The sequence below is a fragment of the Thioalkalivibrio sp. ALE9 genome (assembly GCF_000377445.1).
Taxonomy (GTDB): Bacteria; Pseudomonadota; Gammaproteobacteria; order Ectothiorhodospirales; family Ectothiorhodospiraceae; genus Thioalkalivibrio.
The window spans coordinates 1-54,984 of the sequence record NZ_KB898138.1 but is presented as its reverse complement, the minus strand read 5'-3'; the positions used below and the strand labels follow the sequence as shown (position 1 = coordinate 54,984).

General features: G+C 67.4%; 58 protein-coding genes, 2 tRNA genes and 2 pseudogenes (1 of these 62 only partly in view). 30 read left to right on the top strand and 32 right to left on the bottom strand.

Going from position 1 to position 54,984, the window contains the following annotated elements; all coding sequences use genetic code 11:
• The 8 genes and pseudogenes from D106_RS14365 to uvrC form a co-directional block, all read right to left on the bottom strand.
• Window positions 1–131, bottom strand: a pseudogene (locus D106_RS14365) (transposase) (its annotated part extends 240 nt beyond the left edge of the window); the annotation flags it as partial.
• Window positions 132–914: 783 nt separating this feature from the next.
• Window positions 915–3,404, bottom strand: a complete 2,490-nt coding sequence (locus D106_RS0113710; protein WP_018880382.1) for an EAL domain-containing protein — start codon at window positions 3,402–3,404, stop codon at window positions 915–917.
• Between the two features lie 200 nt (window positions 3,405–3,604).
• Complete coding sequence (locus tag D106_RS0113705; RefSeq protein ID WP_018880381.1) at window positions 3,605–4,699, bottom strand: diguanylate cyclase; 1,095 nt, start codon at window positions 4,697–4,699, stop codon at window positions 3,605–3,607.
• A gap of 166 nt (window positions 4,700–4,865) precedes the next feature.
• Window positions 4,866–4,939: transfer RNA gene (locus D106_RS0113700), tRNA-Cys, on the bottom strand.
• 91 nt (window positions 4,940–5,030) lie between these two features.
• A tRNA-Gly gene (locus D106_RS0113695) sits at window positions 5,031–5,106 on the bottom strand.
• Window positions 5,107–5,148: 42 nt separating this feature from the next.
• Window positions 5,149–6,498 (bottom strand): sensor domain-containing diguanylate cyclase, encoded by a 1,350-nt coding sequence (locus D106_RS0113690; protein ID WP_018880380.1) that lies wholly within the window; start codon window positions 6,496–6,498, stop codon window positions 5,149–5,151.
• 141 nt (window positions 6,499–6,639) lie between these two features.
• Window positions 6,640–7,191 (bottom strand): CDP-diacylglycerol--glycerol-3-phosphate 3-phosphatidyltransferase, encoded by a 552-nt coding sequence (gene pgsA / locus D106_RS0113685; protein ID WP_018880379.1) that lies wholly within the window; start codon window positions 7,189–7,191, stop codon window positions 6,640–6,642.
• 260 nt (window positions 7,192–7,451) lie between these two features.
• Window positions 7,452–9,278 carry an excinuclease ABC subunit UvrC gene (uvrC, locus tag D106_RS0113680; protein WP_018880378.1) on the bottom strand — a complete coding sequence of 609 codons (1,827 nt, stop codon included), beginning with the start codon at window positions 9,276–9,278 and terminating at the stop codon, window positions 7,452–7,454.
• 134 nt (window positions 9,279–9,412) lie between these two features.
• Between uvrC and D106_RS0113675 the strand changes: the two genes are divergently transcribed.
• The gene (locus tag D106_RS0113675; RefSeq protein WP_018876411.1) at window positions 9,413–9,613 is read left to right on the top strand and encodes a DUF2281 domain-containing protein; all 201 of its coding nucleotides are present in this window, start codon (window positions 9,413–9,415) and stop codon (window positions 9,611–9,613) included.
• Complete coding sequence (locus D106_RS0113670; protein ID WP_018880377.1) at window positions 9,603–9,935, top strand: type II toxin-antitoxin system PemK/MazF family toxin; 333 nt, start codon at window positions 9,603–9,605, stop codon at window positions 9,933–9,935. The genes D106_RS0113675 and D106_RS0113670 overlap by 11 nt, the downstream gene beginning before the upstream one ends.
• Before the next feature lie 172 nt (window positions 9,936–10,107).
• On the opposite strand, the gene D106_RS0113665 is transcribed toward D106_RS0113670, so the two are convergent.
• The 6 genes from D106_RS0113665 to D106_RS0113640 all read right to left on the bottom strand — a co-directional run bounded on the left by D106_RS0113665 (window position 10,108) and on the right by D106_RS0113640 (window position 14,225).
• Window positions 10,108–10,749, bottom strand: coding sequence for a uracil-DNA glycosylase (locus tag D106_RS0113665; RefSeq protein WP_018880376.1), 642 nt, complete (start codon window positions 10,747–10,749; stop codon window positions 10,108–10,110).
• Complete coding sequence (locus D106_RS0113660) at window positions 10,739–11,215, bottom strand: CYTH domain-containing protein (protein WP_018880375.1); 477 nt, start codon at window positions 11,213–11,215, stop codon at window positions 10,739–10,741. Before D106_RS0113660 ends, D106_RS0113665 begins: the two co-directional genes overlap by 11 nt.
• A 91-nt stretch (window positions 11,216–11,306) precedes the next feature.
• Complete coding sequence (locus D106_RS0113655) at window positions 11,307–12,269, bottom strand: beta-ketoacyl-ACP synthase III (RefSeq protein WP_018866174.1); 963 nt, start codon at window positions 12,267–12,269, stop codon at window positions 11,307–11,309.
• Window positions 12,266–13,294: a phosphate acyltransferase PlsX gene (gene plsX, locus D106_RS0113650; protein WP_018866173.1), complete on the bottom strand. Its 1,029-nt coding sequence runs from the start codon at window positions 13,292–13,294 to the stop codon at window positions 12,266–12,268. The genes D106_RS0113655 and plsX overlap by 4 nt, the downstream gene beginning before the upstream one ends.
• A 99-nt stretch (window positions 13,295–13,393) precedes the next feature.
• Window positions 13,394–13,591, bottom strand: coding sequence for a 50S ribosomal protein L32 (gene rpmF, locus D106_RS0113645; protein WP_017942094.1), 198 nt, complete (start codon window positions 13,589–13,591; stop codon window positions 13,394–13,396).
• A 109-nt stretch (window positions 13,592–13,700) separates the two neighbouring features.
• The gene (locus D106_RS0113640; protein WP_018876407.1) at window positions 13,701–14,225 is read right to left on the bottom strand and encodes a DUF177 domain-containing protein; all 525 of its coding nucleotides are present in this window, start codon (window positions 14,223–14,225) and stop codon (window positions 13,701–13,703) included.
• Between the two features lie 154 nt (window positions 14,226–14,379).
• On the opposite strand from D106_RS0113640, the gene D106_RS0113635 reads away from it, so the two are divergent.
• The 3 genes from D106_RS0113635 to D106_RS0113625 are packed head-to-tail and all read left to right on the top strand — an operon-like array spanning window position 14,380 to window position 18,256.
• Window positions 14,380–15,798 carry an acetyl-CoA carboxylase biotin carboxylase subunit gene (locus tag D106_RS0113635; RefSeq protein ID WP_018880374.1) on the top strand — a complete coding sequence of 473 codons (1,419 nt, stop codon included), beginning with the start codon at window positions 14,380–14,382 and terminating at the stop codon, window positions 15,796–15,798.
• A 33-nt stretch (window positions 15,799–15,831) separates the two neighbouring features.
• The gene (oadA, locus tag D106_RS0113630; RefSeq protein WP_018880373.1) at window positions 15,832–17,661 is read left to right on the top strand and encodes a sodium-extruding oxaloacetate decarboxylase subunit alpha; all 1,830 of its coding nucleotides are present in this window, start codon (window positions 15,832–15,834) and stop codon (window positions 17,659–17,661) included.
• Window positions 17,654–18,256, top strand: coding sequence for a nucleoside triphosphate pyrophosphatase (locus D106_RS0113625; RefSeq protein WP_018880372.1), 603 nt, complete (start codon window positions 17,654–17,656; stop codon window positions 18,254–18,256). The genes oadA and D106_RS0113625 overlap by 8 nt, the downstream gene beginning before the upstream one ends.
• Before the next feature lie 21 nt (window positions 18,257–18,277).
• Here D106_RS0113625 and D106_RS0113620 read toward each other — a convergent pair whose 3' ends face one another.
• Entirely contained in the window at window positions 18,278–18,880 is a 603-nt protein-coding gene (locus tag D106_RS0113620; RefSeq protein WP_018880371.1) for a bifunctional 2-polyprenyl-6-hydroxyphenol methylase/3-demethylubiquinol 3-O-methyltransferase UbiG, read from the bottom strand.
• A 462-nt stretch (window positions 18,881–19,342) separates the two neighbouring features.
• Here D106_RS0113620 and D106_RS0113615 point away from each other — a divergent pair, with 462 nt between their 5' ends.
• From D106_RS0113615 to D106_RS0113605, 3 genes are all read left to right on the top strand, one after another.
• The gene (locus tag D106_RS0113615) at window positions 19,343–20,185 is read left to right on the top strand and encodes an ion transporter (RefSeq protein WP_018877572.1); all 843 of its coding nucleotides are present in this window, start codon (window positions 19,343–19,345) and stop codon (window positions 20,183–20,185) included.
• A gap of 91 nt (window positions 20,186–20,276) precedes the next feature.
• A complete protein-coding gene (locus D106_RS0113610) occupies window positions 20,277–20,504 on the top strand; it encodes a type II toxin-antitoxin system Phd/YefM family antitoxin (RefSeq protein ID WP_017942101.1) in 228 nt (75 codons plus the stop codon).
• Window positions 20,491–20,931, top strand: coding sequence for a type II toxin-antitoxin system VapC family toxin (locus tag D106_RS0113605; RefSeq protein WP_018880370.1), 441 nt, complete (start codon window positions 20,491–20,493; stop codon window positions 20,929–20,931). The genes D106_RS0113610 and D106_RS0113605 overlap by 14 nt, the downstream gene beginning before the upstream one ends.
• A 248-nt stretch (window positions 20,932–21,179) precedes the next feature.
• Here D106_RS0113605 and D106_RS0113600 read toward each other — a convergent pair whose 3' ends face one another.
• Window positions 21,180–22,865, bottom strand: a complete 1,686-nt coding sequence (locus D106_RS0113600; RefSeq protein ID WP_026280686.1) for a 2-isopropylmalate synthase — start codon at window positions 22,863–22,865, stop codon at window positions 21,180–21,182.
• A 180-nt stretch (window positions 22,866–23,045) separates the two neighbouring features.
• On the opposite strand from D106_RS0113600, the gene D106_RS0113595 reads away from it, so the two are divergent.
• The 4 genes from D106_RS0113595 to D106_RS0113580 all read left to right on the top strand — a co-directional run bounded on the left by D106_RS0113595 (window position 23,046) and on the right by D106_RS0113580 (window position 26,740).
• Window positions 23,046–23,537: an Lrp/AsnC family transcriptional regulator gene (locus D106_RS0113595; protein WP_018866164.1), complete on the top strand. Its 492-nt coding sequence runs from the start codon at window positions 23,046–23,048 to the stop codon at window positions 23,535–23,537.
• 358 nt (window positions 23,538–23,895) lie between these two features.
• Complete coding sequence (lexA, locus tag D106_RS0113590) at window positions 23,896–24,513, top strand: transcriptional repressor LexA (protein WP_018877574.1); 618 nt, start codon at window positions 23,896–23,898, stop codon at window positions 24,511–24,513.
• A gap of 3 nt (window positions 24,514–24,516) precedes the next feature.
• On the top strand, window positions 24,517–25,149 hold the full coding sequence (imuA, locus tag D106_RS0113585) for a translesion DNA synthesis-associated protein ImuA (protein ID WP_018877575.1): 633 nt from the start codon (window positions 24,517–24,519) through the stop codon (window positions 25,147–25,149).
• A gap of 157 nt (window positions 25,150–25,306) precedes the next feature.
• Window positions 25,307–26,740, top strand: coding sequence for a DNA polymerase Y family protein (locus tag D106_RS0113580; RefSeq protein WP_018880368.1), 1,434 nt, complete (start codon window positions 25,307–25,309; stop codon window positions 26,738–26,740).
• Window positions 26,741–26,775: 35 nt separating this feature from the next.
• Here D106_RS0113580 and rnk read toward each other — a convergent pair whose 3' ends face one another.
• The 5 genes from rnk to D106_RS0113555 form a co-directional block, all read right to left on the bottom strand.
• Window positions 26,776–27,186, bottom strand: a complete 411-nt coding sequence (gene rnk, locus D106_RS0113575) for a nucleoside diphosphate kinase regulator (RefSeq protein ID WP_018866160.1) — start codon at window positions 27,184–27,186, stop codon at window positions 26,776–26,778.
• Window positions 27,187–27,350: 164 nt separating this feature from the next.
• Window positions 27,351–27,698: a rhodanese-like domain-containing protein gene (locus D106_RS0113570; protein ID WP_018874975.1), complete on the bottom strand. Its 348-nt coding sequence runs from the start codon at window positions 27,696–27,698 to the stop codon at window positions 27,351–27,353.
• A gap of 46 nt (window positions 27,699–27,744) precedes the next feature.
• Window positions 27,745–28,413: a thioredoxin family protein gene (locus tag D106_RS0113565; RefSeq protein ID WP_018876395.1), complete on the bottom strand. Its 669-nt coding sequence runs from the start codon at window positions 28,411–28,413 to the stop codon at window positions 27,745–27,747.
• An 18-nt stretch (window positions 28,414–28,431) separates the two neighbouring features.
• The gene (locus D106_RS0113560) at window positions 28,432–28,884 is read right to left on the bottom strand and encodes a glycine cleavage system protein H (RefSeq protein ID WP_018880367.1); all 453 of its coding nucleotides are present in this window, start codon (window positions 28,882–28,884) and stop codon (window positions 28,432–28,434) included.
• Window positions 28,885–28,886: 2 nt separating this feature from the next.
• Window positions 28,887–29,285: a hypothetical protein gene (locus tag D106_RS0113555; RefSeq protein ID WP_026279693.1), complete on the bottom strand. Its 399-nt coding sequence runs from the start codon at window positions 29,283–29,285 to the stop codon at window positions 28,887–28,889.
• Between the two features lie 133 nt (window positions 29,286–29,418).
• On the opposite strand from D106_RS0113555, the gene D106_RS0113550 reads away from it, so the two are divergent.
• The gene (locus tag D106_RS0113550; RefSeq protein WP_018880366.1) at window positions 29,419–29,961 is read left to right on the top strand and encodes a hemerythrin domain-containing protein; all 543 of its coding nucleotides are present in this window, start codon (window positions 29,419–29,421) and stop codon (window positions 29,959–29,961) included.
• The gene (locus D106_RS0113545) at window positions 29,954–30,652 is read left to right on the top strand and encodes a hemerythrin domain-containing protein (protein ID WP_018880365.1); all 699 of its coding nucleotides are present in this window, start codon (window positions 29,954–29,956) and stop codon (window positions 30,650–30,652) included. Before D106_RS0113550 ends, D106_RS0113545 begins: the two co-directional genes overlap by 8 nt.
• Before the next feature lie 33 nt (window positions 30,653–30,685).
• Here D106_RS0113545 and D106_RS0113540 read toward each other — a convergent pair whose 3' ends face one another.
• The 4 genes from D106_RS0113540 to rluB all read right to left on the bottom strand — a co-directional run bounded on the left by D106_RS0113540 (window position 30,686) and on the right by rluB (window position 33,855).
• Entirely contained in the window at window positions 30,686–31,846 is a 1,161-nt protein-coding gene (locus tag D106_RS0113540) for a nitrate/nitrite transporter (RefSeq protein ID WP_018880364.1), read from the bottom strand.
• A gap of 72 nt (window positions 31,847–31,918) precedes the next feature.
• Complete coding sequence (locus D106_RS0113535; protein WP_017941597.1) at window positions 31,919–32,134, bottom strand: lipopolysaccharide assembly protein LapA domain-containing protein; 216 nt, start codon at window positions 32,132–32,134, stop codon at window positions 31,919–31,921.
• An 80-nt stretch (window positions 32,135–32,214) separates the two neighbouring features.
• The gene (locus tag D106_RS0113530; RefSeq protein WP_018880363.1) at window positions 32,215–32,868 is read right to left on the bottom strand and encodes an endonuclease III domain-containing protein; all 654 of its coding nucleotides are present in this window, start codon (window positions 32,866–32,868) and stop codon (window positions 32,215–32,217) included.
• A gap of 6 nt (window positions 32,869–32,874) precedes the next feature.
• The gene (gene rluB, locus D106_RS0113525) at window positions 32,875–33,855 is read right to left on the bottom strand and encodes a 23S rRNA pseudouridine(2605) synthase RluB (RefSeq protein ID WP_018880362.1); all 981 of its coding nucleotides are present in this window, start codon (window positions 33,853–33,855) and stop codon (window positions 32,875–32,877) included.
• 59 nt (window positions 33,856–33,914) lie between these two features.
• Between rluB and moaB the strand changes: the two genes are divergently transcribed.
• Both moaB and D106_RS0113515 read left to right on the top strand, forming a co-directional pair.
• On the top strand, window positions 33,915–34,451 hold the full coding sequence (gene moaB, locus D106_RS0113520) for a molybdenum cofactor biosynthesis protein B (RefSeq protein WP_018880361.1): 537 nt from the start codon (window positions 33,915–33,917) through the stop codon (window positions 34,449–34,451).
• 439 nt (window positions 34,452–34,890) lie between these two features.
• Window positions 34,891–36,828 (top strand): methyl-accepting chemotaxis protein, encoded by a 1,938-nt coding sequence (locus tag D106_RS0113515; protein ID WP_018877584.1) that lies wholly within the window; start codon window positions 34,891–34,893, stop codon window positions 36,826–36,828.
• 39 nt (window positions 36,829–36,867) lie between these two features.
• Here the strand turns inward: D106_RS0113515 and D106_RS15315 are convergent.
• The 4 genes and pseudogenes from D106_RS15315 to D106_RS0113490 form a co-directional block, all read right to left on the bottom strand.
• Window positions 36,868–37,311: pseudogene (locus D106_RS15315) on the bottom strand (DUF488 domain-containing protein).
• A 7-nt stretch (window positions 37,312–37,318) separates the two neighbouring features.
• The gene (locus D106_RS0113500; protein ID WP_018880359.1) at window positions 37,319–39,103 is read right to left on the bottom strand and encodes an N-acetylglutaminylglutamine amidotransferase; all 1,785 of its coding nucleotides are present in this window, start codon (window positions 39,101–39,103) and stop codon (window positions 37,319–37,321) included.
• Window positions 39,104–39,205: 102 nt separating this feature from the next.
• The gene (locus D106_RS0113495; protein WP_255349379.1) at window positions 39,206–40,093 is read right to left on the bottom strand and encodes a LysR family transcriptional regulator; all 888 of its coding nucleotides are present in this window, start codon (window positions 40,091–40,093) and stop codon (window positions 39,206–39,208) included.
• Between the two features lie 40 nt (window positions 40,094–40,133).
• The gene (locus tag D106_RS0113490; RefSeq protein ID WP_018866144.1) at window positions 40,134–40,523 is read right to left on the bottom strand and encodes a hypothetical protein; all 390 of its coding nucleotides are present in this window, start codon (window positions 40,521–40,523) and stop codon (window positions 40,134–40,136) included.
• A 64-nt stretch (window positions 40,524–40,587) separates the two neighbouring features.
• Between D106_RS0113490 and sohB the strand changes: the two genes are divergently transcribed.
• The 6 genes from sohB (at window position 40,588) to D106_RS0113460 (ending at window position 45,560) form a co-directional block, all read left to right on the top strand.
• A complete protein-coding gene (sohB, locus tag D106_RS0113485) occupies window positions 40,588–41,676 on the top strand; it encodes a protease SohB (RefSeq protein WP_018880357.1) in 1,089 nt (362 codons plus the stop codon).
• Window positions 41,677–41,753: 77 nt separating this feature from the next.
• Entirely contained in the window at window positions 41,754–42,257 is a 504-nt protein-coding gene (locus D106_RS0113480; protein ID WP_018866142.1) for a DsrE family protein, read from the top strand.
• 265 nt (window positions 42,258–42,522) lie between these two features.
• Window positions 42,523–42,987: a DUF302 domain-containing protein gene (locus D106_RS0113475; protein ID WP_018880356.1), complete on the top strand. Its 465-nt coding sequence runs from the start codon at window positions 42,523–42,525 to the stop codon at window positions 42,985–42,987.
• Window positions 42,988–43,084: 97 nt separating this feature from the next.
• Complete coding sequence (locus tag D106_RS0113470; RefSeq protein ID WP_018880355.1) at window positions 43,085–43,588, top strand: ATP-dependent zinc protease; 504 nt, start codon at window positions 43,085–43,087, stop codon at window positions 43,586–43,588.
• Window positions 43,585–44,490 carry a 30S ribosomal protein S6--L-glutamate ligase gene (rimK, locus tag D106_RS0113465; protein WP_018876384.1) on the top strand — a complete coding sequence of 302 codons (906 nt, stop codon included), beginning with the start codon at window positions 43,585–43,587 and terminating at the stop codon, window positions 44,488–44,490. Before D106_RS0113470 ends, rimK begins: the two co-directional genes overlap by 4 nt.
• On the top strand, window positions 44,490–45,560 hold the full coding sequence (locus D106_RS0113460) for a succinylglutamate desuccinylase/aspartoacylase family protein (protein ID WP_018866138.1): 1,071 nt from the start codon (window positions 44,490–44,492) through the stop codon (window positions 45,558–45,560). Before rimK ends, D106_RS0113460 begins: the two co-directional genes overlap by 1 nt.
• A gap of 26 nt (window positions 45,561–45,586) precedes the next feature.
• Here the strand turns inward: D106_RS0113460 and D106_RS0113455 are convergent, their stop codons facing one another.
• From D106_RS0113455 to D106_RS0113440, 3 genes are all read right to left on the bottom strand, one after another.
• Complete coding sequence (locus D106_RS0113455; protein WP_018866137.1) at window positions 45,587–46,024, bottom strand: nucleoside deaminase; 438 nt, start codon at window positions 46,022–46,024, stop codon at window positions 45,587–45,589.
• Between the two features lie 101 nt (window positions 46,025–46,125).
• Complete coding sequence (locus tag D106_RS0113450) at window positions 46,126–47,187, bottom strand: GGDEF domain-containing protein (protein ID WP_018880354.1); 1,062 nt, start codon at window positions 47,185–47,187, stop codon at window positions 46,126–46,128.
• A 223-nt stretch (window positions 47,188–47,410) separates the two neighbouring features.
• Window positions 47,411–47,884: an aminoacyl-tRNA deacylase gene (locus D106_RS0113440; RefSeq protein WP_018876381.1), complete on the bottom strand. Its 474-nt coding sequence runs from the start codon at window positions 47,882–47,884 to the stop codon at window positions 47,411–47,413.
• Window positions 47,885–47,977: 93 nt separating this feature from the next.
• Between D106_RS0113440 and D106_RS0113435 the strand changes: the two genes are divergently transcribed.
• The 8 genes from D106_RS0113435 to D106_RS0113395 form a co-directional block, all read left to right on the top strand.
• On the top strand, window positions 47,978–48,982 hold the full coding sequence (locus tag D106_RS0113435; RefSeq protein WP_018880353.1) for an LLM class flavin-dependent oxidoreductase: 1,005 nt from the start codon (window positions 47,978–47,980) through the stop codon (window positions 48,980–48,982).
• Between the two features lie 85 nt (window positions 48,983–49,067).
• A complete protein-coding gene (locus D106_RS0113430; protein ID WP_018880352.1) occupies window positions 49,068–49,601 on the top strand; it encodes a macro domain-containing protein in 534 nt (177 codons plus the stop codon).
• Complete coding sequence (locus D106_RS0113425) at window positions 49,598–51,007, top strand: nicotinate phosphoribosyltransferase (protein WP_018880351.1); 1,410 nt, start codon at window positions 49,598–49,600, stop codon at window positions 51,005–51,007. The genes D106_RS0113430 and D106_RS0113425 overlap by 4 nt, the downstream gene beginning before the upstream one ends.
• Window positions 51,004–51,582 carry an isochorismatase family protein gene (locus tag D106_RS0113420; RefSeq protein ID WP_018880350.1) on the top strand — a complete coding sequence of 193 codons (579 nt, stop codon included), beginning with the start codon at window positions 51,004–51,006 and terminating at the stop codon, window positions 51,580–51,582. The genes D106_RS0113425 and D106_RS0113420 overlap by 4 nt, the downstream gene beginning before the upstream one ends.
• Window positions 51,575–52,192: a phosphoribosyltransferase gene (locus tag D106_RS0113415; RefSeq protein WP_018877594.1), complete on the top strand. Its 618-nt coding sequence runs from the start codon at window positions 51,575–51,577 to the stop codon at window positions 52,190–52,192. The genes D106_RS0113420 and D106_RS0113415 overlap by 8 nt, the downstream gene beginning before the upstream one ends.
• Window positions 52,193–52,511: 319 nt before the next feature.
• Window positions 52,512–53,708: a tryptophan synthase subunit beta gene (trpB, locus tag D106_RS0113405; RefSeq protein ID WP_018866128.1), complete on the top strand. Its 1,197-nt coding sequence runs from the start codon at window positions 52,512–52,514 to the stop codon at window positions 53,706–53,708.
• Window positions 53,709–53,829: 121 nt separating this feature from the next.
• A complete protein-coding gene (locus tag D106_RS0113400; RefSeq protein ID WP_018876375.1) occupies window positions 53,830–54,096 on the top strand; it encodes a DksA/TraR family C4-type zinc finger protein in 267 nt (88 codons plus the stop codon).
• A 142-nt stretch (window positions 54,097–54,238) separates the two neighbouring features.
• On the top strand, window positions 54,239–54,984 hold a 746-nt coding region (locus tag D106_RS0113395), incomplete at its 3' end, for an IS481 family transposase (RefSeq protein ID WP_018880348.1).

Genomic DNA, 54,984 nt, shown 5'->3' with positions numbered 1-54,984 from the left:
GTCGTGCAGCCGACCTTGGCGGCAATCGAGACCGTGGCCGCCCATTGCGATTCGTGTTGATTCTGCAGGTCCAGGACCATCTGTACCGCACGCTCGCGGACTTCCGGGGAGTCTCGTGTCCCAGTCTTCATGGCTCTATCCTCTCACAGGAAAAAGCCTCCGAATTTCCCGGGGCGGTTCAGGCTGCGTACCGCGCCTTGTCTCGGAAAACCTGGGGTGCCAACGCGAGTTGAACCGCCCCGGGCCAATTCTGGGGGACATCCACTTTGGCGACCATCCGTGGTCCTCGCCCCTGCCCTGTCATCCAGGCCGGAGCGAAGCGAAGAGCCGGGATCGCCCGCGTCGAGGCAGCCCCAATCATCGAGATCCCGGATAACTGCTGCGCGGTTTCCGGGATGACCGGTGAGCGCGACTTCACGCTCGCCATCGTGCAGGAGACCGTGGGCATCACAGGCATCTCCACTGGACCCGGGGAAACTGCTGCACGCCTGGACGATAGTTCGGCACCACCTGAAGGACAGGATTGTGACTCGGGGTTCCGGGGTGCGGAACGAGAAAGGGCCGCCCCGGATTCCCTTCCTGGACGACCCTTTTGGGGCTTCCTTGCCCCGAGGCACAAGCTAACAGAACCGGTGCGGATTTCCAGCCGCGTGGCCAAGATTTCCGTGAGCGGTCGATTTCGATCTCTTAGCGGTAGTTTTTGATGGAATATTTTTCTATTTCGCCGAAATCGCGGCAGCCACCCACGAGGGTCCAGCTACTCTCGATCGTGGGCCGTGGGTCGCTCCAGAGGGTCGGGGTGATGCTCACGCGGGCAGGGGCTTCGCGGCCGAGGCCGCTCCTACATGGCGTGGCGTTGCCGCTTCGGTCGGGCGGGCCAGGTGAAGCGTGTGGCTCGATGCGCAGTCCGCGCGTCAGGTCTGAAACAATTGGTTGGCGGGGGCGGGTCGGCCGAGGAGGTAGCCCTGGCCGGTGGCACAGCCTTCGCGCAGCAGGAAGCTTCGCTGGGGTTCTTCCTCCACGCCTTCGGCGATCAGGTCCAGTTCCAGGGCGGCGGCCAGTGCGATGATGGCGCGGATGATGGATTCGTTGTGGCGGGAGTGGCCGATGTCGCGCACCAGGGACTGGTCGACCTTCAGGCGATGCAGCGGCAGGCGGCGCAGGTGCGCCAGGTTGGAGTATCCCGAGCCGAAGTCGTCCATGGCCAGTCGGACCCCCAGGTTGTCCAGGCGGCGCAGGATCGCCAGGGCCCGTTCCGGGTCCTCCATGATCATGGTCTCGGTCAGTTCGACCTCGAGACGTTCCGGGGCGATGCCGTGGCGCTCGAGGGTCTCGCGCACGGTCGCAACCAGCGCCTCGTCATGGAGCTCGCGGGCCGAGAGGTTCACGGCCATCATGGGGATGTGTCGGCCCGCCGTGTCCCAGATGGCGAGCTGGCGACAGGCCGCTTCCAGCACCCAGCGGTCGATCGATACGATCAGCCCCGTCTCCTCCGCCAGCGGGATGAACTCCGCGGGGGATACCATGCCGCGGCGCGGATGGTTCCAGCGGACCAGGCTCTCCACCCCCACACACTCGCCACTGGCGAGGTCGAACTGGGGCTGGAAGTGGAGCACGAATTCCTCGTTGGCGATGGCCTGGCGCAGGTCGTTTTCCAGAAACAGTCGGTGCTCCGTCAGGGCGCCCATCTCCGGGGTGTAAGCGCACCAGCCGTCACCGCCACGGGCCCGCGCCGCCTGCATGGCCAGTTCGGCCGCGGTCAGCAGCTCCTCCCGGGTCTGGCCGTCGCCCGGGAAGCAGGCCACCCCCGCGCTCACGGTGAGAACCAGGCTGCGCCCCGAGGTCTCGAAGGGGGCGCGCAGGGTATCCAGCAGGGTCTGCATGAAGGCTTCCAGACCGTCGTGTTCCGGGGTCTCCACAATCAGGCAGAATTCGTCCGCGCCGACGCGCGCGATGGTGTCCTGGGGTGTCAGCGTCTGGCCCAGGCGTTGCGCGATCCCCTGCAAGACGGTATCGCCCGCCGAGGTCCCCAGGGTCTCGTTGACGTTGCGGAAGCGGTCGAGGTCCAGCAGCACCACCCAGCGCGCCTCGCCATCGGCCATCGCGCGCTCCACCGTGTGCCCGAGGCGATCCTGCAGCAGCGTTCGGTTCGGCAGCCCGGTACGGGTATCGAAGTGCGAGATCTGGCGCAGCTGCTCCTTCTGCTCGATGCTGTCGGTCAGATCGGTCCAGGCGCCGACGATTTCCTGCTCGCCCCGACCGCTCGCGCCGGGGACCAGCCGCATCTCGTCGCGCACGTGGCGCAGCTTGCCCCAGCCATCAAACAGCCGGAATTCGCGCACCACCTCGCCGTCGGTCAGCAGCCGCTGATTCTCCTGCAGGGCACCGACCCGATCCTCGGGGTGCAGTTGCTGTTCCCACCAGCCGGGGCGCAGCGCGGCAGCCGGATCAACCCCGAACAGACGCTGAATGTTGGGACTCACCCACTGTGGCGTGAGATCCGAGGAGGCGAGCTGATAGATCACCGTCGGGCCGCTGTCGATCACATGCTCCAGCCGCTGGTTGGCGGCCGCCAGCTCCCGGGTACGTAGACGCACCTGCCAGCGCAACAGCAGTCCCGCGACCGCCAGGAGCAGCACCAGGCCCAGCGCGGAAAACAACGCCCAGCGGACCCAGCCCGGCAACCCGGGCGAATCATCCGCCAGCAGGGTCTCGGCAAGGGCCCGCTGGTAGGGCGAATCCGCCAGGGGCTTCCATTGCTCCAGATAGGCGTCGATCACGGCCAGGTACTCGCCATGCCGCTCCGGCGTGGCTGCGTAATAAAGGCCCACCTGGCCGAAGGTGATGGGGGTCTCCACCAGACCAAAGGCCCTGGCATGCTGGCGACCGTAGAAGTTGTTGCTGACCGCCGCGGCGGCCTCGCCTTCCAGAACCGCCGCCAGGACCGCCGGCAGGCTGGTGAAGGTGACCAGTTCGTACTCGAGATTCGGATTGCGCATCTGCTCCTGGCGCAGATGGCTTTCCTGCACGGAGCCTCCCAGTACGGCAAGCCGCCGCGAACCCAGCGCTTCCAGGCTGCTGAAGCCGGATTGCGGGAAGGCGTACACCTGGCTCCAGCCCTGCACGACCGGGATCTGGTGAAAGTCGAGAAACTCGTCGCGCATCTCGGTCAGGGCCACGTCCGGCATCAGGTCCAGCCGGCCCTCGCGCAGGTCCAGCAGGCACTGGGCCCACTCGCAGGGGATGTACTCGACTTGCCAGTGTTCACGCCGCGCAATGGAGTCCAGCAGGTGCACGAAAAGACCACCGGCCTCGCCCTGCGCGTCCACGCTGACCTTGGGCGCGTTGTCGTACACGCCTACCCGCAGGTCCGCCTCGGCGAACGCCTGCCCCGCGGGCAGCATTGCCAGCAAGCACGCGGCCGCCGCCCCCACGAGGGCCGTCCATGGCCTACGACATTGCGCCGGTTTACGGGATCGAGTCAGACCGGCGCCCGGAGGCATTGCATACTCGTCCGACACGTTAATCGAACTCCCTGGGCGGTATAGCCTCCAGCATAGTGCCACGGCTTTGATCCTGCTGCGCGCCGGCACCGGAATCCCGCCTATTCCACCAGCACGCGATCCCGGCCGGCTGCTTTGGCCCCGTACATCAGGTTGTCCGCGCGCCCCAGCACATCGTCCCGCGTATCCCCCGCGCGGAATACCGTGATCCCGAACGAACCGGTGACCGGTACCCCCGCAATCGGCTCGGAAGCCAGGGCCGCCCGGCAGCGCTCGGCCAACTGCTGCGCCTCGTGTGCTGAGGTCTCCGGCGCCACGATCAGGAACTCCTCCCCGCCCCAGCGGGCGACGAAATCCGGCTCGCGCAGGTTGGCCTCCAGTCGACGCGCCACACCCTCGATCACGGCATCTCCACAGGCGTGACCATGCGCGTCGTTCACGGCCTTGAAGTGGTCGATATCCATGCCGATCACCGCGACGGGATGCCAGTAACGCGCCACGGCCGCGGCCTGGCGGTCCAGAAAGGCCTCCGCGGCCCGGCGATTCGCAAGTCCGGTCAGGGGGTCGGTGCGCGCGGCCCGCGCCATGGCCTCGGACCGGACCAGGGCATCCTTCACCGTGTCACGCATCGAGATGGCAATACTGGCCAGCACCAACAGCACGCCCAGGAACAGGTGCACCCGCAGCAGATAGACCGCGGTCTCGGTGGCAAGCGTCCCGTCCAGGGCCTCTCCGATCACCCCGGCCAGGGCGATGAGCGACGCAATGATCAGGATAGCCAGCCCCGCGCGCAGACCCGCGCGGTGATCCAGCATCACGAACGCCGCGAGGATCACGATACCCACCGCCCAGTAATGCCCGCCGGCCAGGACCAGAAGACGGTCGTCCAGGGAACCCCCCGCATGAAAATGCCAGGCCAGCCGCGAGAGGACGATCGCGGCAACAAGAGCCAGCATCCAGGGCTCCAGCCGCGCGAGCCAGTCGGGCCGGCGCCAAAGGGTCAACCACAGGCCCGCCAGCAGTGCGGCAAAGAGCGGATAGAGGTACGCCGGGAACGGATCACCGGGACCGCGGATCGACCAGCTCAGCAGGAAGATCGCCACCCCGCCCGCCAGCGCCACCAGGTATACGAGGCGCTTGCGGGCCTGCAGTTGTGCCGCTTCGGCATGAGCACCGCCGCTGGATGGATCGTCCATCGCCTGATCCCCGATCGGGCGGACGGACCGCCGCTGATGAATGGCTCCCGGGCCGACCCTCGCGCACGCCCCGGGGTGCCCCGAGCATGCCGGGCGTCATCACGCGGGACAATCCCGACCACGCAAAAGGCCGCCCGGGGGCGGCCTTTTGCAGCTACTGCAATGATGGAGGCTGGGGTCGGAATCGAACCGGCGTACACGGATTTGCAGTCCGCTGCATAACCACTCTGCCACCCAGCCTGTATCGGGTGGGTTCCGGTCCGCGAACGCACGGGCATCTGCGCGGGCCGAAACAGAAAACCCCGGCGGAACCGGGGTTTCAGGAATCTGTTGGAGCGGGAAACGAGATTCGAACTCGCGACCCCAACCTTGGCAAGGTTGTGCTCTACCAGCTGAGCTATTCCCGCTCTTCGTTATCGGCGCGTATTCTACCGCAGATTCCCGGCAGGTCAATACCCGCGGTAGCCGATCGCCCCGGCGCCATGCACCGCGCGGTCAAACACCACCACCTGGTTGCGTCCGGCATTCTTCGCGACATACATCGCGGCATCCGCTGCCCGCGACAAGTCCGGTCCGTCGGCCGCATCCAGCGGAAACAGCGCAATCCCGATGCTGCAGGAGATCCGCACCTCGACGCCGTCGCAGTCGAACGGTTCGGCCAGGGCCGCCCGAATCTTCTCGCCAATCACGGCGGCCTGTGCCCGGCTCTCCTGCGCCGACTGGAAGCGCGGCAGCATCACCACGAACTCGTCCCCCGCAATGCGCGCAGCCACGTCGCTTTCGCGTATCGCACCCGCCAGACGCTGAGCCACCGCACGCAACAGGAGATCCCCAACCGCGTGGCCATACTGATCATTCACCGGCTTGAATTCGTCGAGGTCGACGAACATCAGGGCTACCGGCTGCCCGCCGCGGCGAGCCCCTGTCAGTTCGTGATCAAGGATCTGGTAAAAAAGAGTGCGATTTGGCAAGTCCGTGAGCGGGTCGTAATGAGCCAGTCTCTGCATCTGCTCCTCGGTTACCTTGCGATCAGTGATGTCACGCGCAATACCGAGGAACTCCGTCACGCGACCCTTCTCGTCCAGCACCGGCGACACGTTGCTAGTGTGCCAGCGGTAATGCCCATCCTGATGACGGATTCGATACTCGATGCCCGAGGCTTTCTGCCCCGTACGGGCGATTCCCTCGAGAAAGGCGTAGCAGGCCGGAAGATCCTCCGGCGCGACGTACTCATCAATGGCGTGGTCGATGGCATCGCTGATCGGGTACCCCAGGTTTTCGGTCCAGTTGGGCGATACGTAGCTCAGCACGCCATCGGGGCGTAGCGAGTAGATGACGTCGCTGGCCGTCTCCACGAAGGCGCGAAACTTCGCCTCGCTCTGACGCAGCGAAGCCTCCAGTTGCTTGCGCTCGGTCACCTCGGTGGCAAAGCCGGTCCAGACCACGGAGCCATCGTCGAGGCGCCGTGCGGTGTCGTAGGCGGACAGCCACATCTCGCCGCCCCCGCGACACCGCATGCGGAACTCCATGCTCGCGTGCGCCCCATCTTCCTCAGTGGCTATCGTGGATCGCACCACTCGCTCGCGGTCGTCCGGATGGATGCATTCCAGTAGCGGCGCGCCGTCAACCTTCAGTGACTCCCGGTCCACGCCGAACCAGTGCTCCGCCAGCTCGCCAACATAGGGATAGGAGAAACGCCCGTCCGCCTCCCTACGTAGCTGGTAAACGAAGCCGGGAAGCAGCCCCTGAAGCGCCTCCAGCGTCTGGATGTTGTCGAGGTCTAGCTGGGGGCCAGGCATGGGCGCTCCCGCGGGCGACACGTGGTCGATCATCGCAGTGTATCGCCAAACCCCGGCGCGGCGGAACGCACCGGGTCGCCCGGTGGGCGCCGCTTGTCGCGTGGCGTCAGGGACGCCGACTAGAAGGGATTGCGCCGCGCGTCAGTTGCTTCGCGCGGCAGCCAGCATGTACTGGATCATCGAGACCAGCGTGAGCGCCGCGGCCAGATACAACAGCAATTCGCCGATCACGAAGGTGGGGAGCCCGGCGATCGGCTCCGCCCAGAGCAACAGGAAGATCGCGACCATCTGGGCCGTGGTCTTCACCTTGCCCACCCAGGACACCGCCACCTTGGCGCTGCCGCCGATCTCCGCCATCCACTCGCGCAGCGCGGAAATGGCGATCTCGCGCCCGATGATCACGATCGCGGCCAGTGCCAGGCCCAGTCCCGGGTTGTGATCGACCACCAGCACCAGGGCCGCGGCCACGATCAGCTTGTCCGCGACCGGGTCCAGGAAAGCGCCGAACCGGCTGGTCACCTCCCAGCGCCGGGCCAGATAGCCATCCAGCCAGTCGGTCAGGCCCGCCAGCGCGAAGATGATGGCGGCCAGGACGCCGCCCAGCGGCATCTCCAGGCCGTAGAACGCGGCCACCAGCAAGGGGATCATTACGATCCGCGACCAGGTCAGCCAGGTGGGCAGTTGGGGGAACATGGCACTAGCTTAAGGAAACACTGATTAATGTGCACGCTCGCGCGCGAGTCGCTTTTGCGTGCGTCTAATGCGCAGTGACCACCGTGCAGTCATTCTGCACAAGCAAACCGCAACGCCGGAGCCCCTTCGGGGTTGGCACCCCAGGTTCCCCGATCCTGCGTTGCGGCACTTGCCGGTAGAACCACTACCGGCTGCGCACCGCGCCTTGTCTCGGAAAACCTGAGGTGCCAACGCGAGCGTGCACATTAATCAGTGTTTCCTTAACTCTCGTGAAACTGGTCGTAGATCGACTGCGCGAGGCGCCGATGGATCCCCGGCACCTTGGTCAGCTCCTCGACCCCGGCCCGGCTGACGCCCCGCAGGCCGCCGAAGTGCTTCAGCAGCACGCTGCGCCGCTTCGGCCCCAGCCCCGGAATGGCCTCCAGGGTCGATTCCTTGCGAGCCTTCGCGCGGCGGGCGCGGTGTCCGGTGATCGCAAACCGATGGGCCTCGTCGCGGATCTGCTGGATCAGATGCAGCGCGCCGGAATGCGCGGGGAGTATAGAGGGCGCCTCTACCCCGCTCAATATCAGGGTTTCCATCCCCGGCTTGCGCTCCTCGCCCTTGGCCACGCCCACCACCTTGATGTGGTCCAGCCCAAGATCCGCCAGCACATTCAGCGCCTGCGTCACCTGGCCCTTGCCGCCATCGATGAACAGGATATCCGGTTCCTGGCCCTCGCCCTTCTTCAGCCGCGCGAAACGCCGGCTGAGCGCCTGATGCATGGCCGCATAGTCGTCGCCCGGCTCGATCCCCTCGATATTGAAGCGGCGGTAGTCCGACTTGATCGGCCCCTCCGGCCCGAACACCACGCAGGAGGCCACGGTGCCTTCGCCCCCGGTGTGCGAGATATCGAAGCACTCCATGCGCCGGGGTGCCTCCTCCAGCCCCAGCTCGGCGGTCAGGGCATCCAGCCGCGCGGTCTGCCCGGCCTGGCTGGCGATGCGGGTCTTCAGCGCCAGCTCGGCGTTGCGCCGCGCCATGTCCAGCCAGCGGGCCCGCTCGCCGCGCAGCGACCACGCCAGCGCGACCTTCCCGCCACGACGTTCCGCCAGAAAGGCCTCCAGTGCCTCCGCACCCTGCGGCTCGTGCGAAAGCAGGATGCGCGCCGGGGGCTCGCGCTCCGCGTAGTACTGCGCCAGCACCGCGGCCATGATCTCGTCCGTATCCGTGGCCTCGGGCACGTTGGGGAACAGCTCGCTGTTGCCGAGATTCTGCCCGTTGCGCACGAAGAAGATCTCCACCGCGCAGGCCCCCGCCTCCTGCGCCAGCGCGAATACGTCGGCATCGCCCTCGCCGCCGGAGACGAACTGCTGCTCGGAGATCTGGCGCAACCGCGCGATCTGGTCGCGCAGGCGCGCCGCGTGCTCGAAATCCAGGCGCGCGGAGGCCGCCTCCATACGCTCCATCAATTCCGCGACCACCGCCTCGCTCTTGCCCTCGAGGAACTTCACCGAAGCCTCCACGTCGCGGGCGTAGTCCTCCGGCTCGATGTAGCCGACACAGGGGGCGGTGCAGCGCCCGATCTGGTATTGCAGGCAGGGGCGGGAACGATGCGCGAACACACTGTCCTCGCACTGGCGCACCTGGAACAGCTTCTGCAGCAGCGCCAGGCTCTCGCGCACCGCCCCGGCCGAGGGGTACGGCCCGAAGTAACGCACGCCCTTCTTGCGCGCACCGCGGTGGAACCCGAGCCGGGGATAGTCCTGGTTGGACACGTAGATGTAGGGGTAGCTCTTGTCATCCCGCAGCAGCACGTTATAGCGCGGCCGGTGGCGCTTGATCAGGTTGGCCTCCAGCAGCAGGGCCTCGGCCTCGGTGTGCGTCACCGCCACACGGATATCCGCGATCTGCCGCACCATCGAGCGGATGCGCGGGCCGCGGTCATCGCTGCCACGGAAATAGCTGGCCACCCGGCTCTTCAGGTTTCGCGCCTTGCCGACATACAGCACCGCCCCCGACGCATCCAGCATCTGGTACACGCCGGGGGACTGCGTCAGCGACTGCAGAAAGGCCTTGTGATCGAATCCGGTCTCGGGGGTACTCATGGTCGCATCAGGATACCGGAACTGCCCCACCCTCCGGCATAGCCCCGTGCGCAGCCGATACCATTCGGGATATCCTTGATGCCATTACTTATAAGTCTTCGCCACTCGAGGCGACGTACCGGGAGGACCGAGCCATGGATATCGCCGAACAGATCTATGAAGAGGTCAAACGCCTGCCCGAGCCCCTTTCACGCGAAGTTCTGGACTTCATTGGTTATCTGGAATCCAAGCACGGTCTGAGTGACACGCCTGGCGAAGACATCAAGAAAGCCCAGGAAACTGCTCTCGGATCGATCTGGGAAAATCCCGAGGACGAGGTCTGGGATGACCGCTGAGCCGGGAGCTATCGTTGCCATCCCCTTTCCCTTTTCGGACCTGACCACTCGAAAACGCCGGCCTGTTCTCGTCCTCTCCGAGATCGATCGATTCGGCGATTTCGCTGCGCTCGCCGTCACATCGTCGCCAAACCAGACTCATGCAATAGAAGTGAACCCGAACATGTTGCTGGAGGGTTCACTTCCCAAGACCAGCTGGGTTCGCTACGACAAGATATTCACGCTCAGTAGCCGTCTGATCACTCATCAATACGCGAAGCTCGACGCACAAACCGTTGATGGGATCCGGGCGCATTTCTGCCGCCATTTCCATTGCCCGTAGGCGGGGAGCTCGGCCCTGCCCGTAAACTGACCGATTGCCACGGCCCCTGCGGGGCCTCGCAATGACAGGGGAAGCACAGCGTCATCGCGAGGGCCGCAGGTGCGTGGCGATCCGGGTGGCCACCCCGGACGCAGGCCCTGAGGGCACCGGGCAGACCTTCCGGGCCGGAAGGCTAATCGAGGTGGCCGCGGATCCGGGCGAACAGCTCGTGGAACATCGCCGGGGTCAGGCGCCGGGTCTGCGTGTTGTAGCGCGAGCAGTGGTAGGAGTCGACCAGGCGGGTGTGCGCGTCCAGCGCGTGCTCGGCACCGTGGCCAAAGCGCAGGCTGGACAGCGGCAGGCCCTTCGCGCGCAGGATGGCATCGTGCGCGATCTTGCCCAGCGCCAGGATCACCCGCGGCTGCATCGCCGTCATCTCGGCCGCAAGGAAGCCGTTGCAGGTGCGGATCTCTTCGGTGGTCGGCTTGTTCTGTGGAGGCAAGCACTTGACCGCGTTGGTGATGCGGCAGTCGACCAGTTCCAGGGCATCGTCCACGCGCGTGCTCTCCGGTGCGCTGGCAAAGCCGTGTTCGTGCAGGGTCTGGTACAGCAGCACCCCCGCGTAGTCGCCGGTGAACGGGCGCCCGGTGGCATTGGCCCCGTGCATGCCGGGTGCCAGACCGACGATCAGCAGCCGAGCATCCAGCGGGCCGAAGGACGGCACGGGCGCCGCGTGATATTCGGGATGTTTCGCCCGCACGTCCTCCAGAAAGGCCGCCAGCCGCGGGCAGGAACGGCAGTCCGGCGCGAAGATTTCGTGGGGCTCAGGAGGCATCCGACCACTCGCGGTAGGGGTTCCGGGCCAATTCGGTGTTGTAGTAGCGCGGGTCGTGCGAGACCTCGTCGCCCAGCCACTCGGGACGCGGGAACTCGGCATCGCTGCTCGGGAGCTCCAGTTCCGCGACGATCAGCCCGGCGTTGGCGCCTTCGAACACGTCGATCTCGTACTCCCAGCCCTGGACGTCCACCCAGTACCGGGTCTTTTCCACCTGCGGTCCGGCAAGGGTATCCAGCAGGCGATGCGCCTCGTCCACCGGGATGTCGTACTGGTATTCGTCGCGCTCCACGCCGAGGGTCGCGCTCTTGATGTTGAGGTTGGCCCCCTCCTCGTCCACCCGCACGCGGATGGAGGCGCGATCGTTGCCACACAGGTAGCCCTGGCGCATGTACTGCGAGCGCACCACGCCTTCGCGCCAGGCATCACTGGCCAGCAGGAACTTGCGTTCGATCTCGCGCCCCATGTCGTCGACTCCCGTCTTGCGGCGAACCGCCGCATGAATCCTGTGGGAGCCTGCCTGCAGGCGAAGCCCCCGCCCAAGCCTGATGCGTGCGCTACATCCGGATCAGCGCGGAACCCCAGGTGAAGCCGCCGCCGAAGGCCTCGGTCAGGATCAGGTCGCCCCGCTTGATGCGGCCATCGCGTACGGCGGTGTCCAGCGCCAGCGGGATCGAGGCGGCCGAGGTATTGCCGTGGCGGTCCACCGTGACCACCACGTTGTCCATGGACATGTTCAGCTTCTTCGCGGTCGCCTGGATGATGCGGATATTCGCCTGATGCGGCACCAGCCAGTCCAGTTCGGACTTGTCGATGCCGTTGTATTCCAGGGTCTCGTCAACGATCTGGTCCAGTGTGTTCACCGCGACCCGGAAGACCGCGCGGCCCTCCATGCGGATGAATTCCAGATCGGGATTGTCATTCGGCTGGGAGACGCCACCCGGGACCTCCAGCAAGCCCTTGTGATGGCCGTCGGCATGCAGGTGGGTAGAGATAATGCCCGGGTCGGGGGAGCGCGACAGGACCACAGCCCCCGCGCCATCGCCCCACAGGATGCAATTGCCGCGGTCGGTATAGTCGGTGATGCGCGAAAGCGTCTCGGCCCCGACCACCAGCACATGCCGGATCTCGTCGCTCTGCATGAAGCGGTCGGCGGTCGCCAGCGCGTACACAAAACCGCTGCACACCGCCTGGATGTCGAACGCCGGGCAGCCGCCCACGCCCAGCTTGGCCTGCAGGATGCACGCCGTGCTGGGGAAGATCTGGTCGGGAGTCGTGGTCGCCACCAGGATCAGGTCGAGATCGGCGGCCCGAATGCCGGCGGCATCCAGCGCCCGTTCCGCGGCCTTCAGCGCCAGGTCCGAGGTGACCTCGTTCTCCGCCACGATGTGGCGCTCGCGGATGCCAGTGCGTTCGCGGATCCAGGCATCCGAGGTGTCGACCATCGCCTCCAGTTCGGCATTGGTCAGGATGCGCTCGGGCAGGTAGCTGCCGGTGCCGCTGATACGTGCATGCTTCACTCGCTGTTCTCCTGCCCGAGGAGCTGGCCCAGCTGCTTGTCGATCCGCCGCGAGATGTTCGCCTCCGCTTCGATGCGGGCGATGCGGATCGCGTGCTCGAAGGCGAGTTCGTCGGCACTGCCGTGGCTCTTGATGACCACGCCCTGCAGGCCCAGCAGCGAGGCCCCGTTGTAGCGACGGTGATCGAAGCGATGGCGCAGGCGGCGCAGCACCGGCAGGGCGAACAGTCCAGCCAGACGTGAATACAGCGAGGCGCGGAATTCGGCCTTCATGTTCGAGGAGATCATCTTGGCGACGCCCTCGCTAACCTTCAGCGCGACATTGCCGACGAACCCGTCGCAGACGACCACGTCCACATCGCCGCAGTAGACGTCGTTGCCCTCGACAAAGCCGATGTAATTGAGACTGGATGCCTCCAGCATGCGCCCGGCCTCGCGCACCCGGTCGTTGCCCTTGATCGCCTCGGAGCCGATGTTGAGCAGCCCCACGCGCGGGGCCTCCAGGCCGTCCACGGCGTTCGCCAGCACCGAGCCCATCACCGCGAACTGGTACAGATGCGCGGCCTCGACATCCACGTTCGCGCCCAGATCGAGCATGTGGGTGTGCCCTTCCATCGACGGCAATGCCGTGGCAATGGCCGGGCGGTCGATACCGGGAAGGGTCTTCAGCACATAGCGGGCAGTGGCCATCAGCCCACCGGTGTTGCCGGCGGAGACACAGGCCTGGGCCGCGCCGTTCTTGACCTGGTCGATGGCCACGCGCATGGAGGAGTCGCGTTTGGTGCGCAACGCCACCGCCGGCAGTTCCTCCATGCCCACGACCTGACTGGCGTGCACGATCTCGACGCGCTCGCGTTCGGCAGCGGACCAGCCGGAGAGGCCCGATTCGATGGTGTCCTGGTCGCCCACCAGCAGCAGGCGGAAGTCATCCGCCACCTTGAGTGCGCGACGCGCCGCTGGCAGTACGACGGGGGCGCCGTGGTCACCGCCCATCACGTCCAGTGCGATGGTGAAGCTGGCAGTCATGCTCGAGTCCGACGACCGGCCGGGACAGAGCCGGATTCAAACGCGGAAAGGCCACGGTGCAAGCGCAGCCGTGGCCCCGGGACGGTCATTACCCGGACCTTAATCTTCGTCTTCGTCGACTTCGACGTCCTGCTGGATCACCTGGCGACCGCGATAGAAGCCATCGGGGGTCACGTGGTGACGACGATGGATCTCGCCGGTCGTCGGATCGGTGGACAGGGTGGCGCCCGTCAGCCCGTCATGGGAGCGGCGCATGTCACGCTTGGAACGGGTCTTGCGGCGTTGCTGAACAGCCATGATGCATCTCCAGATTGATCAGATTCCCGTGGCGACGGGAGTGAGCCCGGTATCAAAACGGGCGCAAGTATAACGGTTCGGCGGGGGCAATGCCCCGACCGCGTTCGCTTCACGGGTCGTCCCGGTCCGGGCCGCCCCCCTTTTTCAGTTGTTCCAGCACGGCAAACGGGTTCTCGCCGCGTTCGCCCTCGGTGAACTCGGGCGCCGCAGCCGGCTCGCAATCCGCGTGGCGCGGAACCAGCGGCCACGCCAGCAGGATCTCTTCCTCGATCCAGGCCGCGGGGCGCAACAGGCCGTCGGCCTCGAGTTCGACAAAATCGTCATCCTCGCTCATGCCGGCCGGCGTGCCCTCCGCCGGCAGCAGCACCGCATCCGCCTCCAGACGGAATTCCCACGCCAGCGGCTGCAGGCAGCGCTGGCAGGTCTGCCACAGCTCGCCGCTGATAACCCCGCTCAGACGCATCTCGTCCAGTGTCCCGCGTTCCAGCAGGAACTTCGCGTGCACCCGCAGCGGGTGTCCCGGCAACGCGTCGGCGCGCAGTCGCGGCAGGTCTTCGGGACGCAGGTCGCCCTCGAATTCGAGGTGCCGGGCACGCGGTTGCCACGGGTCCAGAGAGACGGGGATACGACTCATAACAAACTCTTGGGAAAACCGTTCGGGCCTCCCCGGAACGAGGGCGCGGAATATACGCGCGCGCGGGCGATCTGTCAAAGCGAAACAGAAACTTGCAGCCACCCCGAACGACGTCGATACTCGAGAAGTCATCGACCTGTCCGGGGCCTTCCGTTTGATTCGCAAGCTGCTCATTGCCAACCGGGGCGAGATCGCCGTGCGCCTGATCCGGGCCTGCAGCGAACTGGGCATCATCTCGGTCGCCGTGTACACGGACGCCGACCGCCACGCCCTGCATGTAAAGAAGGCGGACGAGGCCTACGCCATCGGCCCCGATTCCATGGGTGGGTATCTCAGTATTCACCGACTGATCAGCGTCGCGCGCGCCGCCAGCTGCGACGCCATCCACCCGGGCTATGGCTTCCTCTCGGAGAACCCCGACTTCGCCGCCGCCTGCGCCGCGCGTAACCTGATCTGGGTCGGCCCGGACGCCACGGTCATCCGCCGCATGGGCGACAAGGTCGCCGCACGCCGGGCGATGATCGAGGCCGGTGTGCCGGTCACGCCCGGCTCCGAGGGCAACCTGGAGGACGTCGCGGCCGCGCTCGAGGTCGCCGAGCGCATCGGCTACCCGGTCATGCTGAAGGCCACCTCCGGCGGCGGCGGACGCGGGATCCGCCTGTGCGAGGATGCGCGCGCCCTGGAGCACAACTTCGAACGCGTGCGCTCGGAGGCCACCCGCGCCTTTGGCAGCACCGAGATCTTCCTGGAGAAGGCCGTGGTCAATCCGCGGCATATCGAGGTGCAGATCCTGGGCGATACCCACGGCCAGGCGATCCACCTGTTTGAACGCGACTGCTCGGTCCAGCGGCGCCACCAGAAGCTGGTGGAGATCGCGCCCTCGCCGCAGTTGACCGACGCCCAGCGCGACCATCTGGGCGAGCTCGCCGTGCGAGCCGCGAAGGCCGTCGGCTATCAGAACGCGGGGACCGTCGAGTTCCTGATGGACTCGGACGATTCCTTTTATTTCATGGAGATGAACACCCGTCTTCAGGTAGAACATCCGGTAACCGAGATGATCACCGGGGTGGACATCGTGCAGGAGCAGCTGCGCATCGCCGCCGGCGAACCCCTGCGCTATGCCCAGTCCGACATCACCCGGCGCGGCTACGCGATGGAGTTCCGCATCAACGCGGAGGATCCGAAGAACGACTTCCTGCCGAGCTTCGGCCGCATCACCCGCTACTTCGCCCCGGGAGGACCGGGCGTGCGCACCGACGGGGCGATCTACACGGGCTACACCATCCCGCCGCATTACGACTCGATGTGCGCCAAGCTGATCTGCTGGGCCCTGGAGTGGGATGACCTGCTGGCACGCTCCAACCGTGCGCTACGCGATATGGGCGTATTCGGCGTCAAGACGACCATCCCCTTCCACCTGGCGATCGTCGACCACCCGGTGTTCAGCAGCGGCCACTTCGACACCGGATTTGTCGCGGCGCACCCCGAGCTCACGCACTTCCCCGGCAAGCGCTCGGATCGCCAGCTCGCGGTGGCCGTCGCGGCCGCCCTCGCCGCTCACCACGGGTTGTAGACCCCAGCCCGCCGCACGGACACCGGAATGACCATGGATCGAGTTCACATCACCGATGTCACCCTGCGCGATGGCCACCAGAGCCTGATCGCCACGCGCATGCGCACCGAGGACATGCTGCCGATCTGCGAGCAGATGGACGCCATTGGCTTCCACTCGCTGGAGGTCTGGGGCGGCGCGACCTTCGATGCCTGCGTGCGCTTCTTGAAGGAAGACCCCTGGGAGCGCCTGCATCAGCTGAAGGCCGCGCTGCCGAACACCCCGCTACAGATGCTGCTGCGCGGCCAGAACCTGCTGGGCTACCGCCATTACGCCGACGACGTGGTCCGCGCCTTCGTCGAGCGCTCGGTCGCCGGCGGCATCGACATCATCCGCATCTTCGACGCGATGAACGACGCCCGGAACCTGCGCACCGCGATCGAGGCCACCCGCGAGGCCGGAGGCCATGCCCAGGGCACACTTTGCTACACCACTGGCCCGGTACATTCGGCCACACAATTCGTCGCCCTGGGACGCGAGCTGGTCGCCATGGGCGCGCAGAGCATCGCGATCAAGGACATGGCCGGGCTGCTCACGCCAACCGCCACCCGTGAGCTGGTCACCGAGCTGGTGGAGGCCCTGGACGTGCCGGTCCACCTGCATGCCCACGCCACCTCCGGTCTGTCCGAGCTGTGCCACTGGCAGGCCATCGAGGCCGGTTGCCGGCATATCGAGACCGCGATCTCCGCCTTCGCCGGCGGTACCAGCCACCCGCCGACCGAGAGCATGGTCGCCGCGCTGGCCGGCACCGGGCACGACACCGGGCTGGACCTCGTCGCGCTGCAACGGATCGGGATGTACTTCCACGAGGTGCGCAAGAAGTACCAGCGCTTCGAGAGCGAATACACCGGCATCGACACCCGCGTCCAGGTCAACCAGGTGCCCGGCGGGATGATCTCCAACCTGGCCAACCAGTTGCGCGACCAGAACGCGCTGGACCGCTTCGACGCGGTACTGGAAGAGATCCCCCGGGTGCGCGAAGACCTCGGCTACCCGCCCCTGGTGACGCCCACCTCGCAGATCGTCGGGACGCAGGCGGTGATGAACGTGCTGGCCGGCGAGCGCTACAAGACCATCACCAACGAGGTGAAGCAGTACCTGACCGGGCACTACGGCCGTGCACCGGGCCCCATCAACGCCGTGGTGCGGCAACAGGCCATCGGCAATGCCGAGGTCATCGACAGCCGCCCGGCCGACCTCCTGGCCCCGGAGATGGACTCGCTGGCCGCCGAGATCGGCGAACTGGCCCGCGGGCCGGAGGACGTGCTGACCTTCGCCCTGTTCCCCGAGGTGGGGCGCCAGTTCCTGCAACAACGCCACGACGGCGCGCTCGAGCCGGAACCGCTGAACCTCCCGGAGAACACCCAGGCGGGCTGCCCGGCCCCAGTGGAGTTCAACGTGACCTTCCACGGCGAGACCTACCACATCCAGGTAACCGGATCCGGCCACCATCGGGAGGACACCCGTCCGATGTACGTGACGGTCGACGGCATGCCGGAAGAGGTCCAGATCGAGACCCTGGATACCATCGAGACCGCCAGTGGCCATGCCGCGCCGAGCGGGGGTGGAAGCCGCAAGAAGTCGCGGCGCGCGACCCGCCCCGGCGACGTCACCACGTCGATGCCCGGTACCATCATCGACGTCCTGGTGGCCGAGGGCGACCGCGTGGAGGCCGGGCAGCCGGTGCTGGTGCTGGAGGCCATGAAGATGGAATCCGAGATCGCCGCCCCCGTGTCCGGCACCGTCACTGCGGTGAACGTCGCCAAGGGGGCGGCCGCCAATCCCGACGATGCGCTGATCGAGATCGACCACGCCGATGACTGAGACCGCGCGCAAACTGGTCCTCGCCTCCACCTCGCCCTACCGCGCCGAACTGCTCGGGCGCCTGCGCCTTCCGTTCGAGACCGCCCGCCCGAAGGTGGACGAGACCCCCCGGCCTCACGAGCGCCCCGACGCCATGGTGACCCGCCTCGCCGAGGCCAAGGCCCGCGCCGTGGCCGATGCCTATCCCGACCACCTGGTGATCGGCTCCGACCAGAACGCCAGCCACGCCGACAGCATCCTCGGCAAGCCGGGCGACACGGGCCGCGCGGAGGCTCAGCTCGCGGCCCTGTCGGGCAAGACGGTGACCTTCCACACGGGCCTTTGCCTGCTGGACACCGCCACCGGCCAGGCGCGGACCGGCGAAGTCCCGTTTACCGTGACCTTCCGCGAACTGACCCCGGAGGAGATCCACCACTACGTGGCACTCGAGCAGCCGCTGGACTGCGCCGGCAGCTTCAAGTCGGAAGGGCTGGGTATCAGCCTGTTCGCGCGCATGCAAGGCGACGACCCGACCGCGCTGGTCGGCCTGCCGCTGATCACCCTGGGCGGGTGGCTGCGCGAGGCGGGCATCGCCGTCCCGCCCCGGCCCGCCTGAACCGGCCGCGCGCCCCGGGGCCTATCCCCAGTCCTGCCTTGGCTTATGCCCCAGGATCTGCACGACGGCACCGCGCCCAGTGTGGAACTGCCCCTCGAGCACGTCGCGTTCGCGCTCCACGGCTTCCTCGAATTCGAGCCCGTCCAGCTCCTCGACCAGCGCGTCCCGCATCATCATCAGTTCGGCCGTAGGCGGCCCGCCCGTCCCCCATTCCAGCTGCGCCGGGGTGTAGGCCTCGAGGATGAACACCCCGCCGGGTCGCAGCCCGGCAACCACCCCGGCATGCAGACGACGCCGGATCGGCGGCGGCACATGGCAGAAGATGGAGGTAATCAGATCCCAGGAATCCGGCTCGATCGCGTAATCCGCGAGATCCGCCACCAGGGTGTCAATCTGTACGCCGCGGTCCTCTGCCAGGCGCTGGGCCTTCTGCAGGCCAACGGCGGAGCTGTCCACCGCCAGCACCTCGAAGCCCTGCTGCGCCAGGAAGACGGCGTTGCGGCCTTCTCCCTCGCCCAGGCACAGGGCCTTCCCAGGTGGCACGTTGGCCACCGCGGTACGCAGGAAATCATTCGGCTCGGTGCCGTAGACGTACTCATCCGCCGCGTAGCGCTCGTCCCACATTCATCGTCTCCTCACGGTTACAGCCGGGGTTCATCGGTCCACGCGTTTTACCACGCGCGGGGCAGAGACACAGGCCCCTGGGGAAACACTGATTAATGCACGCGCTCGCGCTCGCGCTCGAGTCGCTTTTGCGTGCGAACAAGGCGCGGTGACTGCCGTGCAGTCGTTCTGCACAAGGGAACCGCAACGCCGTGCGCGCGCCCGTTTTTGATCAACAACGGGCGGCCGAGCCCCGTCTTTCACTAGCTTGTGGGGGTTGGCACCCCAGGTTCCCCGATCCTGCGTTGCGCCGCTTGCGGGTAGAACCACTACCCGCTGCGCGACGCGCCTGGTCTCGGAAAACCTGGGGTGCCAACGCGAGCGTGTGCATTAATCAGTGTTTCCCGAGCGGGCGCGATTGCCGGAATGCGGCCTTTACCCTACTCTTGCGCCTCCCCGAGCACTGCGACGACCCCCGACACCATGAGCGAGACCCCCACGCTGCGCACGCGCCTGGAAGGCTTCATCGAGGCCCGGCTGACCCAGCGCTTCATCATCGGCCTGATCCTGCTGAACGCCCTGACCCTGGGGCTCGAGACCTCGGATACCGTGATGGGCTGGATGGGGCCGGTCATCCTGGCCGCGGACGCGATCATCCTGTCGCTCTTCACCGCCGAGGTGCTGGCCAAGCTGTTCGTCTACCGCCTGGCTTTCTGGCGCAACCCGTGGAACGTGTTCGACTTCTTCGTGGTGGGGATCGCGCTGATCCCCGCCTCCGGGCCATTCTCGGTGCTGCGCGTGCTGCGTCTGCTGCGCCTGGTGTCCATGGTGCCGAAGCTGCGCTTCATCGTGGAGGCGCTGCTGCGAGCCATTCCCGGCATCGTCTCCATCATCGGTCTGCTGCTACTGATCTTCTACGTGTTCGCGATCATCGCCACCGGCCTGTTCAGCGAATCCTTCCCGCAGAAGTTCGGCACCCTGGGTGCCACCATGTACAGCCTGTTCCAGGTGATGACGCTGGAGGGCTGGTCCGAGGACATCGCCCGTCCGGTGATGGAGGTCTACCCCTGGGCCTGGATATTCTTCGTGCCGTTCATCCTGATCGCCACGTTCACCGTGCTGAACCTGTTCATCGCGATCATCGTGGACGCCATGCAGCGCATGCATGATCGCGCGATGGAGATCGAACAGCAGATGATCCACGACAGCGTGCACGAGGAGAACCAGGCCCTGCACGCGGAGATCCACGAGATCCAGCAGGAAACCGTCAAGCTGCAGGAACGCCTGATCCGCATGCAGAACATGCTGGAGAAGCGGGTGAAGTAAGCGCCTTTGCGTGCCCCAATGGGCCCCGTCATTGCCGGACGTACAGCCTCGTGCTTCAATATCAGAAAATGAAGCACACCTGAGGGGCGCCATGAAAGAGCTCAACGTCCGCGAGATGCGGGCCTCCATTGGGCACCTGGACGAAATCGTACAGGCGTCCGGCGAAATTACCATCACCCGTCACGGAAAACCCATTGCACGCGTCCTCCCCGTGCGTCGCGGGCGTCAGCGTCCCGACCACCACGAGCTTCGCCAACGCACCGCGCAACTGATTCCCTCGGAGACCCTCCTCAGGGAAGAGCGCGATGAGCGCGGATGAACGGTGCTACCTCGACACCAGTGCCCTGGCCAAGTGGTACCTGAACGAACCGGGCTCCGAGGCCTTTGTCGACTACCTGCAAAAAGTCGACGTCGCCATCATCAGTCGGCTGGTGGCCACGGAACTGCGGTCCCTGCTCGCACGGCGCCGGCGTATGGGCGAACTGCCGCAGGAGCTGGAAACGATCATCTTCGCCACCTTCCAGGACGACATCTCCAGTGCCTCGTTACAGCTCTATCCCTTCGATGATTCACTCTTCGAGGAAGCGACCAACCTGATCACCCGCTACCCCGAACACCCACTGCGGACACTGGACGCACTGCACATCGCAACCGCGCGGCATCACGAGTTTCCAGTCATCGCCACCGCAGACAACGTGCTGGCGGACGCGGCTTCATCGATGGGCCTGACCGTTCGTCGATTCTGACGCCTCCGGCACCCGACGCGCGGGAGAAGCGGGTAAAGCAAAGAGCCCGGGAAGGAACCCGGCTGCGGCGCTCCGGCGCGGGCAGGGGCTTCGCCGCCAAGGCGGCTCCTACAAGACCACATCCCACCCCGGTAGGAGCCTGCTTGCAGGCGAAGCCCCTGCCAAAGCCAGCCCCACCTCAACGACCGGTGCTTGCGTGGCCCTCAACGCCCCCCTGCGCGCCCTCGGGCGCACTGGGGGGCGCGGGATCAGGCGTTGACGGCGGCCGGTTCGGTGGCGCGTTCGCCCAGGCGGCGGCCGGTGGCGTTCAGCACGGCCTGCAGCGTGGCAGCGGTCGTGTCCTCGCCCAGAGCGACGCCGACCGAGCGTTCGCCGTCCACCTGCACGTCCACCGCGGCCATGGCCCGCGCCTCGGTGCCGGACTCCATCGCGTGCTCATCGAAGTGGCTGACCTTCACCTCCACTCCGCGCTCGGCCTGCATCGCGGCGGTCAGGGCCTCGACCGCGCCGTGGCCCTCGCCCTGCAGGCGCGACTCGCGACCGGGCGGGCCCATGGTCGCGTCCAGCCGCACCACCGGACCTTCCTTCTCGATCTCGTAGCGCACCAGATCCCAGCCGGCGACCGGCGTCAGGTAATGCTGCTCGAACAACTCGTGGATGCGCCTGGATGACACCTCGATCTGCGAGGTCTCAGCATCCTTTTGCACGATGCGGGCAAACTCGATCGCCAGCCAGCGCGGCACCTCGATACCGTAATCGCGTTCCAGCACATGCGCCACGCCGCCCTTGCCGGACTGGCTGTTGATGCGCACGACCTCCTCGTAGCGCCGGCCCAGATCGCCCGGGTCGATCGGCAGGTAGGGCACGTTCCAGTGGCCGCCCTGCTCCTTGTAGTGCGCCAGGCCCTTGCGGATCGCATCCTGGTGGCTGCCGGAGAAGGCGGTGTAGACCAGCTCGCCCGCCCACGGATGGCGCGGGTGGATGGGCATGTCGGTGCACTCCTTGTACACCTCCATCAGCCGTTCCATATCGGACAGGTCGATGGTCGGGTCGATCCCCTGCGAGTACAGGTTCATGCCGACGGTGACCAGGTCCATGTTGCCGGTGCGCTCGCCGTTGCCGAACAGCGTGCCTTCCAGGCGATCGGCCCCGGCCAGCAGGCCCAGCTCGGCCGCGGCCACGCCGGTGCCGCGGTCGTTGTGCGTATGCAGCGACACGCAGAAGTGCTCGCGGTACTGCACATGATCGCAGAACCACTCGACCTGGTCGGCGAAGACATTCGGCGTGGCCGACTCGACCGTGGCCGGCAGGTTGATCACGACCTTCTGGCCCTGGTCCGGGCGCCAGATCGCGTTCACCGCATCCACGACCTCGACCGCGTAGTCCAGCTCGGTGGTGGAGAAGCTCTCCGGCGAGTACTGGAAGATCCAGTCCGTCTGCGGGTACTTCGCCGCATAGTCGCGCACCCAGCGCGCGCCGTTCTCGGCGATGCCGCGGATACCGTCGCGGTCCATGCGGAAGACCTGCTCGCGCTGCGCCGGGTTGGTGGAGTTGTACACGTGCACCACCGCGCGCGGTGCGCCCTCCAGCGCCGCGAAGGTCTTCTGGATCAGATCCTCGCGCGCCTGCGTCAGCACCTGGATATACACGCCCTCGGGGATGCGGTCTTCGTCGATCAGGCGGCGGGTGAAGTCGTAGTCGATCTGCGAGGCAGAGGGGAACCCGATCTCGATCTCCGTCAGGCCGATATCCACCAGCACCTCGAAGAAGCGCATCTTCTGCTCGACGCTCATCGGGTGCACCAGCGCCTGGTTGCCGTCGCGCAGGTCCACCGCGCAGAAACGCGGCGCAACCGTGGTGCGCTTCGCCGGCCAGCGGCGATCCGCCTTGTCGATCGGCGGGAACGGGGCATATTTGGTGTGATCGAAGGCCATGGTGCGCATCTCCTGTAAGGGCGCGGCCCGGGCCGTACAATCGGCCGCCGCGCTGAGGATTTCTGTCTGTGCATTATCCTAACGCATTCATCCGGGCATAACCTTGCGTTTTTCCCTATCAAGGCCTTAGGAGGGATCTATCATTGCGCATTAATGCTCAATATGCGCAATAATCCACCTATGAAACCGCAACCGCACTCACTGGACCGCTATGACCGCCGCATCCTCGAGATCCTGCAGGAGGACGCGAGCCTGTCGAACCAGGCGCTGGCCGAACGCGTCGGACTCAGCCCCTCCCCGTGCCTGCGCCGCGTCCGCGCGCTCGAACAGGCCGGTATCCTGCTGCGCCGCGTGGCGCTGCTGGACCGGCGCCGCCTGGGCCTGGAACTGACCGCCCTGATCCACATCGGCATGGACCGCCACACCCCGGAACGCTTCGCGCATTTCGAGGAGACCGTGGCCGGCTACCCCGAGGTCCAGCACTGCTACCTGATCACCGGCCAGTCCGCCGACTACATGCTGCAGGTCGTGGTCCCCGACATGGACGCCTACCAGGACTTCCTGCTGCGGCGCATCACCCGCCTCGAGGGCGTGGACAGCGTGCACTCCAGCTTCGTCCTGCGCCGCGTCGTCGACCGCACCGCCCTACCCCTCGACTACACCCCCACCTGAAACGTCTTAAAACCCAGGGCAAATTCACCACGAAGCCCACGAAGGCACGAAGAATTCAAGGGCGATTCACAGGAAGGCTGGAAGGTTAGAAGGCTTTGATGGTGAAGCGTGATGGCAAGCAGACATATGGGGAGCGCTGACTGAATCGTACGCCCCTAAAGTGGCCGCTTCCCAGCATTGCCCTGGTAGCGCCCGTCATGGCCCCTCTATCTTCCAGCCTTCTCTTCTTCCTGTAGACCGTTTTTGACCTGGATCTTGACCTTCTTCGTGCCTTCGTGGGCTTCGTGGTGAATCCGCCCTTGCCCTGCGGCGAGCCCTCCGGATACTGTATATATAGACAGATACCGGAGGGCGCCTTGTGTCGCTTACTGAACGCCAGCAGGCCATCCTCGACTACATCACCGAGACCGTCGCCAACCAGGGCACGGCACCGACCCGCAGCGAGATCGCCCGGGCCTTCGGCTTTCGCTCACCCTACGCGGCCGAGTGCCACCTGAAGGCGCTGGCAAAAAAGGGCGCCATCGAACTGCTGGGCGGCACCTCCCGCGGCATCCGCCTGCCGGGCGCGGTGCGCAGCACACCGCGCGAGCTGCCCCTGGTCGGGCGCGTCGCCGCCGGACTGCCCATCCTTGCCACCGAACACATCGAGCGCCACTACCGGGTCGACGACGCCCTGTTCCGTGCCCACCCCGACTACCTCCTGCGCGTGCATGGCGAGAGCATGCGCGACGCCGGCATCCTCGACGGCGACCTGCTGGCCGTGCGCCAGACCCCGGAGGCCCGGCCCGGTCAGATCGTGGTTGCCCGCATCGAGGACGAGGTCACCGTAAAGCGCTTCGCGCAGGACGGCCCGCGGGTGCGCCTGCTCCCGGAGAACCCCGACTTCGCCCCCATCGAGATCGACCTGGAGCGCCAGGAACTGGCCATCGAGGGGGTCGGCGTGGGCGTTCTGCGCGATCTCGACCCCCAGGCCTGAGTTATGGGCGCGCTGGATACCCTGCTCGACCATCCGGCCCTCTGGCGCGGACGCAGCGCCACCCCGGCCCCGGATGCCCCGGTCTGGCCCAGCGGCCACGCGGAACTCGACCGGGCCCTGGGCGGGGGCTGGCCACGCGGCCAGCTGGTCGAACTGCTGGGCGCCCCGTTCGGCTGCGGCGAGACCCGGCTGCTGGTCCCCATGCTGACCGCCTGCGGCCAGGACGACTACTGGATCGCGGTGATCGCGCCACCGGCTACCCCCTGGCTGCCGGGCTGGCAGACCCTGGGCATCCCGCCGGAGCGGGTACTGCTGATCCACACCGAGCACGATCGCGACACCCTTTGGGCCGGCGAGCAGTGTCTGCGCGACCCGGCCTTCGGCGTGCTGCTCGCCTGGCTGCGCCGTCCCGTGGAGACAGCCCTGCTGCGCCGGCTACGCCTGGCCGCCAGCGAGAGCCGGGCCTGCGCCGTCCTGTACCGGCCGCCGGACGCCGCGGCCCAGCCCTCGCCGGCCCATCAGCGCCTGCGCTGGCAGGCCGCGGCCACCGGCCTGGAACTGCACTGCCTGAAGGGGGCCGGCCACTGGGCCCGCTCCGGCCAGCCTCTGTGGATTCCCGAAGCACCGGGGGCCTGAAATGGGCCAGCCCGCCCGCCCCGCGCGCGCAGCCACACCCCCCGAACCTGCCCGGCAGCAACTGAGCCTGCTGCCGGCGGCGCCCGCCCCCGCGCCCACTCCCCGGCCACCGGAGGCACGCCCCGCCAGTGCCACCCGGGCGCGGCGGGAACACTGGATGGCCATCGAGCTGCCGCACCTCGCGCTGGAGTCCCTGGCCCGGGCGGGACCGGAGCCGGAGCGATTGCAGCGCCCCCTGCTGGTGGTGACGTCCGGCGCGGCACCCCGGGTGCACACCGCCAACCGCGCGGCGCGGCGCGCCGGTGCGCGACCCGGCATGGCGCTGGGGGATGCGCTGGCCGTGCTGGATACCCCGGAACTGGTCGAACATGACCCGGACGCCCTGCGGACCCAGCTGGAGATGCTGGCCGGCGTACTGCTGCGGTTCTCCGACCATGTGCACCCGGAACCGGAGGCCCACCGTATCCTGATGGAGGTCGGACGCAGCCGCCGCCTGTTCGGCGGCCTGGAGGCGTTGCGCCAGCAGGCGCAGGACACCCTGGCCGGCCTGGGTTTCCATCCCCGCATCGGGCTGGGGCGCAGCCCCGCCGCCGCGCGCCTGCTGGCGCACCTGCGCAACCCCGCGATCGCGGAGGACCCCGAGAGCCTGCGCCGACTGCTGACACCCGTGCCGCTGGAGGCCCTGCCGCTGGCCGACGCCACCCGCGAAGGCCTGCGCGCCTTGGGCCTGCGCCAGCTGGGCGACCTGCTGCGCCTGTCACGCGCCGAGCTGGCCCGGCGCCACGGACCGGAACTGCTGGACCTGCTGGATCACCTGCTGGCCCGACGCGTGGAGACCCTGCCCCGCTTTGCGCCACCTCCGGTGCTGGATTTGCCCCTGCGCCTGGAGCACGAGATCCACGCCACCACGGCCCTGGCCTTCCCGCTCAAACGGCTGCTGCGCCAGGCCGAGGCCCAGTTGCGCGGCCTGAACCGCAGCCTGCAGGGGATGACCCTGGAACTGACACATCGCGAGGCGCGCACCCGGCTGACGCTGGAACGCGGACAGCCGGGCATGCGCGCCGACGAATGGCTACCCCTGTGGCAGACTCGTCTGGAGCGCGAAACCCTGCCGGAGGCCGTCATCGGCCTGCGCCTGCGGGCATCCCGCCTGCTGGATCCCCCGGACCGGGGCGACAGCCTGCTGGCCGGGGACCCGGCGAGCACGCCACCGGCGGATCAGCTGCCCGCGGTGCTGGCCCGACTGCGCGCCCGCCTGGGCGAGCCGGCGGTCACCCGCCTGGTCAACCGCCGCACCCCAAGGCCGGAGGAGGCCCAGGGATCACGCCACGATCTCGCCGTTACTCCGGCCCCGGTCGCCCCGACACCGGGCCAGCGCACCGTCGGGGCGGCCCTGTGGCTGCAGGGCCCCGACCCCGCCACCCCGCCCGACCAGCCGCAATGGCTGGGGCGGCTGGAAGACGGCTGGTGGGACCATGGCCAGGATGCACGGCGCGACTACGCCCGGGCACTCGATCGCCAGGGCCGCCGGCTCTGGCTGTATCGCTGCCTGCGCAGTGGCCAGTGGTATCGCCAGGGTTACTGGGGCTGAATCCGCGCCGGATACACGCCCACCGCCCCCGCCCGTCAGCGGTGGTATTCGCCCGCCCGCTCCGGCTGGTACTCGACCTCCACGATGCGCACATGCATCTGCCCGCCACCCGGGCGCGGCCACTCGATCTCGTCCCCCTCGGAAAGCCCCAGCAGGGCGCTGCCCACCGGCGCCAGGATCGACAGCGTGCCGCCGCTTTCATCCACGTCCCGCGGGTATACCAGCGTCATCGAGAATTCCTCGCCGGACTCGGTCACCCGGAACCGGACCTTCGAGTTCATCGTCACCACCGCACCTGGGATCTCGTGCGAATCCACCACATCCGCGCGGTCCAGCTCGGCCTCCAGATCGGCCTTGCCCGGAAAGGCATCCTCCGGCAGCGATTCCAGCAGCTTGTCCAGACGCTCCATGTCCGTGGTGGAGACGATGATCTTCGGCTTGTTCACGTTCACACTCCAAATACACGACGCGCCCCCGGAGAGACGCGCCAGAGAAGAAAATTCAGGGATTTTCCGGAAACCGGGAAACGAACTTCGAGATTAGCCAAGTCTCGACGAAAAAGCGATCCAGCCAGTCACGGCACTGGAATATCGATCCGCCCGCACACTCACTACCGGCCCTCGCCGTCCCGCCAGGCCGCATAGCCGCCGCGCAGCACATGCGCATCGATCCCCATCGCCCGCAGGCTGTCGGCCACCAGCTGGGACCGGCCACGCCCCCCACAGAACACCACGACGGGCTGCTGGGGGTCCTGCATGTGAGATTCGATGGTGGCCTCCAGCTTGGGCCGGGGGATATTCACCGCGCCCTCGATCGTACCCTCGGCCGCCTCCTCCGGCTGGCGCACGTCCACCAGCAGAAACGGCTTCCCGTCCTGGCGCCAGCGGGCCACCTCGGCCGGTTCCAGATGCGGCAAACTCTGTTCCAGATCACCAATACGTTTCTCGAAAAGACTCACGGCCACACTCCGAATCGTGGGTAGGCCACCATCCTATCGCGCGAGCTCAAAGGGACGGACGCACCAGCAGCGGCACCACCCGAACCGTAAACAGCGCCAGGCCGATCAGCGCCGCCAGCGCACCCACCGCCGTCAGCATCGCAACCCCCAGGATCCAGCCCAGGCCCATCCCCACCACGGCCAGATGCACCAGGATCTGTGGTGCCCAGGCCCACAGCCAGCCGCCCGCGATCGGGTGCCCGGTAAAGCGCGGCAGCATGTGCTCGCCCAGCCCCATGATCAGCAGCAGCAGAAAGCCCAGGGTAAAGCCGTGCAGCGCCGCCGGCCGGGCCGCGCCCTCCAGGAAAAAGCCCCCCAGCGGCAGCGCCGCCCCCGCGATCAGCAGCCAGACCATTGCCCCCAGCACCGAAGCCCGGCTGGAGGGCGACAGGCCCAGCCCCACATGCCGGGCCGCCTTCTGCGTACGCTCCGGGGCGGCGCCTACCAGTTCGGTGGCGGCCGTGCGATCCAGCAGACCGATGTGCTTGAGCTCGCCATCCACCACCACCGCCGGGATGGAGCGGATACGCAGCCGGGTGGCCAGCTCGCGGCCTTCCGGCTGGCCCATGTCCACCACCGCGAAGTCGATCTGTTTGTCCTCGGCCACCTGACGCCAGATGCGCTCGGCATCGTGACAGGAGGCACACCATTCGGATACCAGCAGTTCCACCTTCATGAATCCGTCTCCCCCGGCTCAGTCCGCGCAGCGCATGCAGCGGATGTCGTAACGATCGATCCATTGCTTCAGACCGGTGATCGCCTCGGGGCCGGTGTGCAGCCGCTCCAGCGCCTTTTGCGGGTCGTCCGGGCGCATCACCACCACCCAGGCATCGGTGTAGGGCGCGACGTTCACCAGACCCGGATCGGCCTCCACCGCCGGATTGATACGCTCGATGGTGCCGTCGAACGGGGTCGGAATGCCGCCCGCCCACTTGCCCGACTCCAGCCGCGCCACCGGCTTGCCCGCGGCACGGTACGAACCCGGCTTGCGAAAACGGAAGTACTGCACACGGCCCGCCATGGTCTGCGCCGGATCGGTGATCCCGAGGGTGAAGGTGCCGTCGTCCTCCGGCCGCACCCAGACGTAGTCCAGGTCGTAGAACAGGTCGTCCGGCAGCTCGCAGCCGTTGTATTCCTCGCGCGCCATGGTTATGCCCCCTTCGGTCCATAGTGGCGCACGGTCAGCGCGATGTTCACGGCGAACAGGATCATCGCCCCCCAGGCCAGCGCGCCACCCACCGCGACCGTCGCGTTATGGAAGACCAGCCAGCCGGCGACCATCACCCACAGCCCGATGTTGGCCAGCAGGAACTGCGCATGCCCCAGGCGTTCGGAGAACAGGGACCGCCCGGAAAACCGCGGCAGCACATGCAGCCCCACGCCATAGATCATCATGGTCACGAAACCCAGCAGCATCAGGTGGCCGTGGATGCGCGGCACGTTGCCGGGGATCAGGCCGGGATGCACCAGCCAGAGGATGCCGAGCAGCCCGCCCAGCAGGGCATAGACCAGGGCCGCGAGGATGAACATCCGGTTTCGAGGGTGCATGCAATGCTCCTTGTCAGGTTTGACTCAGCATACTTTAAGCTATATTCCATATGCATTGATCGAGATCAACACCCGCTCGCGTCCGATCGGTAACAGTCACCCTTCAGGAAAACCCGCCAAGGCCGCAACTGCCATGCATCTGCAACTCCACGAGACCGTCCCCGGATTCCAGCAGCCTGTCGAGCTGCTGCGCGCCTGTCATCGGCGCATCCTCAACTCCCTGGACATCCTCGAGCGTCTGCCCGCGCACCTCGCCGCGAAGGGCGCTGACGAGGAGGCGCGCACCGCGGCGGCTCGGGTCCTGAAATACTTTCACGAGGCCGCCCCCAATCACCACGCGGACGAGGACGAGGATCTGTTCCCCCTCCTCCAGCGGCACTGCGACCACCCCGACAGCCACCCCCAACTGTGCGAATGGCTGGAGCGCCTGAGCGCGGAACATGCCGAGATCGAGGCCGGCTGGGACCGGCTGGAACCGGCCCTGCAGCGAATTGCCGACGGCTCGACCGCGGAACTGACCGGCGCAGAGGCCTGGATCCGGCAATACCGGGTGCATCTTGACCTGGAAGAGCGGGCCGTGCTGCCGTTCGCCGAGCACCTGCTGAGCCCGGAGGAGCGCCACACCATCGGTGCCCGCATGGCCGCAAGGCGCGGGATCGGGAGCGACGATGGCTGACTTCCTGCTCGATCTGCGCGGCTTGGGCGACCATGCCCATACGCGGGCCTATTACACCCTTCGCGAACTGCGGCCGGGCCAGGTCTTCGAGGTCTGGCTGGACCAGGAACCGAAGCTCCTGATGGACGCCGTCGGCCTGCAGCTGCGGCATGCCATCCACTGGCGGGGTCTCGAAAACGGGCCACCGCTGTGGAAGCTCGCGGTGCAGCGCCGCGAGGATGTCGCCCCGGTGGATCTGGTCGACCTGCTGGAGCGCGACCACCTGCGCATCGACCGCCTGTTCGCCAGCGCCCTGCACAAGGTGAACGCCGGCGATCTCGAGGGGGCCGCACCGGATTTCCACGCCTACGTGGATGGCCTGCGCCGCCACGTGGAGGTGGAAAACGAACTGATCGTGCCGCTGCTGGACCTGCCGCGCAGCCCGAACGGCCAGGACCCGACCTCGATCATGCTGCGCGAGCACGACGAGATCCTGGAACAGACCGCGATGCTCGAGCATGAATTCAGCGAAGGGGTCGACGAGGCCTGGGCCGTGGCCCCGTTCTTCGCCCTGATCTCCGGCGCGCTGGCCAAGCACGAGGGCCGCGAGGAGCAGAACCTGTTCCCGCACTGGAGCCGCGCCCTGCGAGAACAACCGGACGCCGCCGCCGAACTCCTGGAGCGTGCGCAGGCCCGACTCGCAGCCTCCTGATCGCTGCGTCGCGGGCGGCGCGACGCGACCGCTTCAGCGAGCCGTAACGGGGCGAAGCGGCGGCGACAGGCGGGCCAGCGCCCAGAGACCCAGCAACGGGCCGGGCAGCAACAACCACAGGACCCACAACCCGCCATCCGCCCACAGCCAGCTCGTCAGCCAGATCGCCGGCAGGGTCAGGGCAAAGCCAATCGCATTCATGACGCTCAGCGCGGACCCCACCGCGTCCGCCGGCGCACTGTCCGCGGCCAGCGCCGAGAACTGCGGCGAGTCCGCGATCACCGTCAGGCCCCACAACGCCAGCAGGCCGAACAGCAGCCAGGACGAGTGCCCGGCCAGCAGCGGATACAGCAGACAGGCCAGGCCCGACGTCGCCAGGGCCACCCGCGCCACGCGCAGACTCCCCAGGCTCCGGCTCAGGCGGCCGCCCCAGACGCAGCCGGCCAGTCCCAGCGCGATCACGCCGAAAGCGAGCCAGGGGATCAGCCCGGCATCGGCCTCCAGACGCGACAGCTCGCGCGCCACCAGCAGCGGGACCAGCGTCCAGAAGGCGTACAGTTCCCAGCAATGCCCGAAGTAGCCTCCGGCCACGGCCCGGAAGTCCCGCCGCCGCAATGCACGAAAACCCTTGCCCAGACCCGGTGTGCGCCCCGGAGGTGGCAGGTGGGGCCCATCCCCCAGGCGCAGGATCAGGAGTGCCGCCAGCACCGCCAGGAAAGACGCCAGCAGCACCGGGATCGCCCAGGGGAAATCGAGCGTGGCGCCGCGCAGCAGATGCGGCAGCGCGGTGCCCAGAGTCAGCATGCCCAACAGCCAGGACAGGGCCCAGCCCTTGTACTCGGGCGTCCAGGCAATCACCAGCTTCATGCCCAGGGGGTAAACCCCGGCCAGCGCCAGTCCGACCAGGAACCGCGTGAGCAGGGCCATCTCCCAGACACCGGCCAGCAGGATAAACATGGCGTTCAGTCCGGCCCCGGCCACGGCAGAGATCGCGAACAGCCGGCTGGCACGAAAACGGTCCGCCAGGCCGGTCGCGGCCACCGCCAGCGTTCCGGTGATGAAGCCCGTCTGGGTCGCCATGGTCAGCCAGCCAATCTCGGACGGCGACCAGCCAAGCGCCTGCTGCAGCGACAGCCCGACCCCGTTGACCGAAAACCACAGCGACGTGCCGAACAGCTGTGCCGCCACGATCACCAGCAGGGGGTGACGACGAATCCAGTGCGCCGTCACCGTACGCGACCGGTCACAGGCATCGAACCGCCCCGATCAGCGACTCGCGCCACGGATCCAGCGCTTGAGCAGGGCCACCAGCGCGCCCCCGGAGACGAGCCCCAGCAGGTAGATCCCGACGATCAGCAACGCCAGTGGCAGCGTCACATGCAGGGTCAGGAAATTCAGGGTCACCAGTCGCAGGTTCTGGATTGCAAAGATCGCGACCACCGCGACGAACACGATGATCAGCAGGGAGTAGACGTACCGCATGCGACCTCCCGGGTCAGTCGGGCCAAACGCTCAGGTTCGGGCGCCCCGGGGTCAGCGTCAACCGGCACGAGGCGGCGACCTCAAGGGTTTCCCCGAGTGTCGGGATGGCTGCAGTGGTCGCGCAGCGGGCAGCCTTCGCACCGCGGCCGCGGGCGACAGCGCTCCTTGCCGTGTTCCACGATCAGCGCATGCAGGTCGTTCAGGGCGGCCACATCCGGCCCCAGCTCCGCCTCGACGTGCCCGCGAAGCTGATCGTAGGGCGCCTGCGCCTGCGGGACCTCCAGGCGCTCGAACAGACGCCGGGTATAGGCATCCACCACGAAGACCGGGCGGTCGAAGGCATACAGCGCGATATCATCGGCTGTCTCCGGGCCCACGCCCTTGACCCCCAGCAACGCCGAGCGCAACTCGGCCGTTTCCAGCGCGGCCAGTCCCTCGACACCGCCGGACACCTCCAGGAAGCGCAGCAGATGCCGCAGCCGGTCGGCCTTCACGTTGAAATAGCCGCTGGGACGGATCCGCTCGGCCAGTTCTTCCTGACCCAGCGCCATCAGCCCCGCGGGCGACAAGGCATCGATGGCGCGCAGGTTGTCCAGGGCCTTCTCGACGTTGGTCCAGCTGGTGTTCTGGGTCAGTACGGCACCGACCATCACCTCGAAGGCGGTATCCGCCGGCCACCATTGCAGGTCGCCGTACTCCGCGCGCAGGGCCTCAAGGAGTCGGGGAATCTGCATGCCGCTCTACCGCTGGCGACGCCCGCCCGGCTTGCCACCGCCCCCCGGGCGCCCGCCCGAGGGCTTCGCACCCCGGCCACCACCGCGGCCGCCGGGGGCTGCCGGCTTGCCCGACTTCTTCGGCGGCGAGGAACTCCAGCCGTCCTCGCGGGACGCGCGGCTGTTGCGCGACTTGCCCGCCGCCACCGGCTTGCCGGGGCGCTTGCTGTGGGGAGCGCGGCGCGGCCCGCCGCGCCCGCGCGCGCGCACCGACTCCGGCATCGGCAGGTCCACCGCCGCGTACAGCCCGGCCACCTCGCGGCTCTCCAGGTCGCGCACCGCGCCGGTCTTCAGACCCCGCCCCAGGACGACCGGCCCGTAGCGCACCCGGATCAGGCGGCTGACCGTGACGCCGACGGCATCCCACAACCGGCGCACCAGGCGGTTGCGGCCCTCGCTGACGATCACGTGATACCAGTGATTGGCGCCGTCCCCGCCCTGCTCCTCCAGGCTGTCGAAACGCGCCGGGCCGTCCTCCAGCTCCACGCCCTCGCGCAGCATGTCCAGCGTGGCCGGCGGCACCTCGCCCAGCACGCGCACGGCATACTCGCGCTCCAGCGCCATGCTCGGGTGCATCAGGCGATTGGCCAGCTCGCCGTCCGTGGTGAACAGCAGCAGGCCGGAGGTGTTCAGGTCCAGCCGCCCGACCGCCACCCAGCGCTGCCCCTTCAGGCGCGGCAGGCTGGCAAACACCGGCCGCCGCCCCTCCGGATCGGAGCGGCTGCAGATCTCGCCGACCGGCTTGTGATACACGATCCAGCGGTGCGGATGCTCCGGGCGCCGCACGATGCGCCCGCGCACACGAATCACGTCGTGCTCGTCGACCTGATCGCCCAGCCGCGCGGTACGGTTGTTCACCTGCACCTCGCCGCGCTCGATCCAGCCCTCGATCTCGCGCCGCGAACCCAGCCCCCGCGCCGCCAGGACCTTCTGTACCCGCTCCGACATTCCCGGAACTCCAGCAACTCATTAAGATGGGCGCCACGATACACCAACAGGACGTTGCCATGACCGATTCCACGCCGGAAACCAGCCCCGTGAAGACGCCGCTCAACATCGCCGTGCTCACCATCTCCGACAGTCGCGACCTCGCCGAGGATCGCTCCGGCGACGCCTTGGTGGAACGCCTCGAAAGCGCCGGCCACCGCACCGCCGATCGGCGGATCGTGAAGGACGACGTCTACGCCATCCGCGCCGAACTCTCGCGCTGGATCTCCGATCCCGAAATCGACGCCGTGTTGACCACCGGCGGCACCGGCATCACCGGCCGTGACGGCACCCCCGAGGCCGCCTCGGTGCTGCTGGACAAGACCATCGAGGGCTTCGGCGAGCTGTTCCGCATGCTCTCCTATGAAGAGATCGGCACCTCCAGCCTGCAGTCCCGCGCCCTTTCAGGGGTCGCAAACGGCACCTACCTCTTCGTACTGCCCGGCTCCACCGGCGCCTGCCGCACCGCCTGGGACCGCATCATCCAGGCCCAGCTCGACGACCGCACCATGCCCTGCAATCTCACCATGCTGATGCCGCGCCTGAAGGAGTCCTGAGGGAAATACGGATTTCACCACGAAGAGCACGAAGGCACGAACAAGGCCAAGCTCGAAAGCGGACCTGATTAGCAACGAGAGTCGGCCAGTCACGGAGATCCTCCGGAGGCGGCATAGCCAGCCGCAGGTCGCTGTAATCCGCGCCTTTCCTGGAATATCACCAGCGCCGCCCTTTACCCCTGCATCGTCATCCCGGCCGGAGCGTAGCGAAAAGCCGGGATCTCCCCCGTCGGGGCAACCCCTGCCGCCAGGATCCCGGATAACGATTACCGGGAAATCCGTCCGTACCGAAACGCGATACACCGTTCCCACAAGAAAAATGCCCAAAATGCTCTAAAAAAGCCTTTGGGCGTGCCGCTACCCCCTGTATCGGGTGCGGCGCTCACACGGATCTGCTTGTCGCCCTCCGACTAGAACAACGAAATGGAAGGACAACGCGATGACATCCCTGAACCCCCTCTCCAGTGTCGGCTTCGGTACCCGCCTGACGCTGATGATCCTGTCTCTCATCGTGGGCGCGATCCTCATCGTTGCCACCCTCATCTTCTTGCAGTACCGCGCCTCCTACACCGACGCGACCATCGACCGGCTTCACGCAATGGGCGAATCCAACGCCCAGTCCTTCAACGAATGGCTCCTGGGGCGGCAGGATGAAATGCGCTACCTCGCAGGCCTCGATGCAGCTCGCGGCATGGACCTCGATGAACTCGAGCACCTGATCGAGCAGATCGCGTCGCTGCGCGGTGAATACGACACGATCTTTGTCGTGAATGCCGACGGCATGGGCGAGGTCGGAGTGGCCTTCGACGGACAGGCGCGCGTCCTCAGCCGCGAGGAGGCGAACGATTTCAATGTGCCCGACCGGGCATGGTTCCAGAGCGCGATCAGTGGGGAGGACACCTTCTCGCGGCCGGTGGTTTCCCGCGCGACGGGCAATCGGGTCAGCACCGTCGCAATTCCGATCGAAGGACCGGATGGCGAACCAATCGCCGTGATGCGCGGGGCGGTGCAACTCGACACGATCTTTGATCGGGTCAACGCGATCGATCTCGGCGAAGGATCCGAGATCTACCTCGTAGACCGCGACCGGCATCCCGTGACACCGGTTGAATCGGCCCCCGATACGGACCAGCCAATCGACACCCGGGCTGCACAGGCGATCGCCGCGGGTGACAGTGGGGTCGGACGCTACCAAAACGCAATCGGGACTGCGGTGATCGGTAGCTTTACCGACATCCCCCTGCTTGGCTGGGGCCTGCTGATGGAGCTCGACGAAGGGGTCGCACTGGCCGAGCTGCAACGCGCGCTTTGGTGGGTCGTCGGCCTCACCATCGCCATCCTGATCGCGGCCTCGCTGATCAGCCTCGGGGTAATCCGCAACGTCCTGCGCACACTAGGGGGCGATCCTGCCTACGCATCGGACGTCGTCCGCCAGGTGTCGGAGGGCGACATGACCGTCCCGATCCAGCTGCGCAAGGGCGATGACTCGTCGTTGCTCGCGGCCATCGCCACCATGCAGTCCCGCCTGCGCGAACTGATCGGCAGCGTTCGCGGCCATGCCGAGGAAGTCGCCTCGGCCGCTACCGAGCTTTCACACATCAACGAAGAGACCGACAAGGGTGTAAATCGCCAGAACGCCCAGCTCAGTGACGCGGCCGCAGCGATCAACGAGATGACCGCGACCGTCGAGGAGGTCGCCCGCAACAGCCAGAGCACGGCAGATGTCGTGCGAGAAACCACGGAACAGGCCCAGAGTGGCCGCAACGTGGTCAGCGCATCGGTCACCTCGATCAACAAGCTCTCGAACGAGATCCAGAGCACCGCCGAGGTCATCACGGCGCTCAAGGGTGACAGCGACAATATCGGCGACATCCTGCAGGTCATCAACAACGTCGCCGACCAGACCAACCTGCTGGCTCTGAACGCCGCAATCGAGGCAGCGCGCGCAGGGGAAGACGGTCGTGGGTTCGCGGTGGTCGCCGAGGAAGTTCGCAACCTCGCCGTCCGCACGCAGGAGTCAATCACCGAGATTCAGCAGATGATCGAGGCGGTGCAGAAGCGTGCGGATCAGGCCGTAACGGCGATGGCCGCCAGCCAGACCCAGGCCCAGGATGGCGTGGATCAGGTCAACCAGGCGGGCACGTCGCTCGAACAGATTGTCGCCGCGGTCGAAAAGATCGAGGACATGACGCGGCAAATCGCGAGCGCAGCCGAAGAGCAGTCGGCTACCTCCAACGAGATCAACCGCAATATCCACTCGGTCAGCGAAGTCTCGGAGCACAACGCCACCAATGTCGTACAAATGGGTCAGGCTAGCGAGACCCTGGCCGGGTTGTCCGAGCAACTGCGCGAGATCGTCAACCGCTTCAAGGTCTGACGCCGATCAGGACGCGTGGGGGACATGGGGCCAGACGGTCTACCCCGCGCGCCCCCCGCTTTCGGGTCCGAAACACACCGGCGAGGCCCGCTCGTCGTTCGTCGCCTCCTCGGCGAGTTCGGCGTCGAGGAGTTCGGCGTCGAGGAGTTCCCGCAGGACCGCCGCATCGCTGTGCTCCTCGTTTCGGGTGGCCGTCAGCGGGGTCAGGCGGCTACGCCGGGCATACCCCAGCAATCAGGCCCATGCATCGTCGGGAGCGGCCGCCAGTTCCGCCCGATACCGGCGACAGAATTCGGGCCAGCACGCCACGTTGTGGCCAAACCAGCGGCGCAGATCCGCGGACGGGGCGAGCGACTTTTCCCAAGCATCCAGCGCGAGCGCCGATTTCTTCACCCCGCGGGGCCAGAGGCGGTCGACCAGCACACGGGCCCCACCCTCGGGATCGACCGGATCGTAGACGCGCCGGATCCGCACCCGCTCCATGCCGCGATTACCGGTCCACGTGGGTCTGCAGCCAGTATTCGAGCAGGGCTGCGTGCCAGAGCTTGGAGCCCTGGATGCGGGTGAAGTACTGGTCCGGGGCATCCAGCAGCCTGTCGATGTAGGCCGGCTGATAGAGGCCGCGCTCGCGCGAGGCGCGCGAGGTCAGGATGTCGCGCATGAACTCGAGGAAGTCCCCGCGCACGTATTTGAGTGCCGGCACCGGGAAGTAGCCCTTGGGCCGGTCCAGCACCGCGTCCGGCAGGCGCCCGCGGGCGATGCGGCGCAGCACGTCCTTGCCGCCGTCGCCCAGCTTCAGGTGCGGCGGCATCGCGGCGGCCGTCTCCACCAGTTCGTGATCCAGGAACGGGACCCGCGCCTCCAGGCCGAAGGCCATCGTCATGTTGTCCACGCGCTTGACCGGATCGTCCACGATCAGCGTGGTCACATCCAGCGCCAGCACCGCGTCGATGAAGGAATCCGCGCGGTCGGTCTCGAGTTCGGCAAACTGCTCGCGCAGCCAGTCGCCGGTCACGTCGTTCGCCGGCGGGTGGCGCAGCATCTCGGCCATCTCGGGGTGGTCGCGGTCGAAGTAGTGGCGGCGGAAACGTTCCACCCAGTCGCCGTGACGGTCCTCGGCCATCTGCGGGTACCAGAAGTAGCCGCCGAAGACCTCGTCCGCGCCCTGGCCGGACTGCACCACCTTCACATGCTGCGAGACCTGCTCGGACAGCAGGTAGAAGGCCACCGCGTCCTGGCCGAACATCGGCTCGGCCATCGCCCCGACCGCCTCCGGCAATCGGGCCAGCACCTGGTCGTTGGGGATCAGCGTGGCCTGATGGTCGGTGGCGTAGCGCTCGGCGACCGGATCGGAGTATTCAAACTCCGAGCCCTTCTCCTCCGGCTGGTCCTCGAAGCCGACGGTAAAGGTGCGCAGGTCCTGCGCCCCCTCCTCCATCGCCAGCGCGACCAGCAGGGAGGAGTCCAGCCCGCCGGAGAGCAGCACGCCGACCGGCACGTCGGCCACCTCCAGGCGCCTGCGCACGGCGCTGCGCAGACTGTGCTCGATACGCTCCTGCCATTCGGCGTCGGACACGGCCGCGTCCGGGCGGTGGGCATGCAGCGTCCAGTAGCGCTGCAGACGTTCCTGGCCGCGCGCATCGATGCTCAGGTAATGCCCCGGCTCCAGCTTGCGGATGCCACGCAGCACGGTGCGCGGCGCGGGCACCACCGCGTGCAGCGAGAACAGCATGTGCAGTGCCTCGGCATCCAGTTCGGTATCCACGTCGCCCGCCGCCAGCAGCGCCTGGGTGTTGGAGGCGAAGCGGATGCCGTCGCCCGTGCGCGCCAGGTACAGCGGCTTGATGCCCATGCGGTCGCGCGCCAGCAGCAGGCGCTGGGCGTGGCCGTCATACAGGGCAAAGGCGAACATGCCGTGCAGCCGGGCCACGATGCCCTCGCCCCACTCGGCATAGCCGCGCAGGATGACCTCGGTATCGCCGGTGGAGAAGAAACGATGGCCGCGGCCCTCCAGCTCGCTGCGCAGGGCGCGGAAGTTGTAGATCGCGCCGTTGAACACCAGCGCGAGCCCGGTCTCCGGGTCGAACATCGGCTGGTGCGCGCGCTGCGACAGATCCAGGATCGAAAGGCGCCGGTGCCCCAACGCGACCCGCCCGGAGGCCCACAGCCCGTCGGCATCGGGCCCACGCCGTTCCAGGCAGGGCAGCATGCGCGCCACGGCCTCGCCGCTGGCGCGCCGCTCACCCCAGACGAATTCTCCTGCGATCCCGCACATTGGTTCTTTCCTTGTGATTGGGTATTGCGCTCAGGCTTGCGGGCACGATCCGGCGCGGGCCGGCGCTTCGCGGGCAAGCCCGCTCCCACAAGCTTTGCCTGACTATGAAGGCTCGCCTCGGAAACCCTGTTCCAGTGCTGCCATCAGGGACTGGCTGGCCACGCCGGCGCGGTCACGATCGGCATGCGTAATGTAGAACGGCACCCGGTGGCGCGCCCCGGCCTCCAGATCCAATTCGACCAGGCGGCCGTCGGCAAGATCCCCCGCGATGCGATCCTCCGGCACCCAGGCGAACCCGATGCCCGAACGCAGGATCTCGCAGGCCGTGCCCATGTGCGAGACCGTCCAGCGCTGGTCCGCCTCGACCCAGCCGCCCTGGCCACCTCCCTGGTCGCCGGAATCGCGCACCACCACCTGGCGGTGTGCCTGCAGATCGCGCCGGGTCAGGGCCGCTTCCGCCTGGGCGAGGGGATGCGAGGGATGCGCGACGCAGACCATCGACAACTCGCCCAGACAGCTCCCGAGATAACCGGAAGGCAGTTCCGGCCCCAGCAGAATGTCCACGGCCGCTTCCCGGAGCATGTCCGGCCCCCCGCTCAGCACCACCTCGTGCAGCTGGATCCGGGTGGCCGGGTAGGCCTTCGAGAAGGTCTCCAGCGCCCGGATCACCGGCTCGCGCGGCAGCAGCTGATCCACTGCCAGCCGGATCTCGGATTCCACCCCTGCCGCCAGCGCGCCGGCCAGGTTCTCGATCTCCGCCGCCTCTTCGAGCAGATGCCCGGCCCGGCGCAAAAGCGCCTCGCCCGCCGGGGTGAGTACGGCCTTGCGGCCCTGCACCTCGAAGACATCCACCCCCAGCTGCTCTTCCAGCTTCTGCACCGCATGGTTGATGCTCGACGGACTCTTGTGCACCCGTTCGGCGGCACGCGCAAAGCCGCCGGCCTCCACCACCGCCTGCAGCATCCGCCACTGTTCAAGGGTGACACGCATCAATCGGCCCGCTCGGGCAGGCCCATGGGGCCGCGCCCTGTCAGTGTTCGTCGGGGCATCCGCAACCCGGGTTATGAGTGCGCGCATGCCATTCCTCGCGCAGGCGGGTATAGGCGGCGCCGGTCAGCAGTACCAGGTGTACGGTGGAGGGATAGATTCGGCCATCCAGGCGCAGGGTCTCGGTCAGTTCGGGGTGGCTGCCTTCGGGGATGTAGAAGAAATCCACGCCCTCGCGCAGCTGGTCCTTGCGTGCCTTGAACAGGCGAAAGGCCGTGCCCTTGGGCACCCCGTTCCAGTCGTCGATCTGGCGCAGGCTCAGCGTGGCATACCCGGCGTGAATGATCGGCTCGGGAACCGGACCGGCCGCGGAACCTTCCTGGCCGTGAAACCGTCCCGCGCTCCGGGGGTCTTCAACTGTATCGGTATCCATGCTGGCATTATGCACACACCGCCTTCGCGGCTCACCACGCAACCCCATTCAACCGGGACACGAAATGGAATTTCTGCAGGAATACGGACTCTTCCTCGCCAAGGCCGCCACGGCCGTAATCGCCGCGCTCATCGTGCTGAGTGCGTTCGCCGGCCTGCTCGCCCGCTCGCGCGAGCGACGGCCGGACCGCCTGCAGGTCAAGCGCCTGAACGACCGCTTCGAGCGCATGGAGAAAACCGTGCGCCGAGCCGTTGAACGCCGCCGTGGTCGGCTCGAGCGCCTGCGCGCCTGGAGCCGTCGCAAGCTGGGGCGAGCCCACGATGCCCCGTCGCAGGCGGAAGGATCGGGGAGCGCGGACATGACGCAATCTGGCGATGCGCCTCCGGACGACGGTTCGACGACCGAACGCCCCCGCGTGTACGTGCTGCGTTTCGACGGCGACATCCGCGCCTCCAGTGTCGAAAGCCTGCGCGAGGAAGTCACCGCGATCCTCACGATGGCGCGGCCGGACCAGGACCGGGCGATTGTCTGCCTGGAAAGTCCAGGGGGCCTGGTCCCCTCCTACGGGCTGGCCGCCGCCCAGCTGGCCCGCCTGCGCGAAGGGGGTCTGGACCTGACCGTGGCCGTGGACCGCGTGGCCGCCAGCGGCGGCTACATGATGGCGGCGGTCGGTCACCGCATCGTGGCCGCTCCCTTCGCGGTGCTGGGCTCGATCGGCGTGGTCGCGCAGATTCCCAATTTTCACCGCTGGCTGTCACGCAACGACATCGACGTCGAACTGCTGACCGCCGGCGAGTACAAGCGCACCCTGACCATGCTGGGCGAGAACACCGACGAGGGCCGCAAGAAGTTCCGCGAACAACTGGAAGAGGCGCATGAGCTGTTCAAGACCTTCCTGGCCCGCTACCGCCCGCAACTGGACCTGGACCAGGTCGCCACCGGGGAACACTGGTACGGCGAACAGGCCCGCGAGATGGGGCTGGCCGACGAACTGCGCACCAGCGATGACCTGCTGCTGGAACTGACCCGCGAGGCGGACGTATTCGAACTGACCTATCACCGTCCCCAGACGCTGGGCCGGCGCATCACCTTCGCGATGGAATCGGTCCTCGAGCGCGTACTGCGGAATCAGGGGCCCGAGACCCGCATGTAGCGTCCCGCGTCGCAAGGAACGTTTCGCTACGGCAAAGCGTCCACCCTCCACGAGGCAAAGCAACCAAGGAGCCACTCATGAACCGGAAAAACCGTCCCGTAACCCGACTGCTGCTGATCCTGCTGGCCGCCGTCAGCCTGCTGGCCCTCCCCCTCGTCGCCGGCGCGGATGACAACCTGCCGTGGGGTTCCGCCGAGAAGATGGATCGCCCCTACGAGCCCCGCAAGGTGGTCTATGACGTCTACACCAGCAGCCCGCGCGAGCTGGAAATGGTGCTGGATCGGGTGAGCATGCTGAACAATGTCTACGAGGCCGACCCGTTCGAATCGCACATCGTGATGGTGCTGCACGGGCAGGAAGTGCCTTACTTCACCCGCGACGAATTCGACGAGCACGAAGAACTGATGCGCCGCGCCCGGTCGCTGACACAGGCCGGCAATATCGAGTTCCGCATGTGCGAAGCCTCCGCCCGCCTGCGCGGGATCGAGCTCGAGGACATCCACGGCTTCGTGAACGTCGTGCCGATGGCCGACGCCGAGATCATCGAACTGCAGCATGAAGGCTACCTGCTGATGCAGTGACGCAGGCCTCGGCACCTGCCGCCCTCTGGCGGACGCCGGAGCCTTTTTTCCGGCCGCTCGAACATAGCCGGCGTCCGCCCGCCCCGGCAGACTGCCCCCCCGAATTCAGGCCCCGAACCGACCATCGTCGCGAGGGGCCCTGCAAAATCTGTATCGATCGTCTACCTTCCCCGCCTTGGGTTTTCCACGCAGGTGCAACCCGGGGCAACGCCCCACCGCTCTCCGGCCCGACCTGTTCGATTCTCCCCGAGACAAGGACCTCGTCATGAAAAAGACTCTGCTCACTGCCCTGCTGCCCCTGGCCCTGACCGCGACACCGGCGCTGGCCGTCGACGTCCCCGGCATGATCGCCAAGGCCAGCCCGCATTCGACCTCCGAGACCCTGGATCGGCTGGAGAACGCGCTCGCAGCCAACGACGTCGGCGTCGCCCTGCGCTGGGACCATGCGGCAAAGGCCGACGGTGTGGACATCGACCTCGGTCCTACCGAACTCCTGCTGTTCGGCAACCCGGCACTGGGCAGCCACATGTTCACCAGCCAGCAGACCGCGGGCATCGACCTGCCGATGAAGGCGCTGGCCTGGACCGATGACGACGGCCAGACCTGGCTGGCCTACAACGACCCGGAATGGATGGCCGAACGCCACGGAATCGACGACCGGGACGACATCCTGGACACCATGAGCAATGCGCTGGACAACCTGACCAACGCGGCCATCGCGGAGGACTGAGCCCTCCTCGGGGTCACATGCAACCAAGTGTCCCCGGCCGCTCGCAGCGGGCGGGTGATTCGCTATAGTGAGGCTTCCACCCGCACCGGGAGCCGACGTGGATCACCCGTCCCCTTCCAGCCAAACTACACCGCAAACCCGCGAGGCGCCCATCCTCGGCTGGCGCGAATGGGTCGGGCTCCCCGATCTCGGGATCCCCGCCATCAAGTGCAAGGTCGATACCGGCGCGCGCAGCTCTGCGCTCCACACCTTCCACATCGAGCCGTTCACCCGTGACGGTCACGAATGGGTACGCTTCGGCATTCACCCTCACCAGCACGACGCCACAACCGAGGTCTGGTGCGAGGCCCCGGTACTGGACATCCGCCGCGTCACCGACTCCGGCGGACACAGCGGCGATCGCTATTTCATCACCACCCGCGTGCAACTGGGCCCGCTGCTGTTGCCCGTTGAGCTTTCCCTGACCAGCCGCGATACCATGCTCTTTCGCATGTTGCTTGGCCGCGAGGCCATGCGGGGTCGCTTCCTGGTCGATCCCCAGGCCTCGTTCATTGCCAGCCATCGTCCGTCCACCCCGACAGCCCAGCAGGCGCCTGAATGAAACTCGGCATCCTCTCGCGTAACAGCAAGCTCTACTCCACCCGACGCCTGGTCGAGGCCGCCGACCAGCGGGGCCACGAGGTCCGTGTGGTGGACCCGCTGCGCTGCTACATGAACATCACCGCGCACAACCCGCAGATCCACTACAAGGGTGACATCCTCGACCAGTTCAACGCGGTCATCCCGCGCATCGGGGCGTCCATCACGTTCTACGGCACCGCCGTGCTGCGCCAGTTCGAGATGATGAACGTCTATCCGCTGAACGAGTCCGTCGGCATCTCGCGCTCGCGCGACAAGCTGCGCAGCCTGCAGCTCCTGTCGCGCCGCGGTATCGGCCTGCCGGTCACCGGGTTTGCACACTCGCCGGACGACATCGACGACCTGCTGGCCACCGTGGGCGGCGCGCCCTGCGTGATCAAGCTGCTGGAAGGCACCCAGGGCCTTGGGGTGGTACTGGCCGAGACCAAGCAGGCGGCCGAGAGTGTCATCCAGGCCTTCATGGGCCTGAAGCAGCACATCCTGGTGCAGGAATACATCAAGGAGGCCAAGGGCTCGGACATCCGCTGCTTCGTGATCGGCGACAAGGTCGTCGCCGCCATGAAGCGCCAGGCGAAGGAAGGCGAGTTCCGCTCCAACCTGCACCGTGGCGGCAGCGCCACGCTGTGCCGCATTACCCCGGAAGAACGCGCCACCGCCGTGCGCGCGGCCAAGGTGATGGGGCTGAACGTCTGCGGTGTGGACCTGCTGCGCTCCAACCACGGCGCAGTGGTCATGGAGGTCAACTCGTCGCCCGGCCTGGAAGGCATCGAGAACGCCTCCGGCAAGGACGTGGCGGGCATGATCATCGACTTCATCGAGAAGAACGCCAAGCCCAACCGGACCAAGACCAAGGGCCGCGGCTAATGGCGACTCCGCGGGCCGTTCGCAACGACCCGATCACGATCGGCGGCATCACCGTCCGCCCGGGCGAACGCCGCACGGTGGAGCTGGAACTGGGGGCGCTGTACACCCACACACCCACCAACATGCCGGTTCAGGTCCTGTGCGGCCGGCGCAAGGGGCCGGTGCTGTTCGTCAGTGCCGCCATCCACGGCGACGAGATCAACGGCGTCGAGATCATCCGCCGCCTGCTCAAGGTGCCCGCCCTGCGGCGCATGAAGGGCACCCTGATCGCCGTGCCCGTGGTGAACATGCACGGCTTCATCAACCAGAGCCGCTACCTGCCCGACCGGCGCGACCTGAATCGCTGTTTTCCGGGATCACAGAAGGGCTCGCTGGGCGCCCGGGTCGCGCGGCTGTTCATGCGCGAGATCGTCCAGCGCTGCACGCACGGAATCGACCTCCATACCGGCGCCATCCACCGGTCCAACCTGCCACAGATCCGCGCCAACCTGGACCATACGGAAACCCGCGAGCTCGCCCGCGCCTTCGGCGCACCGGTAATCCTCAACTCCGCGCTGCGCGACGGCTCCCTGCGCGAGGCGGCCGCGGAACGCCAGATCCCGATCCTGCTCTACGAGGCCGGCGAGGCCTTGCGCTTCGACGAGCTCTCCATCCGCGGCGGGGTACACGGCATCATCGAGGTCATGCGCCACCTGGAGATGCTCCCGGCCGTGCGCCGGCGCCCGCGCAAGGAGCCCATCATGGCCCGCACCAGCGGCTGGGTCCGGGCGCCGCAAAGCGGCATCCTGCGGACCTTCGTGCGCCAGGGCGATCGCGTCGTCCGCGACCAGACCCGGCTGGCCATCGTCTCCGACCCCTTCGGCGAGACCGAGACCGAGATCCTCGCCCCCGCCTCCGGCATCATCATCGGCGAACTCAACCTGCCGCTGATCAACGAGGGCGACGCCCTGTTCCACATCGCCCAGTTCAACCGCACCGACCTGGCCGTGGAACGCCTCGAAAGCTTCCAGGAAAACCTGGAGGCGAGCGACTATCCCTACGCCGATCCGCCCCCGCGCGAAGGCCCCTGAGCCCGCACACCCGCCGGAAGGTGGTGTCAGTGGCCGATGTCCTCGTGCCACAGTTCGGGGTGGTTCTCGATAAACGACCGCATCAGTTCGCGGCAGCCCGGGTCCTGCACCACATCCACCTGAATGCCGTGCCCGCGCAGCCAGTCCTCCTCACCGAGAAAGGACTCATTCTCGCCAATGATCACGTGCGGAATACCGTAGAGAACGATGGCCCCGCTGCACATCGCGCAGGGCGACAGCGTCGTGTAGAGCGTGCACTCGCGGTATACCTGCGCGGGCTGTCGCCCGGCGTTCTCCAGCGCATCCATCTCGGCATGCAGGATGGCACTGCCCTGCTGCACGCGCCGGTTGTGTCCGCGCCCGATCACCTCGCCCCGGTGCACCAGCACCGAACCAATCGGGATCCCCGCCTCACCGAGGCCTTCGCGCGCCTCGTCCAGCGCCATCTCCAGAAACGGATCCATCGTCGTCATCCACTCGCCTCCGAGGCCACTCGTCCCGTGTACGGTTCCACCGCCCGAAGCCCGACTGCATGCGCCCTCGCGGGGCAGGGGAACCCGCTTCCTTATGCTTCGTTACGACCCTCGACACCCGCCGCCAGCACCCGGTTGCGGCCGGCCTGCTTGGCCCGGTAAAGCGCACGGTCGGCCTGCTGTACTGCGGCGTCAAACTGCCCCCGCCTGGGCAGTTCCGCAACCCCGGCACTGAACGACAGGGAGCGGGTCTCGCCGGCGAGGACGATGGGTGTCCGCGCGAATCCCTCCCGGATATCGTCCAGCAGCGCACGGGCACTGGAACCGGACGTGGACGTCAGCAGGATCAGGAACTCCTCGCCGCCCCAGCGACACAGGAGATCCCGACCCTTGCAGTGTCGCTGCAGATGATCCGCGACGGACCGAATCACCACATCGCCCGCATCGTGGCCACAGGCATCGTTGATCTGCTTGAAGTGATCCAGATCGAGAAGAGCAACGGCCGCCGGGAAGGCCTCGTCCTCCATGGTCCGCGTGGCCTCTTCCAGCCCCCGCCGATTCAACAGGCCGGTCAGCGGATCATGGCGGGCATCCACGCTGAGCTGATCATGTGTATCCGTGATCGCCCGGTAGGACCGTACACGCATCCACTCGGCAAGGATCGCCATCAGGCATAGTGCCGCCAGCCCGACCAGGATCCTGGGCTTTTGCACGGGATCGTATTCGTACACGGCCGGGAACGGGCCGTACAGGCCCAGCGCCATCACCCCCATCAGCAGGGTGCACAGCGCGAACGCCCCTCGAACCGTGCTGAAACCGGCCATGACCATGATCATGACCACCGGGAACGCAAAAAAGACGCCGGACCCCTCGACGCCTCCCGACAATGTCAGGTAGAGCGCCAGCACGAATGCCTGGCCCGCGAAGAAGTAGCTGACTTCGCGCGCATGGGCCTGTGTCAGGCGGTTGTACAACAGAAGGCTCAAGCACAAAACGGCGTTCAGCAACAGGATTGCCGCCAGCCCGTTACGTGCCTCCAGGAGCGAGAGGATGCCGAACACCACCAGGATGAGCGATCCGGCGCTGGCGAACAGTGCAACCAGCAGCCCCCGCCGGCTGGCCTCGATCTCCTCCGGTGTCTGACCGAAATGCATGATGCCCCCCGTGCGAGCCCCGCAAGGCGTCCCTGACCGCGTCGGTGTGTCGCTTGTAGCGAGAGCCAGATTGATTCAGACGCGCACTCCGACCCTCGGCTCGCTCAAGAAGCCGCCCGAGTACTCGCTATGCGCGATCCGTCCCCCAAACCCGGCCAGCAGTACCTGTAAGACGGGACGGAGGGGCCGAATCATCCGGGGTCATCCGGGCCGATGCAACCGGTCAGACGTGGGCGCTGAAGTCGCCGCGGCGGGGCTGGCCGAGGAGGTAGAGGAAATCCGCCTCGCGCAGGTGCACGAGGGATTCGTGGTCGCCGGCCTCGAGATACACGTCGCGCTGCTCCAGCAGACTTTCGTCCACCAGGGTCTCCAGCCCGAAGGCCGGCCCAAGGGCGGGGATGGCGCCGCGTTCGCAGTCGGCAAACACGCGGGCCACCTCGTCCTCGGTGGCCAGGCCCACATGCTCGCCCAGCAGCCGGTGCAGGCGTCCCAGTTTCACGCGGCGCGTGGCCGGCACGATGGCCAGGCGGTACTGCCCGTCCTCCTCGACCAGCAGCACCGCCTTGGCCACGGCGTCCCCCGGCACATGGGCCGCTTCGGCCGTGCGGCTGGCCGAGTCGGAATGCGGATGGTGCACGACCTGGTAGGTCACCGCATGCTCGTCGAGAAAGTTGTTCAGGGTCCTGGAAATACTCATGGCGCGCCCTCCGGCAAGGCCTTAACCCGACTATAGACCCCACCGGCAACGCCGGCGGCTGCGCCCGACACCCGCGCCGGTACAATCGCACCCATGACCGCGTTCTCCGTCCTCGACCTGGCCCCGATCACCGCCAATGGCGACACCGGCCGGGCGCTGCACAACACCCTGGATCTGGCGCGCCACGCCGAGATGCTGGGCTTCCGGCGCTACTGGCTGGCAGAGCACCACAACATGCCCGGCATCGCGAGCGCCGCCACCGCCGTCGTGATCGGCCAGGTCGCGGCCGCCACCGAACAGATCCGGGTGGGTGCCGGCGGCATCATGCTGCCGAACCATGCACCCCTGGTGGTCGCCGAACAGTTCGGGACCCTGAACGCCCTGTACCCCGGCCGCATCGACCTGGGACTGGGCCGGGCACCCGGGACCGATCCGACCACGGCCCGCGCCCTGCGCCGTGCCCCGGACATCGACCCCGAGGAATTCCCCCGGGACGTCGCCGAGGTGCTCGGCTACCTGGACGATCCGCAGCCGGACCAGGTGATCCGCGCCATCCCCGGCGCCGGCCAGCAGGTGCCCGTCTGGATCCTGGGTTCCAGCCTGTTCGGCGCCCAGCTGGCGGCCCGCATGGGACTGCCCTACGCATTCGCCTCGCACTTCGCTCCCGGGCAACTGATGGACGCACTGGCGCTGTACCGGAATCAGTTCCGACCGTCCGCATGGCTGGACCGCCCCTACGCGATGCTCGGCTACAACGTGTACGCCGCCGACACCGACGACGCGGCCCGCACCCTGGCCAGCTCCATGGAACAGGCGTTCATCAGCCTGCGTCGCGGGCGCCCGGAACCGACCCAGCCCCCCGTCGAGGGCTACCGCGAGCGGCTCGACCGCGCCGAACGCGCGATCGTCGAGCAGACCATGGCCTGCTCCGCGATCGGCGCACCGGACACGGTGGAGACCGAGATCCGCCGGTTTCTCGAGCAGACCGGCGCTGACGAATTGATCGTCACCACCTCCACCTTCGATCACGCGGCGCGACGGCGCTCGCTGGAACTGACCGCGGCGGTACGCGACCGGCTCGCCGGGGACGCTCGCTGAGACGCGGTTCACCCGATTGGGACGAGTGCCCTATGCTTGGATCAGGGGCCGGCCAGGCCACGGGCATTCCGGACAAGGGGAACACATGCGGGTCAAGGTTCACGGCGTCACCATCGAATGCACCACCGGCGACATCGCCGCGCAACGCGACATGGATGCGGTGGTCAACGCCGCCAATGCCTGGCTGCGACCGGGCGGTGGTGTGGCCGGAGCCATCCACCGTGCCGCGGGCCCGGGGCTGGAGCGTGAATGCCAGCCGCTGGCGCCGATCGAACCGGGTCAGGCCGTTCTGACCGACGGCCACAACCTGCCCAACCGCTTCGTGATCCACTGCCTCGGGCCGGTCTACGGGCATGACGAGCCGGCCAGCCGACTGCTGGCCGACTGCTACCGCAATGCCCTGCTCCGGGCGGAAGAGGCCGGGGTCTACGGCATCGCCTTTCCGGCCTTGTCCACCGGGGCGTTCGGCTATCCCGTCGAGGAGGCCGCCCGGATCGCTCTGCAGACGGTCATTGGCGCCACCCCGCGTCTGGACGCCGTCGGCCACATCCGCTTCGTCCTGCACACCGAGGCCGATCGCGAGATCCACGCGCAGATCCTGGAAGAGCTGACGGCATGACCGGCGCCGGGCACGCAACCGCCCCGTACACCCCTGGCCTGGCGCTGTTCACGGACCTCTACGAACTCACCATGCTTCAGGCCTACTACGAGGAGAACCTGCACGAACCCGCAGTCTTCAGCCTGTTCGTGCGCCGCCTGCCGCAGCGCCGCAACTATCTGCTGGCCTGCGGGCTGGACACCGTCCTGCAACAGCTCGAAGACCTGCGCTTCGAATTGTCGGATCTCGACTATCTGGCCGGCCTCGACCGCTTCTCCGACCGGTTCCTGCGCTGGCTGGAGGCCTTCCGTTTCACCGGGTCGGTCCGCGCCGTGCCCGAGGGCACCCCGGTGTTCGCCAACGAACCGATCCTGGAGGTCACCGCGCCGCTCCCCGAGGCCCAGCTGATCGAGACCCTGGTGATGAACCAGATCCACCTGCAGACGGTACAGGCGAGCAAGGCCGCCCGCCTGGTGACCGCGGCCGGGGAGCGGCAGGTCGTGGACTTCGGCGCCCGCCGCATGCACGGGCTGGACGCCGCCCTGAAGGGCGCGCGCGCCTTCCATATCGCCGGCGTCGCCAGCACGTCCAATGTCCTGGCGGGCAAGCGCTACGGTGTGCCGGTGAGCGGCACCATGGCCCACAGCTACATCCAGGCGCACGAGGACGAAGCCGAGGCCTTCGCCGCCTTTGCCCGCCTCTATCCGGACACGGTGCTGCTGGTGGACACCTACGACACCCTCGAAGGCGTGCGCCGGGTCATCCAGCTCGGCCATGAACGGGGCGAGGCCTTCCGCGTTCGGGCCATCCGCCTGGACTCCGGTGATCTCGGAACACTGGCCCGCCAAGCCCGGGCGATGCTGGACGACGCCGGACTGCAGCAGGTCGGGATCTTCGCCAGCGGCGGCCTCGACGAACACGCGATCGCCGAGTTGCTGGCACGGGACACACCCATCGACGCCTTCGGCGTCGGCACCAGCATGGGCATCTCCACCGACGTGCCGGACCTGGATATCGCCTACAAGCTGGCCGAGTACGCCGGAGAAGGCCGCCTCAAGCTCTCCAGCGGCAAACCCATCCTGCCGGGCGCCAAGCAGATCTTCCGACGCCAGGAAGGCGGCCGGTTCGCGGGCGACATCATTGCCCGCCACAACGAAAGCCAGCCCGGGGAACCGTTACTGCGGCCGGTGATGCACGGGGGTCAGCGCCTGCCCGCGCATCCGCGCGATCTGGACACGCTGCGCGACCACGCGCGGGAACAGCGGGCGCAACTGCCCCCCGCGATCCGCGCCATCGAGCCCGCGGAGACACCCTACCCCGTGTCCGTCAGCCCGGCGCTACAGGCACACCAGAATGCGGTCACCCGCGCCATACGCGCCCGGCACGCCACATCCGGCCAGCGGAAACACCAAGGGGGAGTCCCATGACAGACGATCCGCGCCACCAGCTTCAGACCGGGGATGCCCTGCTGGTCGTCGACGTGCAGAACGATTTCTGCCCCGGCGGGGCCCTGGCCATCGATCACGGCGACACCGTCATCCCGGTGCTCAACCGCTGGCTTGAGGCCGCGGACGCGCTGGGACTGCCGGTCTATGCCTCCCGCGACTGGCACCCGGCCGGCCACCCGAGCTTCCGGGAACAGGGCGGCCCCTGGCCTCCACACTGTCTGCAGGACTCGCCCGGGGCCCGGTTCCATGCGGACCTCGGGCTGCCTGCCGGCGTTATCAAGGTCACGAAGGGAACGCGCTTCGACCACGACCAGTACTCCGCGTTCGACCAGACCGGCCTGGCCGAAGAACTGCGGAAACGGGGCGTGACGCGGATCTGGCTGGGCGGGCTGGCCCTCGACGTCTGCGTGGCGGCAACAGCCGTGGACGCGCGCAACAACGGCTTTGACGTCCACCTGATCCCGCATGCCGCGCTGCCCGTTACGCCGGAGGGCGGCGCGGAGGCCCGAAAAAAGATGAAAGCCGCCGGCGTGGAGATCGCGGCGTATGCCTGAACCGAACAAGATGCCGGTCCAGCTGATCACCGTGGACGAGGTGGTCCGGGCGGCCGACGACCTGGCACACCAGGTCCTGGACAGCGGCTTCCAGCCGGACTGCATCGTGGCGATTGCCCGCGGCGGCTTCATGCCGGCGCGTTTTCTCTGCGACTTCCTCCGCGTGCACAAGCTGCTGAGCCTGAAGGTGGAACACTACACCTCGGGGGCCCGCGAGAAACAGCAGGCAGCGGTCACCATCCCGCTCGCCGGCGACGTGCGCGGCGAACGGGTCCTGCTGGTGGACGACGTCAACGACTCCGGGGACACCCTGGCGACCGCCCGCCCGCACCTGGAGGGCTTCCAGCCCGCCGCGGTACGTACCGCGGTGCTGCACGAAAAGGCCGGAACGTCCTGTCGCGCCGATTTCCACAGCCAGGCGGTACAGGAGTGGCGCTGGATCCTCTATCCCTGGGCGGTCATCGAGGATGTCGGCCAGTTTGCCCGCGAGATGGACCCGGCCCCGAACAGCCCCGCCGACCTGCACGCCCGCCTGCAGCAGGACTACGGCCTCGCGCTGAGCACCGCCGAGCTGGATCGCGTGATCCGCTACAACCGGCTCGACTACTGAGTGCGCGCGCGAACGGGGCCGCAGCTCCGCCCATCCCCTCGTCATTGCGAGGCCCCCGCAGGGGCCACGGCAATCGTTTGGAGAGGCCCCCGGATCCACCCGGCCACCGGGGCCAGCACGGAGATCGCCACGGCGCCGCGCGCCTCGCGATGACAGTGGGGTTCCTGCGCCGTGGCGCGCCCCGCAGCACAAGCCGCCGCCACCGAGTGCCCTTTCAGCACCTCGGGCTTGGCATCCCACGCCGCGCGAAGGATCATACGCCCTGGCGTCCGCGCGGACGGACCCCCTGATCGCAACCCATCCAGCATCGAGACCGCCCATGTCGTATCTCAAGGATTTCCCCAGCCCGGAAGGCTACTTCGGCGAATTCGGCGGCGCGTTCCTGCCACCGGAACTGGAACCGCATTTCGCCGAGATCAATCACGCCTACCGCACCCTGGCGCGCTCGGGCGACTTCCTGAACGAGCTGCGCTACATCCGCAAGCACTATCAGGGTCGCCCGACGCCGGTGTACTACGCCCACAACCTGAGCCGCTCGGTAGGTGCGCATATCTACCTCAAGCGTGAGGATCTGAATCACTCCGGCGCGCACAAGCTGAACCACTGCATGGGCGAGGCGCTGCTCGCCAAGCACATGGGCAAGAAGAAGCTGATCGCCGAGACCGGCGCCGGACAGCACGGCGTGGCCCTGGCCACCGCGGCGGCCTACTTCGGCATGGAGTGCGAGATTCACATGGGCGAGATCGACATCGCCAAGGAGGCCCCCAACGTCACCCGCATGAAGCTGATGGGGGCCCAGGTGGTGCCCGTCTCCTTCGGCGGCCGCTCGCTGAAGGAGGCCGTGGATTCGGCCTTCCAGTCCTACCTGTCGCAGGCGGACGAGGCCCTGTTCGCGATCGGTTCCGTGGTCGGGCCGCACCCGTTCCCGCTGATGGTGCGCAATTTCCAGTCGGTGGTGGGCATCGAGGCGCGCGAACAGTACCTGGAGATGAGCGGTGGCGAGCTTCCGGACCACGTGGTCGCCTGCGTCGGCGGCGGTTCCAACGCCATGGGCATGTTCGCCGGCTTCATCGAGGACGAACAGGTGCAGCTGAACGGCGTGGAACCGCTGGGGCGCGGCACCAAGCTCGGCGAGCACTCCGCCACCATGACCTATGGCAAGCCGGGCATGATCCACGGCTTCAAGTGCATGCTGCTGGCCGACGAGGAAGGCAACCCGGCGCCGGTGCACTCGATCGCCTCCGGGCTGGACTATCCCGGCGTCGGCCCGGAACACTCCTACCTGAAGACCACCGAACGCGTCGCCTACCACGCAATCAACGACGACGAGACCCTGGACGCCTTCTACCAGCTATCGCGGACCGAAGGGATCATCCCGGCGCTGGAAAGCGCGCATGCCGTCGCCTGGGCCATGAAACACGGACGCGAGAACCCGGGCACGACCATCCTGGCCAACCTCTCCGGACGCGGCGACAAGGACATCGACTACGTCGCCCGCGAATTCGGCCACGGATAGCCCCTGCCACGCGGGGAACAGACTACCCGGGCGGGCACGCCCCGCCCCGGCCCGCCGGAACTTCACACCCGGTCCGGGCGGTCTCAGCCTTGCAGGCATGCGCAAAAGGGAGGGCACGCGAATGGCGGGCGGATGGGCAAAGGACGGAGCGGAGCAGGAGCAGATCGACCACACGGTGGAGGATGCCCTGCAGCGCGTGCGCAGCGAACTCCCGGCCGGTGAAAGCCTGCTCGAATGCGAGGAATGCGGCGCGCGGATTCCCGAGGGACGGCGCCAGGCCCTGCCGGGCGTGCGCCTGTGCATCACCTGCCAGGAGGCGCAGGACGCCGAGCACCACGCGACCAGCCCCTACAACCGCCGCGCCTCCAAGGACAGCCAGCTGCGCTGAGGCCCCTAGGTGTGATCTCTCAATAGGTTGTCCACGGGACGACTCCGAAGGATGCTGAGTTTGCGGACTTAGCCATTCCCCAGGAGGACGCCCCGTGAACCTTCATCAAAATGCCTTAATGGGTCCCCGCAGTCGAGAGCGGATGGCTCGTCTGGTCGTGGATCACGGCCTGAGCCTTCGTGCAGCGGCCCGCGCCTTTGACGTGGATCCGAAGACCGTGCAGCGCTGGGTCCAGCGGTTCCAGGAGGCGGGCCGTTCGGGTCTTGTGGACCGTTCGTCCCGGCCGCGGCGCCAGCCGCGGCGAACCCCGCGACGGATCCAGCGGCAGGTGGTCGCCTTGCGGCGCCAGCGCTGGACCATGGATCGCATCGCGACCTTCACAAGGATCTCGAGGGCCAGCGTCAGCCGCATCCTGCGGCGCGAGGGCCTGAACCGCCTGAGCGCACTGGAGCCGGCCGAGCCACCCCGGCGCTACGAACACGAACACCCCGGCGATCTGCTCCACCTCGACATCAAGAAGCTGGCGCGCTTCCGTCACCCGGGCCACCGCGTGACCGGCGTCCGCGCCAAGGACTCCATCGGAGCGGGCTACGAGTACGTGCATGTGGCCATCGACGACCGCTCGCGCATCGCCTACAGCGAGATCCATCCCGCCGAGCGGGCCCAGGATGCGATCGCGCACCTGGAGGCGGCCGTGCGCTACTACGCCACCCTGGGGATCACCATCCGACGGGTCCTGACCGACAACGGACCCTGCTACCACGCCCGGGCGTTCAGCCAGGCCTGCCGCCGACTGGGCATCCGCCATCGCCGCACCCGGCCCTACACGCCGCGAACCAATGGCAAGGCCGAGCGCTTTATCCAGACCGCCCTGCGCGAGTGGGCCTA

Bases quoted from the DNA above. Each gene is read 5' to 3' on its own strand.
- D106_RS0113560 (WP_018880367.1), bottom strand. From the start codon at position 28,884: ATGGCGCGCGAGGAATACAACGGCTGCGAGCTGCCGGACGACCTGTTC.
- D106_RS0113515 (WP_018877584.1), top strand. From the start codon at position 34,891: ATGACATCCCTGAACCCCCTCTCCAGTGTCGGCTTCGGTACCCGCCTG.
- D106_RS0113455 (WP_018866137.1), bottom strand. From the start codon at position 46,024: ATGGATCCGTTTCTGGAGATGGCGCTGGACGAGGCGCGCGAAGGCCTC.
- D106_RS0113620 (WP_018880371.1), bottom strand. From the start codon at position 18,880: ATGTGGGACGAGCGCTACGCGGCGGATGAGTACGTCTACGGCACCGAG.
- imuA (WP_018877575.1), top strand. From the start codon at position 24,517: ATGGGCGCGCTGGATACCCTGCTCGACCATCCGGCCCTCTGGCGCGGA.
- oadA (WP_018880373.1), top strand. From the start codon at position 15,832: ATGGATCGAGTTCACATCACCGATGTCACCCTGCGCGATGGCCACCAG.
- D106_RS0113665 (WP_018880376.1), bottom strand. From the start codon at position 10,749: ATGCCTCCTGAGCCCCACGAAATCTTCGCGCCGGACTGCCGTTCCTGC.
- D106_RS0113705 (WP_018880381.1), bottom strand. From the start codon at position 4,699: ATGGACGATCCATCCAGCGGCGGTGCTCATGCCGAAGCGGCACAACTG.
- D106_RS0113605 (WP_018880370.1), top strand. From the start codon at position 20,491: ATGAGCGCGGATGAACGGTGCTACCTCGACACCAGTGCCCTGGCCAAG.
- D106_RS0113545 (WP_018880365.1), top strand. From the start codon at position 29,954: ATGGCTGACTTCCTGCTCGATCTGCGCGGCTTGGGCGACCATGCCCAT.
- D106_RS0113580 (WP_018880368.1), top strand. From the start codon at position 25,307: ATGGCCATCGAGCTGCCGCACCTCGCGCTGGAGTCCCTGGCCCGGGCG.
- D106_RS0113425 (WP_018880351.1), top strand. From the start codon at position 49,598: ATGACCGGCGCCGGGCACGCAACCGCCCCGTACACCCCTGGCCTGGCG.
- D106_RS0113565 (WP_018876395.1), bottom strand. From the start codon at position 28,413: ATGAAGGTGGAACTGCTGGTATCCGAATGGTGTGCCTCCTGTCACGAT.
- pgsA (WP_018880379.1), bottom strand. From the start codon at position 7,191: ATGTTCCCCCAACTGCCCACCTGGCTGACCTGGTCGCGGATCGTAATG.
- D106_RS0113435 (WP_018880353.1), top strand. From the start codon at position 47,978: ATGACCGCGTTCTCCGTCCTCGACCTGGCCCCGATCACCGCCAATGGC.
- rpmF (WP_017942094.1), bottom strand. From the start codon at position 13,591: ATGGCTGTTCAGCAACGCCGCAAGACCCGTTCCAAGCGTGACATGCGC.
- sohB (WP_018880357.1), top strand. From the start codon at position 40,588: ATGGAATTTCTGCAGGAATACGGACTCTTCCTCGCCAAGGCCGCCACG.
- D106_RS0113430 (WP_018880352.1), top strand. From the start codon at position 49,068: ATGCGGGTCAAGGTTCACGGCGTCACCATCGAATGCACCACCGGCGAC.
- D106_RS0113660 (WP_018880375.1), bottom strand. From the start codon at position 11,215: ATGGGGCGCGAGATCGAACGCAAGTTCCTGCTGGCCAGTGATGCCTGG.
- rluB (WP_018880362.1), bottom strand. From the start codon at position 33,855: ATGTCGGAGCGGGTACAGAAGGTCCTGGCGGCGCGGGGGCTGGGTTCG.
- rimK (WP_018876384.1), top strand. From the start codon at position 43,585: ATGAAACTCGGCATCCTCTCGCGTAACAGCAAGCTCTACTCCACCCGA.
- D106_RS0113460 (WP_018866138.1), top strand. From the start codon at position 44,490: ATGGCGACTCCGCGGGCCGTTCGCAACGACCCGATCACGATCGGCGGC.
- trpB (WP_018866128.1), top strand. From the start codon at position 52,512: ATGTCGTATCTCAAGGATTTCCCCAGCCCGGAAGGCTACTTCGGCGAA.
- D106_RS0113490 (WP_018866144.1), bottom strand. From the start codon at position 40,523: ATGGATACCGATACAGTTGAAGACCCCCGGAGCGCGGGACGGTTTCAC.
- moaB (WP_018880361.1), top strand. From the start codon at position 33,915: ATGACCGATTCCACGCCGGAAACCAGCCCCGTGAAGACGCCGCTCAAC.
- D106_RS0113500 (WP_018880359.1), bottom strand. From the start codon at position 39,103: ATGTGCGGGATCGCAGGAGAATTCGTCTGGGGTGAGCGGCGCGCCAGC.
- plsX (WP_018866173.1), bottom strand. From the start codon at position 13,294: ATGACTGCCAGCTTCACCATCGCACTGGACGTGATGGGCGGTGACCAC.
- D106_RS0113710 (WP_018880382.1), bottom strand. From the start codon at position 3,404: ATGCTGCCCGCGGGGCAGGCGTTCGCCGAGGCGGACCTGCGGGTAGGC.
- D106_RS0113420 (WP_018880350.1), top strand. From the start codon at position 51,004: ATGACAGACGATCCGCGCCACCAGCTTCAGACCGGGGATGCCCTGCTG.
- D106_RS0113550 (WP_018880366.1), top strand. From the start codon at position 29,419: ATGCATCTGCAACTCCACGAGACCGTCCCCGGATTCCAGCAGCCTGTC.
- D106_RS0113670 (WP_018880377.1), top strand. From the start codon at position 9,603: ATGACCGCTGAGCCGGGAGCTATCGTTGCCATCCCCTTTCCCTTTTCG.
- D106_RS0113625 (WP_018880372.1), top strand. From the start codon at position 17,654: ATGACTGAGACCGCGCGCAAACTGGTCCTCGCCTCCACCTCGCCCTAC.
- uvrC (WP_018880378.1), bottom strand. From the start codon at position 9,278: ATGAGTACCCCCGAGACCGGATTCGATCACAAGGCCTTTCTGCAGTCG.
- D106_RS0113495 (WP_255349379.1), bottom strand. From the start codon at position 40,093: ATGCGTGTCACCCTTGAACAGTGGCGGATGCTGCAGGCGGTGGTGGAG.
- D106_RS0113535 (WP_017941597.1), bottom strand. From the start codon at position 32,134: ATGCGGTACGTCTACTCCCTGCTGATCATCGTGTTCGTCGCGGTGGTC.
- D106_RS0113450 (WP_018880354.1), bottom strand. From the start codon at position 47,187: ATGCATTTCGGTCAGACACCGGAGGAGATCGAGGCCAGCCGGCGGGGG.
- D106_RS0113675 (WP_018876411.1), top strand. From the start codon at position 9,413: ATGGATATCGCCGAACAGATCTATGAAGAGGTCAAACGCCTGCCCGAG.
- D106_RS0113690 (WP_018880380.1), bottom strand. From the start codon at position 6,498: ATGCCTGGCCCCCAGCTAGACCTCGACAACATCCAGACGCTGGAGGCG.
- D106_RS0113480 (WP_018866142.1), top strand. From the start codon at position 41,754: ATGAACCGGAAAAACCGTCCCGTAACCCGACTGCTGCTGATCCTGCTG.
- D106_RS0113475 (WP_018880356.1), top strand. From the start codon at position 42,523: ATGAAAAAGACTCTGCTCACTGCCCTGCTGCCCCTGGCCCTGACCGCG.
- D106_RS0113610 (WP_017942101.1), top strand. From the start codon at position 20,277: ATGAAAGAGCTCAACGTCCGCGAGATGCGGGCCTCCATTGGGCACCTG.
- D106_RS0113530 (WP_018880363.1), bottom strand. From the start codon at position 32,868: ATGCAGATTCCCCGACTCCTTGAGGCCCTGCGCGCGGAGTACGGCGAC.
- D106_RS0113440 (WP_018876381.1), bottom strand. From the start codon at position 47,884: ATGAGTATTTCCAGGACCCTGAACAACTTTCTCGACGAGCATGCGGTG.
- D106_RS0113555 (WP_026279693.1), bottom strand. From the start codon at position 29,285: ATGCACCCTCGAAACCGGATGTTCATCCTCGCGGCCCTGGTCTATGCC.
- D106_RS0113415 (WP_018877594.1), top strand. From the start codon at position 51,575: ATGCCTGAACCGAACAAGATGCCGGTCCAGCTGATCACCGTGGACGAG.
- D106_RS0113615 (WP_018877572.1), top strand. From the start codon at position 19,343: ATGAGCGAGACCCCCACGCTGCGCACGCGCCTGGAAGGCTTCATCGAG.
- D106_RS0113595 (WP_018866164.1), top strand. From the start codon at position 23,046: ATGAAACCGCAACCGCACTCACTGGACCGCTATGACCGCCGCATCCTC.
- D106_RS0113640 (WP_018876407.1), bottom strand. From the start codon at position 14,225: ATGAGTCGTATCCCCGTCTCTCTGGACCCGTGGCAACCGCGTGCCCGG.
- D106_RS0113400 (WP_018876375.1), top strand. From the start codon at position 53,830: ATGGCGGGCGGATGGGCAAAGGACGGAGCGGAGCAGGAGCAGATCGAC.
- D106_RS0113600 (WP_026280686.1), bottom strand. From the start codon at position 22,865: ATGGCCTTCGATCACACCAAATATGCCCCGTTCCCGCCGATCGACAAG.